Source organism: Caulobacter sp. Root343 (genome assembly GCF_001425745.1).
Classification (GTDB): Bacteria; Pseudomonadota; Alphaproteobacteria; order Caulobacterales; family Caulobacteraceae; genus Caulobacter.
This window is the reverse complement of sequence record NZ_LMDF01000010.1, coordinates 56,112-111,914: the sequence shown is the minus strand read 5'-3', so window position 1 is coordinate 111,914 and position 55,803 is coordinate 56,112. Positions and strand designations below refer to the sequence as shown.

Here is a 55,803-nt window from a genome sequence, read left to right as displayed (position 1 = left end):
CTCCGGCCGGAAATGTTCGGCAACGAACGCGAGCAGTTGCGACAGGGCGTCGACCGGGGGAACGGCCCGGAGCGCGTGTTCTACGAGATCGATCCGATTGATTTCGAGCGCCCGCGCGGTGACGGTCAGCTCGGCCTCACCAACAAGGATCTCGATCTCGCCGGCGACGCGGCCATCGTCCCAGACGACAGCCGCAATGGAGAGCAGGCTGTGGCGGTCTGGATCGAGACCGCCGGTTTCTGTGTCGATGACGAGCAGCTTGGTCATTTGGTCCCTCCGTGGAGCCTGAACCTCACAGCGAATCGCAGCGGCCGTGGCTGAGCGTAGTCCCACCGGCATCAGCCGCCATCGGAAAAGGCCTTGGCCCAACACAGGGTATTGACCAGCTTCATCTGCTCAACCGTCGAGCAATCGATCTCGAGCAGCCGCGGCGACGCGAAGACCACCGCTAGGCAGCGCGCCCGGCTGATGGCGACGTTGAGACGGCTGCGGCTGTAGAGAAACTCGATCTGGCGCGGCAGGTCCTCGCCGGACGAGGTTGCCATCGAGATCAGCACCGCCGCCGCCTCTTGGCCCTGGAACTTGTCGACGGTGCCGACACGCGCGCCGGCCGGCAGAACTGACTGCAGCAGGTTCACCTGCATGTTGTAGGGGCTGACCACCAGGATATCGTCGGGGCCGATCACCCGCTCGGTGCCGGCGCGGTCGCGCCACCGCTGGCCGAGCAAAGCCGTGTAGGTCTGCTTCAACCGCTCGGCCTCGGCAGGACACTTCTGCGCACAGCCGCGGTGCACGACATCGACGAACCTTAGACCGGCCGCGACCAGGGCCTCGGCGTCGAGCGTGGGATCGGCCAACAGGGCTTGGCGACCAGCCCCCTCGTCCGAAACCAGGCGCCCGTCGTAGACAGCCTCCGAGATGAACCGGCAAAGTGCCGGGTGCATGCGACGGCTTACCGGGAGGAAGATGCCCTGGTCTGGCGGCACCGTGGCGTGGTCGCCCATCAGGTGCTGCAGGGCCGAGAGCCCTGAGGCGCCCGGGTGGTCGCCCTGGATCGGCTGGGCGAGCTGCATCTGGTCGCCGATTAGCACGATGTTCCGCGCGCTCACCCCCATAGCGATGGTGTTGGCCAGGCTGACCTGTCCCGCCTCGTCAACGAACAGATAGTCCAGCCGACCGTCGAACTCCGGGCGGGCGAAGAGAAAGGCGGTGCCCGCGATCAACTGGAAGCCGCCGTCCGCCACGTCCTTGTTGTCCAGGGTGTTCACTATAAAGCGCGGCGCGGCCAGCATCTGATCGTCCTGTGACGACTTCTTCACGCCGCTGAAGGACTGCCCCTGCTCTCCGGCAACCGTTTCGATCGCTGACAGGAGGGTGTTGATCGCCTTGTGGGAATTGGAGGCGACACCGACGGTCTTGCCGGCCTTCAGCAAAGCCACGATCGCGTGAGAGGCCGTGTAGGTCTTCCCGGCCCCCGGCGGCCCCTGGACGAGGAGATAGCTCTGGTCCAGCGACTCCAGGGCGTCCACGGCGGCAGAGGTCAGCTCCGCGCCGTCGGCAATGATCGGCTGACCGGGCGCGCGGCCTGAGAGGCGCGGCGGCGCCCGTTTCAGAATATGCGCCAGCGCCTGGTAACGTCCATCGTCGGCGACGACCGACTGCGCGAACCGATAGACCGCGTCGCGAAGCACCTTGTCACCGATTGGACCTGGCGGGATCAAGGAGGGAGCCGGCCCCAGCGGACTGCGCGACGGCCCGAGCTTCAGCGAAATGGTCCGGGCGTCCTCGTCGAGGGCGACGATTTCGCCCGCGGCTTCGAGCGAACCCGACCGCACCGGCTGATGGCCGACCCGCATCTTAAAATCCTGCGGCGGGAAGGTGAACCCGAACACCTGGGACTTCTTGTCGGGACGCGGCGGCTGTCCGTCGGTTCGCAGGCCGCCGATACACTCGGCGTCGTCGATCAGGTCTTCCTCGCTCATCTCACCGCGGGCGAACTGCGCCCACCACGCCGGCTTGGCCTCTCGGCGATGGAATTCAAGCAGGTGCGCGACGAGCTCGCGCCAGGTCCGTTCGTGCGGGGCGCAGTCGAGCAAGGCCGTCGTCATCGCCTCGGTGAGCGCTGCGGCCTCCGCACGCTTGGCGTCGCGGACCGGATCATCCACCGCGATGGCCGGCCCAGTGAACCAGGCCGCAGCATCGGGCCGAAGGCCGAGCAACCAGTCGCGGCAGGCCAGGGTCGAGCGGCAATCGATCTCGTTGTAGGCCCGGATTTCCTCCAGAATGGCGGCGTCGCCAAGCCGGCGCCATCGCTCGTACATGACAATGCTGTCGCCGGCCGTAGTTACCTCGCCCGAACGCTTTCGGTCGAAGTAGTAGGCTTCCAAGTTCTTGATCGAGTAGCGCGGCTCGCCCACACGAACCGCCTCGCGCACCACCTTATAGAGGTCGACCAGCCGACCGCCGCGCAGGAGGTCGTCGACGGCACCTTCCCGCGTCCCGTGGAACATGGCTAGACGCTTCAGCGCCGTCTCTTCGTAGGAGCCGTAGTGGTAGATATGCGCGGACGGGTGGTCACGCAGCCGCTCCATGATGAAGTCGACGGTGGCCTCGAAAGCTTGCTTCTCGGCGGTTCGGTCATGGCCCCACCAGCCATGGAAGGACGCCGGGCCGTCTGTGACCGTAACTACGACGCCGAAGAGATACTCGAGGCCGTCTTCGAAGAGCGGATCGCCTTCCATGTCGAAGAACATGTCCCCCGCGTCCGCCTGGGGCAGCCGCTGGAATCCGCGATGCGCGGCAAGCGGCAGGATCTCGACGGTGTCGTCAGCCCTATCGCGCCGGGCGATCTGCAGGCGGGCCTGCGCACGCAGGGCGTCGAAGCTGGTGGCCCTGAGGTCGGCGGGCGCGTTCGTGGCCGCCGCAAGGTCTCGCATCGAGCCGATGCCGGCCGCCCGCAGAAGCTCGCGCTGCGCCCCGGAAATCCCCGCAACTAGGCTCAGATGTTCCGTCGCCTCCCACTCACCCTGGCAGGCCGTGTTCCAGCGACAGAAGGTGCAATGGCCGCAGGGTTCGGCCGCCGTGGCATGGCCCGTGGCGCCCGCGAAGGTTTCAAACCGCTGCCGGGCGATTGCGCCATAGTACCGGACATCATCGGTGCGCACCGTGGCGACGACGCCCGTCCCCAGGGCGACATGCAGCCCGGGCGGCGGCACGCCCTGCTCAAGTTCCAGAAGCTCCGCGTAGATGCAGAGCTGGATGACATGCTTGGGCTTGGCGGTCCGGGCCAGCTTGGTGTCGGCCACGTCATAGGCGTAGTCGCCGAGGCGGGAAGCAACACCAGGGACCTTCAGGAGAAAGTCTGAAAAGCCGTGCCAGGGCTGGCCGTAGAGCGCGCCCTGATAGATGACATCGGGCCCCGCCTTGAGTGCCGCGCGGGTCAGTGCCACCCGCGTCTCCAGCGCGCCCTCGGCCGGAATGTCGGCGATCGTGCGGCCCTCGCCCCTCAGCCGTTCCAAATAGGCCCGCTCGTGCTCGATGCCCTTCTCCTGCAGGAGCACGGCCTGTTCGCCATCGGGCGGCAGGTCGACAGGTGTTCGCAATTGTCGAATATCCAGCGCTGTCGCATGGCCGCAGCCCAGGAAATTGACTAGGTCCGAGGCGGAATAGAGCCGGGTGCCGTCGATCTCCCGCATCAGGCCGCCGCCCGTTTGGTCAGGGCGGAAAACAGCGTCTGCCGGTCCATCGCTTCATCAGTCGAAAAGTTGCCAACCTTCTGCACGACCTCGCCGTTCCAGACGAACTTGAAGTGATCCGACTGCACCGCTCGTCCGAGCGCCGTGCGATCGAACACCGCTACGGCGCGGACGCCGGGAAGATCGGGCCGGTGGAAGACGATCCCCTGGACGTCCGTCTCGTAGAGCGTCGCCCCGAGCTTCCAGCGCCCGGCCGCATCCGCGTCGAAGGGAAGGCCCCTGAGATCGGCGAAGCGACCCTTCACGGGATGCACCAGCGCGCGCATGTCGATGTCGATCGGCAGCTCCCCACTGCCGCCGAGGAAAGCCTCACGGCGCTCGACGGCAACGACGAGCGCCGGCATCAATCCCTCGACGAGCTCGAGCACTTTGTACTTGGGACTCAGGAAGGTCGTGCCTTCGGGGTTCGGATAGGCGAACGGCGCGAGATTCCAGTTCTGCGCCCCGCTCGTCTTGACGGCGTCGGGGCCCTCCTGAGCGAGCAGCTCCATAGCCTGGAGCCTCGGATTGGTGATCGCTTCGACGGCCTGCGCAGCCTCCTGAATCTCGGTTGAGCCGAGTCGCGCATAGAGCGGCACAGGCGGGAACCGGGATGGAATCAGCCGGTGAAATTCACCTTCGATGTCACAGGTCGGATACGACACGATCAGCCTCCGCGTTGGGCGTCCAGGTAGTCCCGAACCAGAATTATTCCCTCAAGCCCGCCGCCCAGCATGACCTCGAGGGCCGGCTTGGCGCCGAAGAAGCGGTGGGGACGCTCAATCCAGGCGTCGGCCCGTTCGGCCTGGGGAAACAGCACCTGCAGGGCCTTGTAGATCGAGACCAAGTGGGAAATCCGCTCCGCAGTGTCGGGCGACAGAACACCACCGTCCTTCTTCCATTTGAAAAAGGTCGAGCGGCCCGGACTGCCGAGCAGGGTGATCTGCTGGTCCGTCGTCAGCTTCCAGACGTCGGCGAGGGCGAAGAAGGCCGAAAGCCCGTCGGCGGCGGGCGGCGAAGCGCGCGTGGATTCGATGTTTGTCGCATCTGGCATAGACCCTCCAGTGATTGTGCACATTTGGACTTGAAAAGCCAACCTAGTCCAACTATGTACTTGTCCATAAACGGACCGATGAGTTGTTTTAGTCCACTTTGCGATTGCGTCAACCCCACCCCAGGCCGCCGGAGGGTCCGTTCCGGCCGCCGCTTTAAAGAAGGTTTCCTCCCATGGAGACGTTGGATACCGCGGCGGCCCCGGCGAACGCCGACCGCCTCAAGACCGAGACGATCCGCATCGAAGTGGTCCATGGCGGATCGACCGAGGCGGTGGTTCTCGAACTGCCGCCTGGAGAAGATCTGCTGGCGGCGCTTCGTCTGGCGCTCGCGCTGGAGGAAGACATCCTCCTGTTCGAGCGCGATCAGGATGCGCACCTGACCTGCCTGCCGCCGGGTCGCAAGGCGCTGCGGCTGGTTACTCACAAGGCCCACCTGATCGAGGTCGAGGTCCGCTACGAGCACCGTACCGAGAAGAAGGCGTTCGCGCCGTCGAAGTCGGTGTTCAAGGTTCTGCAGTGGGCGGTCGGCAAGCACGGCTTCAAGCTCGATCCGGTCTCGGGCGCCCGCGCCAACCTGATCCTGCCGGGCGCCAGCGATCCCCTCCCCCGCGAGGAGGCGATCGGCAGCTTCGTCCCGCGCGGGCACCATGTCCTGGTGGTCGACCTGACGCTGAAGGACTTCACCAATGGCTGAGTCTAACCTGCAGCCCGACGCGCTGACCCTCGTGGGCCAGCTGAATGGCGTCGCCTTCCAGGCCGGAGTCGAGGAGGGCCGCTGGTCGGTCCTCCTCTATGCCTTTCCGGAACTGGTCGTCCAGGTGATCGGGCGCGACTTCGCCGGCGAGCTTGCCGTTCCCATGACCTTTCGCCTGGTCTGCGACGGCTTCCCGGCCCAGCCCCCTTTTGTCGAGGCCTGGGACCCGGTGGCCGGCTCCCGTCCGGCCGCACCGCAGGCGCACGAAGGGCCGCCCGGGGTAGTCGACGCACTGAAGATCTGGAACCGCGACAACACCGTGGAATACGGCGGCATCTATCGGGCTTGGCAGCGTCACGCCGCACCGCACGGCGAATGGGCCGCCAAGCGACCCGACGAGGCCTGGCGGCGCGACCGCGACATCACCTTCATCATGGAGAAACTCTATGGCCTCGCCTCTGACCAGGCTGCTTGGCTGGCTGTTCGGGCCGCCGCCTAGGCTTCGCTGCCGCCGGTCGATCTGGGCCGACGGCGTTCGTCAGCTGGAACGCCGCACGCGAGGCGGCCGCCAGGAGAGCGGCGCCTATCTGCTGGGGACGGAACTGCCCGATGGCGGCCGCCGGATCCTGGAGTTCGTGTACTACGACGACATCGATCCGCGCGCCCTGGAGACCGGCGAAGTCACGATCCGCCAGACGGCGCTACCGCGGCTCTGGGAACATTGCCGCATGCGGGGCTACGGCGTCGTCGCGGACGTCCATGTTCATCCGGGAAGCTGCCGCCAGAGCCCGTCCGACATGGCCAGCCCGGTGATGCCTAGGGCCGGACACATCGCGATGATCCTGCCCGACTTCGCGACCGGCGCGCCCGAGCCGGGTGCGATCGGAATCTACGAGTTTCTCGGCGGGGGCCGGTGGGCGGACCACTCGGCGGCCGGCCGGCGCTTCGTCAAACTGGAGGACGGCGCATGACCGTGCATCTCCGACGCTCCCGCGTCACCAAGGCCCTCACCGATTCCGGGCTCGCCGCGTCGTTCTCAGAAGCCGAGGCGCGGCTGGACGCCGTGGACGTCTGCATCCTGCTGGGTGAACGCCAAGCGGGCACGACCGCCGGCCAAGCCGCGGTCCTCACGGCAATCGCCACGGCCTTCAAATGTTTCGGGCGGGTGACCCTGGCGACCCGCGACGCCCGCGCGCCGCTGCGGCTGGCCTTCCCGCTTGGCGCGACCTTGGTCGACGCCGCCGTGGCGCTGGGCGCAACCGTCGTCGAAAATCCGCCGAGCGAAGCCACCCATGTGATCGCCATCGGCGCGGCCCTGCCAGGCCGGCGGTGGGAAGTCGCCTGCTGGTGGGACCGCTGGCTGTCTGGACTCCGGACGGAGGACGCCGCGTGCGGCGATTCCCGGCTGGGCCTTGCCGGCGTGTTCGCTGGCGCCCTCGCCGTCCGCCAGGTTTTCGCCAGCATCATCGTCGGATCCGCGCATGCGCCCGGGCCGGTCACATTGTCGCTCTGGGAGCCCTGGACCGACACGCCCACCGACCTGGGCCCTGTGCGCTTCACGGCGCCGAACGCCCTGTGGCTGGTAGGTCTCGGGCATCTGGGTCAGGCGTTCGTCTGGACCTTGCTCACCCTTCCCTACGCTGGGCCACGCCGCGCGGTGCTGCAGGATGATCAGCACATCAGCATCGAGAACGAGCCCACCAGCATCCTGGTGGTCGGCGACGCCGAGCGCCGCCGCAAGGTCCGGCTGGCTGCGAGCTGGCTGGATCCCGCAGGCTGGGAGACAGGCCTTATTGAGCGTCGCCATCGGGGCGATATTCAGAAGACGGCCGACGACCCGCCGTTCCTGCTGTGCGGCTTGGATGACGTTCAGCCTCGGCGCACTCTAGCGGCGCATGGCTTCGACTACATGATCGACGCCGGCATCGGCCGCGGTCCAAAGGACTTCGATGGACTGCAGATCCGCACGATCCCCAAGGGCGCAGCGACAGGAGCGCTTTGGAACGCGCCAGAGCCCAAGCGGTCGGCGGACGATCTGCTCGGCAAGGCGGCCTATCGCGCGCTTGAATCGCAGGCCCAGGGCTGTGGGGCTTACACGCTGGCCGACGGCAGCGTCGCCGTGCCGTTCGTCGGGGCGGCGACCGGTGCCCTGACCATCGCCCAGGTCATTCGGCTGGCGTCCATGAAGCCAGCGGGCGCCTTGATCCAGATCGGCCTGTCGGCTCCGGAGATGCAGATCGACGGCGGCGAGTCGCCGGCAATCCCCGCCTTCCTAGGCGGTGAGATGATCGACCTGGATACCGTCGCCGGGACGTCCGAATGATCTCCTGCGCCTAGAAGTCGATCCGGAGCTCGCTGGAATAGTCGAACTAGCAGTCGACGCGCGCCGTTTCATCGGTACTGCAAATGCCGCTCCTGGTGGGGCGGGCCGAACGTCCTGGGGCGAAAGGCGCCGATGCAGGCACCGGCGGCACGCCTGACACTGGATAGGCGACGCCGTTCGCGCCGGCGTCACGTTTCAACCGCCCGAAGGCGCGGCCGGCGCGAAAATGCGCGCCTGCTCATCGGCCGGGACCGCGTGGATGTCTTCGAAGTCTTCGGCGACCTCGCCCACCAGGACCCGCAGTCCTCCATTCGGACCTGATTCCCGGCGTCGCGCGCGAAGGTCTCGAAATGGGTTGGGCCACGACCTCACTTGCGGTTCCGTCGCTCACACATTTCGAGGAACCCGCCGCCGAACGTCCAGCTCGCGTGGAATCCATGCGGGCCGTTCCATCCAACACCCAGCAAATCAACCATCCGCGTGCCATAGGCTCTCATGAGCAGGAGGTATTTGGCCCAAAGGTCTATTGGAAGCGACGCTGCCGTTCGGGTGTCAGCCGCCGTCAAGCCACAGGGATAGCGCGACCAGGATTCGAGCCCGTCCTCGAACGCACGCAGCACGTTCAAGTGACGCATCTTGTAGGGGACTAGGCGTGACTTGGACTGAAGCTCTCTGAGGCTGTGGGATCGAAGGGTACGGGCGAGCATCCCATTCGAAACCCAGGCAGGGTTCTCATAGACTAGAAAGGCCTTGATCGCGTTCTCGAGAGCGAACCCCGCAAGCAGAAACGCCGGCCGGTCAACCACATCGCGGGACACTGCGCCGGCCTTGCTGGTCAGGGTGATCTGCTCACGTCCCCTTCGACCGTAGAGGCTGACAGCCTCCCTATGAAGGTCGTCAGCGGAGAGCAGCCAAGCATGTGGATTCGCGGCGAGCAGGAAGTCGTCGTAGGGGGAGGTCATCTCTCAGAGTATCAGGCGCTCTACCAAGCATGCATACACCGTGTGGCGATTATGGCGGCATAGAGAACCGTGCCGTTGAGGCGCTGACATGGTCGTCATCCTGCCTCTTCCTCTGCCTCATACTCGAGGGAACGCCAGTAGCCGACGTACGTCGCGTCCTGGCCTTCGATAGATCGGCGGGCGAAAGCCCCGGGTCGGAACGCTGAGCGCGGTCCTAGAGCTTGGACGCCAATGTCGAGGCCATCGACGAACCCCAGCTCTTCATCGCTCAGTCCCAACAGAGCCGCGCTCACCGCGCCGTCCTCTGGATCGACGCTGAGGGTCATAAATGGTTGGAAACCCTCCGGGTCGCAGCGGCCTGACTGTAGATGCCCTCCTACTGTGGGTTCCATACCGGAGCGGATGAAACTCTCGACGCTTTCCACGATTGTCCGCCACCGGCCCCGTCGCGACTGAGCGAAGGTCATGTAGGCGCTGGCGCCCGATCCCAACGCCCACAGACCGCGTCGTGTCCGGTCCAATTCGAGCGACGTAATCGTAAGCTGCCCATCCAGGATTCGAGCTGTAACGCTGTAAGCGATTGGCTCACCACCATCGTCGGCAGGCCCCACGATGAAGCAATCGAAGAGCGAGTGGACTTCGCGGATATATCGCTCGCCCAATCGAGCAAAGAGATCAACGACGGCCGCTACAGAGGGAACGCGCGGAGCTTCAGGCGTCACAAGGGTTTGCAGGCAGGTAGTCGCTAAGGCGTACGTGCTCATCGCCGCAAGCGTTGAACCCGAATAGGCGAAGCCAAAGGTGGCGCGCACGGTCGGTTCGGGCATTTCTGAACCATGCGCCGTGACTACGGGCACGCTCATAATCTTAGGCCCCATATCCGTAAGCGCACCAAGACCGCCGGAGATGCGCGTGTCAGCCAACAAGGTCACCATGCCGGCATCGCGATGGCAGACGAGAAGGGTCATGGACGCAGACCCTGCGCCTGGTGACGAGCTAGCGCCGCCTGTCCAAATCGATGCAGGTCGAAGTCCGTGCGACCATAGAGCCGCACAAGGCCACCTTCGGTCATGTCGAGACCGACATCGGCCGCCTCGGCAATCTCCAAGACCCCATCTGCAATGGTGCGCGGGAGGAACATGACCACGAGCGGAAAGCGCTCCACGTGGTGACCGCCGAAGCCCCCGGCGTTGCAACTGCTCACTGTCACAGCGCCCAGGGCGGACAGCGCCATCACCGCGCTAATGACGCCGATGTCGAGACCCCAAAAGTCTTCCTCGGGAAAGACGGCCATCTCGATCTCTTCGATATAGCGCTCGGCCTCATCATCGACGTCCTCCGCCGCGGCGAAGCGTTCGAAGAGCGCCTTTTCCCGGGCCAGCGCCTCAGCCACGAAATCCCAGCCGATGGAACGGATATCACGGTACTGCTGATTGCCTTCCAGACCGTTGTCCTCGCCAGCGTCAGCGTCTTCGTCGCTGATCTCGGCAAGCCGATCGATGTCGAGTTGGCGCACAATCGGCTGCCCATAGAGGTGCTGACTCGCCATGATCCCTCCCTGCGCGGTGCTTCTTGACTTCGCGCGAAGAAAGAACAAAAAGGAAACACTCGACGCGGCGCCGCTGTGGCGCCAGTGTGGCGCCATGATTAGCGATTCGAAAACCGCCAGTATCCGCACCCTCGACCGCATCAACCTGCGGCTGCCCGGGGAAACCTTCGACGCTATCGACGCAGCGCGGGGCGAGCGCCCCGGGATGGTGTCTCGTAACACTTGGATAACCGAAGCCATTCAAGAAAAGCTCGCGCGCGCGCGCGCGGAAAACGGCCTTGGGGAGGGCCAGCGTCGCAATGGCTAAGTTCTATGAGTTCTTCGCCGGGGGCGGCATGGCCCGGGCGGGCCTGGGTCCGGATTGGACTTGCCTGTTCGCCAACGATTTCGACGGTAAGAAGGGCCTGACCTACCAGGACAACTGGGGGACGGGCGGCGAGCTCCACGTTGGCGACGTTCGCAAGGTGAAGACTTCACAGCTCCCCGACCAAGCCGACCTGATATGGGGGTCGTTCCCGTGTCAGGATCTGTCGCTGGCCGGCGGCGGCGCTGGCTTGAAAGGCGAGCGCTCGGGTACTTTTTATCCGTTCTGGGACATCGTGAAGGCGCTGATCGCCGAAGGTCGCGGCCCCAAGATGGTCGCCTTGGAAAACGTCTGTGGGACGCTGACGTCGCATAACGGCAGCGACTTCGAGGCGATCTGCAAGACCTTCGCAGACGCCGGCTACCGCTATGGCGCCTTGGTCATCAACGCCCAACTGTTCGTGCCGCAGTCGCGGCCGCGCCTCTTCGTCATCGGCGTGCGGGCCGATGTGGAGATTGATCCGTCGCTGCTGTCGTCCGGCCCGATCGAGCCTTTCCACACCGCGGCCCTGCAGCGCGCCTTTGAGCGCGTAGGCAAGGCGGCGCTAAAGAAGATGGTTTGGTGGAACGTCCCCACACCGCCTCGCCGCAACGACACCTTCGCCGACCTAATCGAGGAGAAGCCGACTAGCGTCTCCTGGCACACCGAGACCGAGACCAAGCAGCTGCTGGCGATGATGTCGCCGATCAACCTCGACAAGGTCAAAGCCGCCAAACGGGCGGGCCGGCGCATGGTCGGCGGTGTCTACAAGCGCACCCGTGTCGATGAGAAGGGCTTCAAGGTCCAGCGGGCGGAAATCCGGTTCGACGATGTCGCCGGATGCCTGCGGACCCCCGCCGGCGGTTCGAGCCGCCAGGTCATTGTGGTGGTCGACGGCGAGAAGGTCCGTAGCCGGCTGATCTCGGCTCGCGAAACCGCCAGCCTGATGGGCCTTGGTAAGGACTACAAGCTGCCGAAGAACTACAATGAGGCCTATCATCTCACCGGGGACGGCGTGGCCGTGCCCGTCGTGCGGCACCTAGCAGAGCATATCTTCGAACCCTTGCTGGGCGTCGGTGCGAAGGCCAAGGAGGCGGCTGCATGAACGTGATCCCCTGCGAACAGGATGCTCGGCTTCGCGCCGAGATCGATCGGTTTGCGGGCGCGCTGAAGACCCAGGCCCACAAGCTGGGCGACCATGGGCTGAACGAGACGGACTTCTATAATTCGCCAATCTTTCGGGGCGCGATCGAGAAGCTGCGTGGCGAGTTCTCCGCCACCCTACGGGGCAAACGGGAATTCGTGCAGCATGTGCTGAACCACATGCAGGACGGCGGCTTTATCGCCGACTGGGACCGGGCCAAGGGCGGGGCGCGGAACGATTACTACGTGCGGCTTAACAGCGGCCGGCTGGCGGTGATCGACCAGAAAGGGTGCCTGGACGGGGCCAACACCAACATTTTCGAGCGCCCGCCCGAAGCCGACGAATTCGTCACGTGGAGCCTTTGCACCAACAGCGGGGCCGACCCGCGCCGCAACGCCTGGTCTGGGATCCATACCCGCCTCAGCGCCGAGATGATTAGCCGCAACCAGCGTGTCGACGGCCTGGTAATCTGGGACATGATTTGCGGGACCATGGGGCGGCCATGTCCGAAGCTGGCGGCATTGGCTTCTTCGAATCGAACCACGACGCTTGGGCCGTTCACGACACCGCCGCCGTGCGTCTACGTGCTTCCGGGACAGATTCCATCGGTCAACCACCCGTACGCCCCGGCTCAGGACCTCTACGGCGTGGAGTTGTTGTCGGCCTTCCACCACGCCTTCGGCGGCACGGACGACGAGGTCACCTATGTCGACTTCGAGCTGGGTGAACAGGGCGAGGAACTTTTCCGGCGCACGACGATCCGGCGGGCAGGCTTGATACAGCACGCGTCGGAGATGACGGCGATCCGCCGTGTTTAACGCGGGTCCCGCTCTCTTCGGGATCAACCCCGACTTCATCAAGCGGCCCCCGTTCGAGACTGACGATCTGCGGGCCTGTCTGACCAAGTTCCTTGACACCCCGTTCGAGCACGATCCGTCGGGCGCAAAGCCCCTCGTGGGTCACTACCGCTGGGGCGTTTATGCCTTCTTCGATTATGACGGCGAGCCGATCTATGTCGGCCAGACCAACGAGCAGCTGCGTACCCGCATCCGCCGTCACTTAACCAACCAGCGCACTGACGCCGTTGCCATGTCGGTCCTCGATCCGTTCGAGGTCTTCGAGATCGAGGTCTGGCCGCTCCCGCAGTTCCAGATAGTCAATCCCAAGGACAAGGAACTGGCCCCGCCGGCTCGCGCGCATCTCGACGCGCTTGAGCGGTTGATTACGGCCAAGGCTGTCACCGACTCCCAGTTCAAAGCGATCCTCAATGAGAAGGACCCACCGCCCGGTGGTCTTCTTGTTGAGGCGCCGCCGTCCTTCCGCGGCCGCATCGTTTCCGAGCGTGTTCTGGAGCTACGCGGCCACCCCGACTTCCGGATCGCACGACGGGCGCTGATCATTTCGCGGCTGGCCCAGGTGATCTCAGAACGACAGGTGAAGGGCGGGCTTCGCCGCGTGATGCTCACCCAGGCCAAGCGCTTGCAATGGCTGGCTGCACGACGTTTCGAAGCCACCGGAGGGGCGATGTCGGTGCCGAAGGAGGGTGAGGGCGACGAGGATTCATGAAGAAGCACCACGCCCTTGCCCAGGTCGCTGGGAGGCCGCAGTAGATGGAGGGCGCGCAAGAGCAGATCGCAGCCCGTCTACAGGCCCTGGGCGAGGCCGAGCTGGCGGACGTGGTTGCGTTTGTTGGCCAGCACCCCGACTGGTCATGTGGGGCCCTGCTGATCGAAGCGTGCCGAGCGCTCGACCATATGCAGGTCATGCAGAACCTGGGTCGGCCACCAGGCGAGTACATTCACCTGGCCGATTTCGACCTCATCGTGCGGGGTTGGAACATCCTGCTTAGCCTGCTCCTGCCGCAGGTCGGGCGCTTCAGCGGCATCCCGGCAGCCGCGAGCACCGAGGAAACACGTCATATCGTGCTCAACCTGATGCACGCGTGCGGCCGCTACGTGATGCTGACGGATACCGCCGAGCGCATCCGTCACGGCATGGTAAATGGTCGCATGTCGGGGGACGACATCGAGCTATCTCTATCCGAAGCGGTCCAGACCGATTTCTTCCATGATCAGGTCGATCGGGCGCGGGTTCTGGACTTGAAGATGAAGTTCGCCGCCGGCCGGCTGGCGACGGACTCGGACATCGGCCCTGCGCTCCGCGCGGAAATGGCGACGCAGGTTTTCCCTTGGAAGCTACCGCAGGGAACGATGGTGGGCTACACGTCCAGCCGCGACGTCGACAGCGCCTTCCTAAAGTTCTTGACCGACACGGTGCTCGAATGGCGCGGCGACGCCGGCCTCCACCCCGACGCGCAGTTGGGGGCGTGTACCGGCGCCGACATGGTGACGACGGTGCATATGCTGTTAGGCCGTTACCTCGCGCACATCGTCTACATTGAAGAAGCGCGGAAGATCTTTCCAGACGTCAACTTCGCCATGAGCCTTTGCATCTGGAAGACCAGGCCAGAGCTCATCGCGGAACTTGTGATCATCGGCACGCCGGAACCACTCGCGGCGGCCGTCGTGGATCTCGTGACCGTCCGCGCCGACGATGCTCCGTTTTTCTTCAAGGAGCACACGCCCAGCTTCCCCATGCTGATCGAAATCGCCGACGGCTACTTGCTGATGCCGATCAGCGCCGTCTTCCGCAATCCTCTCAGTCACATCCGCGCGCTCCGTGAATCGACAACTCCGGCTCTGCTGAATGCCGTTCGGTCTCACCACGAAGCCTGGATGGCGGATGACCTCTGCGCGTTGTTCCAAGGGGATCGCTACCAGTGCGTCTCCACCCAGACGAAACTGAGATCCGCTGGTCGCGTGGTCACCGACGTGGATGCAGCGATCCTGGACTACATCACCGGCGAACTCGTCCTGTTCCAGCTCAAATGGCAGGACTTCGATTCCAGCAACCTGAAGACACAGCGGAGCAAGGCCAAGAACTTTGTGGACAAGGTCGAAACATGGGGCGCGACCGTATCAGACTGGATCGATGAACACGGGGTTGAACGCCTCTGCCAGGTACTGAAGCTCAAGCTTCCCTTGGGAAGGCTGCCTATCATGATCCGGCTATGGGGGCTCGGCCGGTCTAACGCCCGGTTCCGAGGCCTTGGTTACGCCCCGGGCGCGACCGTGGTGGTATTCACTTGGCCCCAGCTGATCCGCCTTCGCCATGAGATCGGTCCCGGAGCGGCCGTCTTCGCCGAGATCGCATGCCGGGTGCAGGAAGAGGCCGCGAAGCCTGTAAGGCGCACCCCTATCCCCTATACGATGCAGTCGCGCGGCCAACGGATTTTCATTCAAGACTTGTGGAACAGTTTCGACGACGGCATCAGCGTATCTGCGACTGTCGATAGAGGACCTAACGCCAGCGAGACCAAGAGCTAAGGACGTACCACTCCCTCCAAGCACAGCGCCGCCTACAGGGCGCTGAAATAGGGTCCTCGGGTCCTGGCTCAACCGCGGTCAACTGACGGAGAGCGGACGTTCCTGACTGCTGCTAAGAGTCAGGTTTTCCCCTTTATGGCTCCTCGCGCTGAAGTCGGCGATACACGGTCGCGCGGCCGCACCCGATCAATTTTGCAACCACTGCCGGGCTTATTTCTCCGGACCTTAGGAGCGGCCCGTAGTGGGCCCACTGCTCCAAGGTTAGGCTATCGCCGCCGTTGCCAGGTGCGGTGAGCAGCACGCCGGCCTTGATCCGCGGCTCAAGCACGTTGACGTCCTGGGCCGCCGGATCCTTCGGGTCGGTGAGCCGCGCGCCCAGCAACATACCGGCGGTTTGACCGCCCATGGAATGGCCGACAACCGCGACCTTGGCGCGATCCAGCCGCCCCTTGAAGGCCGGCGCCGCTGCCTCGATCTCGTCGAGACGATCCAGGATCAGGCTCATGTCCTCGACGCGCGAGCGCCAGAACAGCGGCCCTCCGGCCGCGCCTGCGGGGAGCCCCGCGACCTTGGAGTTCAGGTGCGTGGGCTGGATCACGACAAAGCCGCGCTCGGCGTAGAAGTTGACCAGGGGACCATAGCCATCCTTCGAGGGGATGTAGTTCGACGGTCCGTGGCCGTGTGATAGGAGCACGATGGGCAAGGCCTCGCCCGCGGCAGGCCCGGTGATGCGCAGCTCGAGCGGCAAGCGCCGGTCGGGCGCGGCCAGGGTGATCGGGCTGAACGACACCGTGGTCCCGGTGTCGCCGACCGGAATACGACGCGCGTCTTTGATGAGGTTGTTCATGACTGCCTTCTCCGGAGTCAGGACGCCTCGACGATCATGGCGATCGCCGGCGCCGATGACTGGAAGTTAGGCCGGCAGAGAATTTGGACATTCACCAAGCGCGCCAATTGGCTGACGAAAGGCGCCAACTCATTCCCTTGTTCAGCATGACGCGCTGGCTTTGGGCGCGCCACGCGATGGCGCTAGGTCAAGTTCAGCGAGTCGGATCTAGGCTTAGGGCTTTTCGGCATCACAACGACAGGGCCTCGCCAGATGATCAATCCGACCGAGCGCGTAAAGTATAAAGCCCAGGTCTACGACGCAGCGCTGAACGCCTTCTTCAAGCTCAGAGGATTTGACGCCAAAGCCTTGGGACTGGAGCCCTCGGAAGTCGGCTGGGACATCGCCGAAGCCCTCGTCGCGGCGGCTGTCAGCGGGGTCACCTACAAGTCCGCCAACCGCGAGCGCCGTTTCGAGGCCGCCCAGTTGCTTCGGACCCTAGCCGACCAGGTTGAGGAGGATGGTTTGGCCGGCGTTGAGTGGGGCTATAAGGGGCGGCTCGACGCCCGCCACGCTTGGCGACCGGACATCCGATCGGCCGAGGGACTGGCTGAACTCGACGAGCGCACCGATGCAATCATCGAGTCGATGATGGCGCCGCTTCGGGCCCTGACCGTTCCCGACCGACGCGCGATCGTCTGCCTTTCCTTCGTGCGTATGGCGCTCGCCCATGTCGGCGACCTAGTGGTGCAGACACAGGACGGTACGCCTGTCCGCGAAACGGTGCTGGCGGTGTTGCGGGCCCATCTCGACAACGCGGCGGCCGACGGATCGATCGCCGCCATGGCGAACGGACCTGACGATCCGAACCTGCGGCCAGCCGGATAGTCCAGCGGGGCCGCAGATCTCCTCCCTGGCTCTGGCAGACCGGTTCCGGCGTCGAACGCGCCGAGACCGTCAGGGCTTGCCGTAGCCTTCGTTGAATCCGCGCACCCCGCCCACCGCGGCGGCGTCTTCGGTCAGGGTAATCATGAGTTCTACCATCGGCAGGTGGATGGCCCGGATCAGGATCGGGATGACACCGGCCTTGATATGCAGCGCCCAGTTCGCGCGATGATAGCCGCCCGCCAGGCAGAGGCCGTCTAGACCGGCATCCCAATGGATGAGGGGCGGGCTGACCTTGCCGCCACGCTCCAGGTGGGCGATCAGCCGCCGGGTCTTATCTCGATAGGCTTCGTCGAACGGCGAGCTCGCGCGCTTTGCGGTGCTGGCCAGAGCGCTCACGAGGTCTTCGACCTCGACCCAGTACAGGCCGACCTCCCCGAAGTCCTGGGCGAAGGCTTCGGCTGAGTGGATGTCCATGGACCGGTGGAAGTTTGCCGCATCCAGGTCCCAGTCCAAGTCGGGCGTGGGCCATTTGTCATGGCTGATCCGCTGGAGCCGCGCCTCGGCGGCGTCGAGCGCGCATCGCTCGACCACTTCGGCCTCGGTCGACCTGCCCGAAATCACCGCCTGGATTTGGTGGAGCGTCCAGTCTGGATATCGCGCCTGCAGGTCGGCGAGCATCTCTGGCGCCGAGGCCGTATCGGTCATGGAGAGGGTCCTTGAGTGAAGGGAAAAGCCAGCGCGCGATGCGCTGTCGGATGGTGGTAGGCGCTAGGGAAGTTGCGGGGCCAGAGCGGCAGCTTCCTCATACAGCCGCGCCATCCTGTTGAGCGGCAACGCCACGCCCAGCAGCAGCAGCGCTCCAAAGCAGACCCCGAGCGCCGCCCCCGCGGGCAAGAATTGATAGGCCTGGTAGCCGGCCACCCAGATGTGGCTGTCGCCCCAGGCTTTCATCAAGGGTCCCGACTGGGTCGCCGCGACGCCGAAGATGCCCACCGCTCCAGCCATCCGTTCCAGCGCCTGCGCCCAGAGCTTGGCGTAGCGTCCCCGGCGCGCCAGGTCGCGGGCATCGTGCACGCCCAAGGCCGGGATCAACGGGGCCTCTTTTTCGTAAATCTGGTCCAGGCGATGGAGCCGAAGTTCAAGGCCGCGGATCAGGAGGCGCACCGCGAACAGGCACCCGCCCAAGAACAGGATCGCCAGCCCTCCCAGGCCACCCCAGACCAGGGTCACGCCGGCCCACCCTGGCACGCCACCCGCGGCGGCCCCGAGCTTGCGGGCCAGCACCATCAAGCCCAGACCGACCAGCACGGCCACGATGCTGGCGGCGTAAAAGAGCGAAACAGCCTTGGCCGGGCCAAAGGCGATCGCCGGCGTTGGCAGGCGCTTGGCCAGGTCTGTCAGGGTCAAGGCGACGGGCGTCGCTTCAGTCGGCGGGTTTTGGTTCAAGCTCATCACGACTCTCGCGGACTCGCGCTTGCAGCGCATTCCGGCTTCTGCACGCTTGAGCTTAACTGTTGGTGACCACCGTCTTGCGCGGGTGCGACAGGCTCGGTCGTAGGGACTTGTGTCCCCTCTGGCGCCTGGGCGCGACGCGGCGCAGGATTTCGCCGTGGCGGGCCTCGACAAAGATCATAGCCCTTGGCGGCGGGGAACGGTGCGCCTGGCGTTTGGCCAGACGGCCGAGGGGCGCATCGTCCCCATCCGTGACGTGGTCAGCGGTCGGGCCTGTGGCTGCGTGTGTCCGGCTTGCGGAGGAGCTTTGATCGCCCGCAAGTTCGGGTCGAGACCAAGGCCGCGGGCCGACCACTTTGCCCATGCGCGCGACGGGGCCTGTGTCGGCGCCCTGGAACCGCCCTCCACAAACTGGCCAAGCAGATCCTCACCGATGCGCTGGGTCTGACCCTGCCGGCCATAGCCGCAGAGCGCGAGGGCGTGCGCCGTCAAAGCCATGGCGCCAAGCATCAGGCGTTCGAGTCCGCGGCGGCGGAAGTGGCTTTCCCCGGTGTCATCGCCGATGTCGTCCTGCGCCGGGGCGAGCGCGCGCTGATCGTCGAGATCCTGGTCACCCATGCCTCGGACGCCGAAAAGGTCGCAAGGATCCGCGGGCTGGAGACCTCGGCTATCGAGATCGATCTTTCGGAGCTGTCGCGGCGCGCCGATCCCGAAAAGGTGTCGGAGGCGGTGCTCGTCAGCGCCCCGCGCAAATGGCTGTTCAACCCCGCCCAGGACGCTGTCGAGGCCGAGGTGGACCAAGTCCTGGCCGAACGCGCCGAGGTCGCTCGGCAGAAGCTCCTGCGGCAGGCCCAGACCCTGGTTGGTCACTGGGCCGCCCTTCCCGGTCCCAAGGATGGGACCGATCTGCCGGCTGTCAGCAGCGCGCTCGTCCAGATCGAGGCCCTGGGCTTCTCGGCTCACGTCAGCGTCCTGATCGCCAGGGGCGAGAAGGCCCTCAACGTCTCGCCCAGGGCCTGGCAGGCCATTGTTCTGAAGATGCTGGTGGTCGACCAGCAACCGTGGTTTGGGCGTCCTGGTCTGTCGATCGCGGCCTTGCGCGACCGTCTCGAGGGCCAGGGCTTCCTGCCGCCTCTGTTCAAGGTTTCGCGCGGGGCTGAGTTGATCGGCGCGGCTCGCGCGCTGGAGCCGGACTTCAACACCCCCACCGGCTTGATCAAAGCCTATGTCGAGGAGCTGCAAAAGGCGGGGTTGGTCGAGTGCGACGACGACCTGTGGCGCGCGCCGATGACGGTGCGCCGGCAGATCGCCCAGTTGGTCAGGGAGACGCGCGAGCGCCAGGATCGAATTGACGACTTGCGGACGCGCGTGGACGACATCCTCAAACGCGCCGGGCCCGAGGGCGATGGTTTTGACCGTGAGGCGTGGCTCGGCAGAGCTGGCCGGGCCAGGCCCCCTCCCCTCTCGGTAGCGGCCAATGGCGGCCCGGCCTGGAGCGAGCTCAAATCAGCCTTCTCCCGGATCGCCGACGCCTTCTGGACCTACGACGCCGTCGTGGACCTGATGGGCTTGCCGCTGCGGCCCGCGTTGGAGCGCGCCGAACAGGCTCGAACGGACGCGGCTGAGCGGCGACGCCTGGCGGCCGAGGCCGCGGCGCTGGCGGCGGCGGACGATCGAGAAGCTCGGTTTCGAGCCGCGGCCCTGGCAGCTCACGGCGCGGATGCGGAGGCGTGGATGACGGGCCTGGCGCCGCCCGCGAACCTTTCGACCCGGCTGGCGCTGGTGCGGTCCAGTTCGACCCACTTGCAGGCGGCGCTGGAAGCGCTGGACCGCCGAGTGGCCCAGCAGCGCCGCGATGAGGCCCAGAGGGTCATGGCTCAGGAGGCGCTTGCGGCGTTGTGGGACGCGGCCTGCGAAGAACACGGCGAGGCTTGGGCCAAGGCCTTCGTCAGCAACCCCGATCCGCGGCTGGGCGGCCGCCGTCCGCGCGAGGTGTGCGTTGATCCGGCCAGCCTGAAGATGTGCCTGAACCTGGTGCGGCCCAAACTCGCCAGCCGCCGGGGGCGGTAATTCCGCTCATCGCTGAGCTCAAACGAACGACCGAACGCGCGTCATCGACGGTTAGGCCTGGTCGATGCGGCGCGGCCCTCCCTGCGAGGTCCGAGGCGCCTTTTCGACGGCGCCGGGCTCGCTCAGTCCAGATATTCAGCGGATCGTCGGCAGGTCCCGAAGGCAGAGTGTGACGCCTGAAAGATATCGGCTCACGATGGTGTCGACGGCGAGGTGTTCGACAACGTCTCGGTAGGCGCCATCGTCCAGGCCGTGATGGACCGTGACCGACGGGTTCCTGGCATTGACCAGCCAATACTCGCGCACGCCCTGTTGGGCGTAGAGGTCGGCCTTGAACCCAAGATCGCGCGAGAGTGTAGCGTCGGCGACTTCGATCACGAGGCCTACGGCGCGGCCGTCCAGGCTCTCGAGCGCCAGGGCCGCGTCATAGAGGAAAATATCGGGATAGGCCGCTGTGCCTGGCCCCAAGGTCAGGTGAGCGCCGACGACCAACTGAACCTGATCGTTCGCCTGCTGGTAGAGGCCTTTGACCAGACGCATGCGAAGGCGTCCATGCTCTGGGCCCTCGACCGGCATGGTCACCGGCACGCCGTCTATCAGTTCCAGGCGTTCATCGCCGAGAATACCAGCTTGGGTCATAGCCTGCAGGTCCTGCAGCGTAAAGCGGTGAGGCTTGGCCGTTTCCAGCGCGCGCAGGAGGGTGTTCATCGCGGAGTTGATCCGATGCCACGGTCCGATCTCGGCGCCGCCAAGACCTTCAGGCTAACATGGGTCGGGTTGGTGGCCCAGTGAGCGACAAGACACCACGAGTGTCTCGCGAAGAAATAGAGCTCCTCGGGCCATGCCGCGGTCATGGTTCGGCGTGGGGCAATGGCCCGGATCGAGAAGGAAGCAATGATCGAGACGACCGACCAGCAAAGACGCGAGGCTGCCTACGCGATCCTGGATTTCATCGAACCGTCGAGCCCGGACGCCCTTGCCAAGGCGCTGGAGGCGCTGCGTATCGCGCCCGAACTGAGCGAGGCCCACGCCGCCGCCGCCGCGGCCATGCGTCAGGACTCCGTCGAAGCGGCGATCGCCTGGTCCGCGGCGCGGGAAATCGCGCGCCGGGACCTGGGCGCTCGGATCGAAACCGACGCCGGCGATCTCTGGTTTGTGTCTTTCGGTCGAGAGTTCCTTCGGGCGGGCTTTGGCTATGCGTTCTGTTGCCTGGCCAGGCGTGAGCACGGCGAGGCCGTGGCGCAGCTGACGAGGCTGCTGGCTCTCGATCCGGCTGACCATCTTGGCGCGCGCTATGTCCTGGGGCCCGCGCTGCTTGGCGGCGGACGTCTGACGGAGTTCGAGGGCTTTCGTCAGGGCATGGCCGACGAGGAGCGGGCCGACTGGCTCTATGCCGACGCCCTTCACGCGATCGTCGCCAAGACGCCCGCCGCCGAGCGAAAACGCCGGCTGTCGCGCGCGGTCCACAGCAACGGGCATGTGCTGAACTTCCTGCTCTCCGCGGCGCCGCTGAATCCTCACCTGATTACGTATTCCGCCGCCGGCAGCGTGGAGGAGGCCTACGCTCTGGCCGCTTCGCCCCTGGGCGCGCTGTGGATCGGCAATGGCGCGGCCTTGCGCCAACTCGCCCGCCTTGGGGCTTGAGCCCTAGGTTGGCGTCGCGCCGCGCAGCAGCTTCACTGCGTCTTTCGTCAGATAGCGATCGGCGGCGTAGTAGGCCTTCAGATGCGCTGGATCGTTCTGGCTTGGATCGGTCAGCCAGCGCGTATGCCAGGTCATGAACCACAGCCAGTCCGCCTGCGGACCAAGCAAGGCCGGATCCGGAATGGGGCCGTTTTCGTGCAGGCAGATGGGCACGGTGTCGCCGACAACGGCCCTCACCTGTTGGAACATCGGGGCCATGGCGCCGTGGTCATCGGCGTAGAGATCCGCGCCCGCGATGTCGACACGCTCGCGTCCCGGATACCAGTCCGGATCGACGTTCTGGCCGGCCCAGCCGGCCACCCAGATCAGGTTGTCGAGGCCGCGGCGATGGGTGAAGTCATCGTACATCAGCGCCCATAGGGCCTTGAAGGTCTTGGGACCGTGCTTGCCCCACCAGAACCAGTCGCCGCCGAACTCGTGCAGCGGTCGCCAGAGCACGAGCACCTTGCGATCGCGCAGAACGGCCAAGAGATCGGCGACCTGGGTCAGATCACGGGTCATGGCGCGGTTCTGGGGCGTGCCGGACTGCAGCGCGGCGACCAGGTCGAAGTCCTTTTTGGCGTTCTCGTAGCCGGGGCCGATGTCGGGCGCTCCCCAGTGCCAGCAGAGGGTGACGACGCCGCCGGACCGGGACCAGGCGGTCGCCCGGTCGTTGACGGCCGTGTTGTCGTGGGGCGCAATGTAGTCGAGGCCCAGGATCGCCGGCAGTTGGCCGGTCTTGGCCTGGATGTAGGCAAGTTCGGCGTCGGGGTGGGCCACGCCCTCCTGCTGGCCGGTCATGGTCTTGCGGCCGTACTGGCTCCAGAGAAAGGCGTACAGCGCTCGGGCTTCGGCCGAGGGATTGGGATTGCTCAGGCGGCGGGTGGGCGTGGCGAGGGCCGGGTTGGCGGCCGCGGCCAAGGCCAGGCCGCCGGCCAGGGCCGTGCGGCGCGTCGCCAGCAGCGTCGAGGCCGACACCCTAGGCTCCGAACGCTTGAGCGTAAGCGTCCTCGATGCGGGCGACTTCCTCGTCGGTCAAGGTCGAGAACTCCCGCTCGCGACCGCGCTGCGACAGGCGCCCCCCATTCTGCTCGAGGAACTTATGCAGCAGTTCGAACTGGGCCATCGGCATGTCGATCACCTGCTGTACGGCCTGGCCGAAGGCGTCGAAGGCCTGCAGGAACCGCACTTCCTCGGGCAGGTCATGCTCGATGGTCTGCTCGACGCAGTCGTACAGGAAGGCTGCATGGGCCGTGGCGTCGAAATATCGATAATAGTCGGCGGTGTCGTTGAGCACTTCGACATTGCCGCCGTCGGTGGCGCGCCAGTCGATCAGCGGCAGCAAGGGCGCAGAGTAGGATTCCAGAACCGCACGGTACCGCTCGATGTGGCGCAGGATCACCGCGCTGACGGGGAAAACCAGACCCGGCGGGCTGAAGGCGGCGCGGGCCAAGGCGTGATGGATCAACCAACGGTGCAGGCGGCCGTTCCCGTCGACATAGGGGTGGATGTAGACGAATCCGAAGGCCAGGCTGGCGGCCGCCACCACCGGGTCCATGTTGCCTTGAGCGGCGCGATCGGCGAACGCCGCCAGGCCCTCGATCAAGCTGGTCAGATCCTGCGGCCGGGCGCTGATATGGTCCGGGATCGGCAGGTTGGTGTCGCGGTCGTGCACGCCCACGAAGCCGCCTTCGTCGCGCAGCCCAAGCCGCACGAACCGTGCGTCGCCGATGACGATGGCCTGCAGGCGGTTCAGTTCGGAGACATCGAGCGAACGGGCGCCGGCCTGCGCGATCGCCTGTCCCCAGCGGGCCGCTCGCTGGCCCGATGGGCGCTCGCCTTCGATGGCGAAGGAGGACTTGGAGTCGTTGAGCAACAGGAAGGCGGCCGCGCGAGCCATCAGATCGGCGCGCACCCGGCCCATAGCCGCGCGAGCCTGATCGCCCAGCGCCCTGCCGGAAAAGGCGGCCAGCGTCGTCGTCCGGCGCGCCAGGGGGCAGAAGGCGCGGGTTCCGGGCAGGTTGTTGAGAACCTTGTGGCGGGACGAGGCCTCGCCCCGCTGGAGGGCGTATTGCTGATCCGGATCCAGAACCGGGACCAGACGCACCTTGCCAGGATCGGGAAGGTCCAGCCGGCGCTCGGTCAGCCATTCGTAGAGGAACCAGAGACGGCGGGCGAAGGCGCCCGTCGGCGCGGCCCGGACGATCGCCGCGATCTCTTCGCCGGCGACCGCCTGAAACAGGCGCGACAGAACCTGCAGGTCGATCCCTTCGTAGCGGAAGGCGAAGCTAAGCTGGTGGCCAAGATCGGCCTGAGGCTGATGGCGTGGGGTCAGCATCAGCCAATCGTCGGTCGACGCCGGATGATGGCGATCGGCGATGGCGACCAGGCGCGGCGGCGGCGGGAGGACTAGATCGTAGCGAGCAATCAGGGCGGCGTAGCCAGCCGGCCTTCCGCGCTCCGGCAGCGGCCGGCCGCGAAAATCCATCACCGACTGCGCAGGCCAATCACCCACTTGGCGCTCCGTGAAATGTGTTCACCCGACCATGGTCGGTTTGCGGAAATTGTTCACGCGGTGCGAAAACCTATCACGGACATCCAATTTTGTGAATTCTGATCTCCTGACGTGTCGAACATGACGACGCTTGGGAAGTGCGCGCCGGCACAGGCTGGTGCGGATCGTTCTGACCGCCCACAGAAACTAGCTGCCTTCACCGCTCTTACTGTCCTTCAGAAGCCTGGCCGCGAGGGCTCTGGCCGCCTCGGGATCGGCGCGAAGCGCCTCCAACTCGGCCAGCCGCTCATAGGACAGCCGGCCCATCCAGTGCTCGTCGCGGACGTCATAGCCGAAGTGGAGTTCGACGGCGTGGCCGCTCTCGCGGACGTGCTGGTGGGCCCAGGCGCGGGCGTCGTCGAAGTGCTTAAGGTCGCAGGTCTTGCAGTAGGCCTTGCCGAACACCTCCTCCTCGACAGGATTGAAGTTAGTCGGCAGGAAGCTGGAGGCATCGCTCATCTGTCGGTCTTTCTTGCCGGCCGACGGTGGGGTGGACTCAGCCGCAGGGTCAAGGACCGGCCCTACGCGTCCGGCCGGTCCCGCGCTTGGGCGAAGGCGCGCTCGCGGGCCAGATTGCCAAAGCGGGTGGTGTCGCTGGAAAAGGCCAGGCGCACCGTGCCGATCGGCCCGTGCCGCTGCTTGGCGATGATCACCTCGGCCAGGCCCTCCACCTGATCCATGCGCTCGCGCCAGGTCAGGTGATCGGACGTGCCTTCGCGCGGCTCGGCGCGGCCCAGATAGTATTCTTCCCGATAGACGAACCAGACCATGTCGGCGTCCTGCTCGATCGAGCCGGATTCCCGCAGGTCCGAGAGCTGGGGGCGCTTGTCCTCGCGTTCCTCGGTCTTGCGGCTGAGCTGCGAGAGGGCGATGACGGGGCAGGCCAGCTCCTTGGCCAGGGCCTTGAGGCCCATGGTGATCTGCGAGACTTCCTGCACGCGGTTGGCGTTGGCGCCGAGATCCGAGCCCGTGACCAGTTGCAGGTAGTCGACCACGATCAGGTCAAGGCCGACCTGGCGCTTCAGCCGGCGGGCCCGGGCGGTCAGCTTGGCGATCGAGATCCCGCCCGTGGCGTCTATATAAAGTGGAGCCTGTTGTAGCTCCATGGCCGCGTCGCGCACGCGGCCAAACTCGCTGGCGTCGATCTCGCCCTTGCGGAGGCGGTCGCCCGAGACGCCCGAGGCGTCGGCCAGCATTCGAAGAGCGAGTTGCTCGGCGCTCATTTCAAGCGAGTAGAAGGCCACCACGCCGCCCTGGACGGTCTTCTTGGTCCCGTCGGGCTGGATCTCGTAGGCGTACTTCTTGGCGATGTTGAAGGCGATGTTAGTCGCCAGGGCAGTCTCTTGACCATCGACGGACGGCCGGCGAGGACTACGAGGTCGGACGGGTGGAGGCCGCCGACCTTCTGGTCGAGGTCGACCAGGTCGGTGGCCACTCCGGACATACCGCCGTCGCGGCCATAGGCCTCGGCGGTCATTTCGACGGCGCCGCGCAGGGCGTCGCCAAACGACACGAAGCCCGACGAGGCCGCACCGTTTTCGGCCAGGCTGTAGAGCTGCTGTTCGGCCGCCTCGATCTGGTCGCGGGCGGGCAGCGGCAGGTTCTCCTTGCCGCCAGCGTGGGCCGTGGTGGCGATCTCGCCGCCGATGCGGACGAGCTCGCGGCGCAGGGACAGATCGAAAATCGCCCGGGCGTAGTCACTGGCATTGGCCGCCGGCGGGGCGCGATCGACGAGGTCTGCCAGATAGCGCAGGCCGCCCAGTTCATCGAACGCGAGGTCGGCCTTGAATTCGTCCGCCAGCAGGATCGGCTCGGCCAATTGGCCCTTGCGGATATGGCTCTCGATCGAGCCGAACAGCCGCTGGTGAAAGGGCTCGTAGAAGCAGCGGGACTGAAGACTATCGGTCAGACGCTCATAGGCGGCGTTGTCGTAGAGCAGGATGCCCAGGAGCGCCTGCTCGGCCTCAAGATTGTAGGGAGCGACCTTGACCACGGTCTCGGACGGTGGTCCCGAGCCGGGTTCGCAGACGACGGCACGCGCAGCAGCATTCATCGACAACCTCATGACGCTTCAAGTCGAGGTGTCCAGGACTGTGGATGGATTCGGCTAACGGCGTCATCCAAGCCTGAGGAGGCGTCCCCCGCCTGGCGATCGCGCCGGTCGGTCGCGGCAGCGTTGCGCAGGATGGCGACGCATTCCAAGGTCGCCCGACGATCGGAGCGCCATCATGACCTTCAGTATCAAGGATCATCCGTTCTATGCGCGGATGAAGCAGTTGCCGCCGCAGGAGGTGGCCGCCTGGGTGCTGGGCGAACCGCCGATGGAGAAGGCCGAGGCCAAGCTTCGTAAGGCGTTCCGCCGGGTGGCCAAGCACATCACCGCGGGAAAGGCCGAACGGAGCAAGCACGGCTTCAACTCCGACACCAACGGCGAGATCGCCCGGGCGATGGAGTGGGCGTTCCAGGCCGGCCTCAAGGCGGCAATGAAAACCTAGGTTGCCGGTACGGCGTTCAATTGGGCTTCGAGGGCGACGATGCTGGCCAGCACCTCTTCGAAGGCCGGCGGCGTACCGAAGATCATCAAGGCCATCTGGACGTAGTCACGACGCAGGTCGTCGTACATCGCGCCGTCCGGCGACAAAGCGAATGTCGGGGCCACGGCGCTGGCCAGGTCGAAGTCTGGCCGGTTGAAGAACATTCGTGCGTGGGCGATCGCGTCAGTCCCCAGCGCTTGGTCGGCTAGCGCTCCGCCGGCCACCTCCGTCTGCATCAGCTGGTGGACGTCATAATAGTGGCGCGACACGCGCTGGCCGCCGCCGCGCAGTTCCTGGCGAATGTCGAACCAGCGCCGCAGGCCGTGCAGGATGATGATCTTGTCCCAGAAGGTGCGGGTCGCATCGACCACCACCACGCCGTTCACCGACAGGTCCAGGTCCGGCGTGTCGTCGTCGACATAGGGCTTGATGATCCGCACCGAGCTGGGGTCGAGAGCGGACTTGGCGCCGGATTCGATCTTCACCGTGTTGAGCACGTAGCCGTCCGGCGGGGTGACCGTCGGGTATGTCAGCAGCAGGGTTTGGGCCTCGTTCGGATCAGGATCCAGCCCAAAGTCGGCCAGGGTCGCTCCCGTCCGCCGGGCCATTTCGGTCACGAGCGCCCAAAGCTCCTGGCGGAGGTCCCCCTGAATATAGGCGGCGCCGGCCGTGGCGATCCGATCAAGCATCAGTCCACGTTGGCGGCCGCTCATCGCCTGCAGGTCCTGGACGCTGGCGGGCACGCCTAGATCGTCACGGAACACGGTGACGTCGATGTCCTCGGAAAACCGGCGGATCAGTCCAAAGCCTTTGGAAAGCGATGTGCCGCCCTTGAAGAGGAGACGCGGCGCGCCGGCCGGAAGGCCGTTGAACAGCGCATCCAGCGTCCAGCACACCCAGAAGTCTTTCTCGACGTTGCGCGGTGTCGTCCCCAGCCGCTGGGCGGTGGCGGCGAAGAGGCCCGCGCGCGTCTGCGCATCCGCGGTGATGACGGTGTCGAACGCGAGGTTCATGCGGTGGCGCCGAAGTCGCGGGCGAGCGGGCCGGTGGCCGGCTCGAGAAGATGATCGGTCAAGTGCGGCCTGAGCAGGTCCTGCATCCAGGCGGGTAGCGCGGCGAAGCTTTTGGCCAGGTCGGCGCGGATGGCTGAACCATGCCGCGGGTCCCCGAGGATGACGGCGACACGGCGGGCGATGTCCTGATAGCTGTCGCCCTGGCCATGGGTGTCGCGCAGCCAGTGCAGCGCCTGGACCAGGCGCATGGCGGGCCGTCCGGCCCAGGTCAGCTTGCTCGCCGCCGTCGGCTTGAAGGCGATCGTCATCTGACCCAATTGGATCGGCCGCAGGCGCGCGTCGGTGTGGACCACGATCTTGGCGGGCACGGCATTGGTGAAACCCAGATCATTGGCCGCAGTCATGCCATCGATCAGCAACCGCAACTGATCGCGACGCGCGACCGCGTCGATCACCGCCTTCGGGTCGGGCGCACTGGGGCGACGGGTCAGAGCGTTCACGCTGGGACGATCATAGAGGCCTCGGTCGATCCGCCGAAGTCCCCCCTGCCCCACCCTGCGCTGCAAGGCCTTGTCGACGGCGTCGCGGCCGCCAAGGTCCAGAAAGTCCGATGGCGTCCAGACGTAGTGACCCGGCGCCGCAGCGATACGGGTATCGATGGTGCTGTTAAGCGGAGTGAGGGCTCGGGTCATGTCCGAAATATGCATACAAACTTCGGACATAACAAGTGTGAATGTCCGAAAAGTGCACACAAATTTCGGACATATTCCAAGCGCGACACCGCCCCACAATCCGAAAATCTTAGAAAACCAGCGGGGCGATCCAATCAACGACGAAGTCTACGCCTGCAAGGCGTAGACGGACGCTCGGCTGGGCCCAGGCGACGTGAGCCGCAGCCCGCGCCGCCGAAGATCGATCTGGATCAGTGAAGCCCAACCAGGACGGCCACAGCTCTTTCGTCAGGTCGCGCGGCCGCGGCGTCACGCGGCTACCGCCGAGGTCTTGTCACTCGGAATCTCCATCGGGAGACCCAGGAATAGGTCGTTGACGGACGACCTCACGGCTCCGGCTCATGGATAGCCAGCCACGGCGCCCAACCGCGCAGCGTGCAACAGCAAAAGATGCAAAATCGTACGAATTCGTACTTTTGCTGTTGCCGTGCACGACGGGATCGATAGGGTCTGGTTCTAGTTGAAGTTGAGCCGAGTCCGCTTCTGGGTGGAGGTTGGCGTGCAACGCCGCTTGAGAACGGCTTTGTTTGGAGTGCCGTCTCTGAGCTGAGCAGACCGGTCGGTTCGAGCCGCCGGAGTAACAGTTTGTCTCGTCGTTACCTTCTTACGCCGCGTCAGCGTGAATGCTTGTCCGAAGCCCAAAAAGGAAGGACCGCTATCCAGATCGCCCACAAGCTCGGCATCTCCGAGCATACGGTGAACAGCTACTTCTCCGAGGCCTACCGCCGGTTGGGGGCGCGCAATCGCGCCCACGCCGTGGCCCTGGCCGTCAGTCTCGGCGAAATCTGAACCAGTGGGGTTTGGCTTGGCCGCTCGTTTTTTCTGAGGTCACCACCTGCGCCCTCGTCAAGCTTGCTGGCCGGCCCATGCCGACGGCTGGACGTAGCGGACCCTGAGCCAGGAAGATGACGACCAGGACCGGCGCCGCGATCGCCACGACGGCGGGTGCGACGGCGTCGCTAAGGGCATGGGACAATTCCAGGCCAAGCTTGGCCAGGCGCAGGGCGTCAACTTCCAGCAGATCCAGAAAATACGAATGCGGTCCAACCAATTGACCACAGCCAAGCTCTGGGCGCTGCCTGGGGTCTTGGGCGTGCCGATCGATGACTTCTTCCAGGGCATAGACGAGAACGGCGTTCGCCCGGTTTCGCCGCTGTGGCGGAGGCCGACAGGCCGCAGACCTTCCTGGCCTGCGCCGACGCCGGCGACTGGATCCGCGCCGTGGGCGTGCTCCAGACCCTGCTCCTGCGGCGCTAGCGTCTCCAATTGACCGAGCATTGACGGCCGAGGACTGAGCGCGGCTAGAGGCTTTGTTACGCTCAAGTCCCGTGGGTTCTCACTAGTGAATTCTGCTGAATTGCGACGCAAACTCAGGCTGTGCACGGTCAGGTCGTCAACCGCGAGGACCGGCCATGCCCATGCCCACTACCCCGTCGCGTCCCTCCCCTCGCCTCGTACGCCTTCTGACCCTGACGGCCGTGCTCGTCCTGGCCGCCGGCCCGGCCCTGGCCTCGGGCGGCGGCGGCGCGGCCATGCCGTGGGACGACAAGCTCAGCGCCGTGGCCGACTCCATCACCGGCCCGGTCGCCAAGGCCATCGGTGTGATCGCCATCGCCCTGACCGGCCTGGGCGTGGCCTTTTCGGAGGGCGGGTCCTGGGTCCGGCGGGGCCTCAGCGTGATCTTCGGCCTGTCGATCGCCTTCACCGCCTCTTCCTTCGCCCTGTCGTTCTTCAACTTCACCGGCGGGGCGGGGTTCTAGATGGAGCGCGTCGAGGGCTTCGAGATCGATTTCCATGGTTCGCTGGCCGAGCCCATCACCCTGGGCGGGGTGCCGCGCGGCTTGGCCGTGCTCATCGGCACCCTGACGGCGGTCCTCACGCTGGGGCTCCAGGCGCCGCTGATCGGCGTTCCGCTCGGCCTGGCGCTCTGGGGCGGCGCCTACGCGCTGGCGCGCCAGGACCCGTACGTCTTCGACATTCTTCGCCGGCACGTGCGCCAGCCGGCCTGGCTCGACGGTTAGGACCAGGCCGATGCTGTTCCTGGGCGAGTACCGCAGAAAATCCAGCCGCCTGTTCGACCACCTGCCCTGGGCGCTGTTGATCGCGCCGGGCGTGGTGCTCAATAAGGACGGCGCCTTCCAGCAGACCTTGGCCTTCCGGGGTCCGGACCTGGCCAGCGCCACAGACATCGGCCTGGTGGCCGCGCGCGCCCAGATCAACAACGCCCTGCGACGTCTGGGCTCGCGCTGGTGCGTCCATGTCGAGGCCGTTCGCCGGCCCTCACGCGCCTACCCGGCCGCGGCCTATCCCGATCCGGTCAGCCACCTCGTCGACGAGGAACGGCGTCTGGATTTCGAGGCCGAGGGCGTCCACTTCGAGAGCCGCTATTTCCTGACCCTGTGTTTCCTGCCGCCCGAAGACGCCGTGGGCGCGGCCCGCAGCCTCCTGGTGGAAAACCTGCCAGACGGCAAGGGCGCCGACGCGCTCTACCGGGCGGCGCTCGAAGAGTTCCGGGCCGCTGTCGCCAGCCTGCGCGACATCCTCGCCGGCGTCCTGCCGATGGTGGCCCCGCTCGACGACGCGGCGACCCTCACCTATCTGCACGCCTGCGTCTCGACCAAGACCCATCCGATCGCGCCGCCGCCGGCGCCGGCCTATCTCGACGCCTTCCTCACCGACGACGACCTTCAGGGTGGTCTCTATCCGCGACTGGGCGGTCACTACCTGCGCACCCTGTCGGTGCGCGCCTATCCGGCCGCGTCCTGGCCGGGGATCCTCGACCAGCTCAACGGCCTGGGCCTTTCCTATCGCTGGGTCACCCGTTTCCTGCCGCTCGACAAGGAGGACGCGCGCAAGGCCGTCACCACCTTGCGCAAGCGCTGGTTCGCCAAGCGCAAGGGCATACTTGCGCTTCTGAAGGAGGCGATCACCAAGGAGCCGTCGGTCCTGGAGGATCCCGACGCGGCCCAGAAGGCCCATGACGCCGACGCGGCCCTGGCCGTGCTCGGCGACGACCTGGCCGCCCTCGGTTACGTCACCCCCACCATCACCCTGACCCACCCCGACCCCGACGTGCTGGCCGCCCAGGTCCGCCAGGTCGAGAGCGTGGTCAATCGCGCCGGCTTCGTGGCGAAGGTGGAAGACCTCAACGCCGTGGAGGCGTGGTTGGGGAGCCTGCCTGGCCAGGCCTATGCCGACCAGCGTCGGCCATTGGTCAGTACGCTCAATCTCTGCGACATGCTGCCGGTCTCGGCGATCTGGCCCGGTCCCGACCGCAATGGCCATCTGACGGCCGAGTGCGCCAAACGCGGCGAGCCTGGTCCCCAGCCGCCCTTGATGCATGCTCTGACGGGCGAGGCCACGCCTTTCCGGCTCGACCTCTTCCAAGGCGATGTCGGTCACGCTCTGGTCGGCGGGCCCACGGGCGGGGGCAAGTCGGTGCTGCTCAACACCCTGGCCCTGCAATGGCGTCGCTATCCGCAGGCTCAGGTGCGCATCTTCGACAAGGGCTTCAGCGCCCGCGCCCCTGCCCTGCTGGTCGGCGGCGATTGGTACGATCTATCCGGCGGCTCGGACCTGGCCTTCCAGCCATTGGCCGAGATCGACGACCCGGAAGAGCGGATCTGGGCCCAGGGCTGGATCGAGGACCTGCTGGTCGCGGGCGGGGTCGTCCTGGACCCGGCCGTGCGCGAGAGCGTCTGGACGGCGCTGGCCAGCGTCGCGGCCGGACCGCGCGAGCAGCGTACATTGACCATGCTGGCGGCCACGCTGCAGGACCGCGGGCTGAAGGCGGCGCTGGCGCCCTTTACCCTGGCGGGACCTTATGGCCGCCTGCTCGACGCCTCCGGGGCGAGCCTCAAGGCCAGTCCCTGGCAGGTCTTCGAGATGGGCGAACTCCTGGCCAGCCGCACGGCTGCCGGTCCTGTCCTGACCTATCTCTTTCATCTCCTGGCCAAGGACTTCGATGGCCGGCCGACCCTGCTGGTGCTCGAGGAGGCCTTCCTGCTCCTGGAGTCGACGGCCTTCGCCGCCAAGATCCGCGAGTGGCTGCTGACCCTGCGCAAGCGCAACGTGGCGGTGATCTTCGTCACGCCCAGCCTGAAGGCGGTGCTGGACTCGTCGATCGCCGGGGCGCTGCTGGAAGGATGCCCGACCCGGATCTTCCTGCCCAATCCGGACGCCCGCGCGCCCGAAATGGCCAAGCTCTATGCCGCCTTCGGCCTCAACGGCCGGCAGGTGTCGATCATCGCCGCCGCCAGTCCCAAGCGCGAATACTACTACCAGAGCGCAGCCGGAAACCGCCTGTTCGAACTGGGTCTGGGTCCAGTGGCGCTGGCGGCGGCCGGGTCGGCCTCGCCCGGCGACCAGGCCCTTATCAGCCGCCTCCTGGCCGAGCACGGTCGCGCCGGCTTCCCCGCGGCCTTCTACCGGGCCAAGGGCCTGCCCGAGGTCGCCGAGTTTCTGGCGCAGGTCCGCCATGCGGCCTGATCCGCGCCTTGGGCTCTGGGGGCGGCTACCCGCCGCGTGGACGGCGAGCCCGCGTCGGCGGCGCCTGGCCTTTGTGGCCCTGGTCGCGCCCGGCGCGGTGATGGCGGTCGCCGGCGCCCAGATCCTGGTCAGTCCGCCGCTCCTGGCCACCGGCGTCGTCTGGCTGGCCGCGGCGCTCGCCGTGCGCTGGGCGTCCGAGCCTCGTTTCCTGGCCCTCGAGGCACAGGACCTGCCTACGCCCGATGAGGAGAGGGTCTCATGATCGTTTGTCGCCGTCGCGCGCTGCGCCTGGCGTTGGCCCCGGTGCTGGCCCCGCTTCTGGCGGGAGCCTTAGTCGGGACCGCCCGCGCCCAAGTCACCGTCTATGATCCCGCCGCGGTCGCCCAGATGCTCAAGCAGGTCAGCCAGGGCCTGCAGCAGATCGAGACCCTGCGGGCCCAACTGACCAATTCCCAGCGCATGCTCCAGACCCTAGGCCTGGACGTCACCGGACCGCTGCGCGACATCGCCGGCCAGGCCACGGCCCTGCTGCGCCAGGCCCAGGGTCTGGGCTATTCGGCCGCCGACATCAGTCGTGATTTTTCCACACTCTATTCCGGGGATCTGGCCGGCCTGACCCCAGCGGCCCTGGCCGACAAGTTGAAGGCCTGGAGCCAGGCCAGCCGCCAGACGCTGCAGGAGGCGCTGCAAGTCCAAAACCAGATCGTCCAGGCCCAGGGGGCGACGGCCGGCGCGGTGGGGGCGGCGGTGGACGCCTCCCAGGCTGCGGCCGGGCAGACCGCCGCGGTCCAGGCCACCAACCAATTGCTGGCGGCGCTCTCGACCCAGCTCACCCAGCTGCAGACCCTGCTGATCACCCAAGGACGGCAGGCCCAGACCTATGAGGCCGAGCGCCGCGCGCTCGTCAGTAAAGGCGAGGCCGACCGGCAGCGGGCGTCGGTCCTCCCCGTCCCGCCGCCCCGCAACACCCGGACAGCATTCTGATGCGCGCTTCGATCCTCATCCCCGTTCTCCTCGCCCTGGCCGCCGCCCTGGCCGCCTGCGAGCCCGAAACCCCGTCCAAGTCCAGCGTCGCCGGCTGCACGGCCGAGGAGATGCGCACCCGCAAGGCGCTCACTCCGGCCTGCGAAGCTGAGTTCAAGGCCCTGCTCGACCAGGCCGAGGCCGACCGGCGGCGCAATGCACAGATCCCGTCTTCGGCGCCGGCGCCGACCCGTGATCGGTTCTGAGGGCGGCGATGACGACCGCCTCGCCCGCCGCCATCGACGAACTGCTCGACCGCTACACCACCCAGGTCGGCTCGGGGTTCGGGCTGATCCAGGGCGACGTGCAGACGACGTTCGGCATTCTCATGATCATCAGCCTGGGGCTGTCGGCGCTGCTGTGGGCGCTGGACGAGCATCAGAACGTGCCCGCCGCCCTGGTGCGCAAGATCCTACTGTTTGGCTTCTTCGCCTGGCTGATCTCGGGCTGGAAGGCGCTGACCCTGACGGTGATCAACGGCTTCGCGGCCCTGGGCCTGAAGGCTGGCGGGGGGGCGCTGACGGTCGGGGACCTGATGCAGCCCTCCAAGGTGGCCATCGACGGGATGAAGGTCGCGTTCGATCTGCTCAAATATATTGGCCGGCTGGCCAGCGAGGGCATGGGGGTGGGGTTCTTCACCCACATCGACGCCATCCTGATCACCGCGGTCGCGGCCATCGGCGTGATCCTGGCCTTCATGGTGCTGGCCGTGGAAATCGCCGTCACCATCGTCGAGTTCTACATCGTCACCCTGATCGGCTTCGTCACCGTGCCGTTCGGCATCCTGACCCAGACCGCCTTCATGTCCGAGCGCGCCATCGGCTACGTCGTGGCGGTCGGGGCCAAGGTGATGGCCCTGGCCCTGGTGGTCTCGATCGGCGAGCAGATCTTCGCCAGCTACACGGTCTCGGCCGAACCGACCTGGGCGGAGTCCTGCGGACTGCTGCTGGCCGCCCTGCTGATCGTCATGCTGGCCTTCAAGATTCCGGCCATCGCCGCGGCCCAGATCACCGGTGGGCCCCAACTCAGCGCCGGCTCGGCCGCGGCCGGGGCCGTGGGCCTGGCGGCCACGATCGGCGGGGCGGCCCTGGTCGGTCGCTGGGCCATGGGCGCGGGCGCGGCGGCCGGCTCGGCGTCATCGGCCCGGTCGGCCTCGCGCCTGCCGGCGGGCGGCGGGGCTCGGGGCGGTCCGGGCGGCGGTCCTGCGGGCGGTTCGGGCGGCGGCGCGAGCGGCGGTGCGGGCGCGGGCCCCGTGGCCGGAGCCCGCAAGGCCGCCGCCACCAGCGCTGTCGTCGGACGGGCGCGCGCCGCCTATCCGCCGCCCGCTGCGGCCACGCGCGCGTCGTTCGACGATCCGCCGCCCGAACCCCCGGCCGGCGAGCCCACGCCGCCCGACGAGTGGGAGCCCGATCCGCCCCGTCCGCCCAAACCCTGAAGGAGCCGCGATGTCGTCCAACGCCTTCAAGCGCCCGCAGGACCGCTACGGCGAGTCCACGCCAGCCGAGACACCCTATCATCGCGCCGCCCAGGTCTGGGACGAGCGCATCGGTTCGGCCAGGGTTCAGGCCCGGAGCTGGCGGATGATGGCCTTCGGCTGCCTGGCCCTGGCGGGCCTCAGCACGGGCGCCTTTCTCTATGTGCAACTGAAGCGCCCGATCGCCACCTACGCCATTCCGTTCGACCGCTACGGCCAGCCCGGTCGCGTCGAGCTGGTCGACCGCGCCTACAGGCCGGACGATGCGATCAAGGCCAGCTTCGTGCGCGAGTTCGTGGAGCGCGTGCGGTCCAAGAGCACCGACCCGGTGGTGCTGCGCGACAACTGGACCCGGGCCACGCGGATGACCAACCAGGCCGCGCGCGCCAGCCTAGTCCAGTACGGCCAGGACCACGACCCGGCCGCGCGGCTTGGGCAGGAGGCGATCGCCGTCGAGATCGCCTCGGTGCTTCCCCGCAGTCCGACCACCTTCCAGGTCCAGTGGCGCGAGACGATCTATCTGCAAGGCGTGGCCGGCCCGCCGGTGCGCTGGACGGGACTCTTCACCCTGGGGCCGCGGCCGCCGAAGACCGAGGCCGAGCTCTTCGGCAATCCCCGCGGCCTGGAAATCACCAGCTTCCAATGGAGCCGCGACCTATGAGCTTGCGCCACAATCGGCCGGCCCGCGCCCTGGCCCTGATCGCCGCGCTGTCCTGCGCGCCCCTGGCGGCGGCTTCGTCCCAGACGCCCTCCCCGGCGGCTCCGGCGCCTTCGGTCATCCGCCCCGCCGTTCTGCCGCCGGTCCATGCGGCGCCAAGCGCGCGCGGTCTTGAAGCACCAGGCGCCGGGCGCGCTGCGTCCGCGGCCACGGCGAGGACCTCGGCGACACCGCCCTTGCCAAGGACGCCAACGGTTCACGCCGTCGGCAGTGGCGACCGCCGTCCGCCATCGCGGCGGCGCGCTGCTCTCGGCCCGGCCCTGGCGCGACCCCTGGCGGCCCTGCAGCGGGCCAACGCCGAGGCGCGTGACGGTCCGGCCAGCGGCGTGTTCGACAATTCGGCGCTCTATCATGCGTTCGAGCCGGGCCGCCTCTATGCGATCCACACCAGCCCCAGGTTCCTGACCACCATCGCCTTGCGACCCGGCGAGAAACTGATCGCCAAGGCCGCCGGCGACACCGTGCGCTGGGTGCTGGGTGAGACCGAGTCCGGCGCCGGCGAGGCCCAGCAGGTGATCGTCCTGGTCAAGCCGATGCGCGCGGGCCTGCGCACCAATCTGGTGCTGACCACCGACCAGAGGACCTATCTGATCGACGCGCTCTCCACCGACAGCGGCGCCTATACCAGCGTCCTGTCCTGGACCTATCCGCAGGAAGAGGCGCGGGCCCGGGCGGCGGAGGCCGCGCGCCGGGCGGCGGCCGCCGACCAGACGACGGCGGTCCAGTCCGCCGTGCCCGTCGAGCGCCTGGACTTTCGCTACGTGATCACGCCGCTGAAGGGCCGTGCGCCGAGCTGGACCCCGGTGCGGGTCTTCGACGACGGCGCCAAGACCTATATCGAGTTCCCGCCCGATCTTGCGGTGCGCGAGGCGCCGCCCGTTTTCCTGCTCGACGCCGATGATCAGGGCCAACTGGTCAATTCGCGGCTTGCGGGCCGCTATCTGGTGGTCGACCGCATCATTGATCGGGCCGAACTGCGCCTTGGCGACAAGAAGCCGGTGATCGTGCGGCTGACCCGACAGGGAGACCGGCGGTGAGTGTCGAGCCGCCTGTCGCCGAGTTGGGCGCGCCGGACGCCGCGCCCAGTCGTCAACCCCCCAAGTCCCCGGCCGAAGGCGTGCTCGTCGCGCCGCGCCGGCCCATCACCCGTTATCGGCCGACGGTGATCGCCGCCATGGCCGGCGCCGTGGTCCTGGTGATCGGGGCCGGGTTCATGCTCGGCATGGGTCAGACCTCGGCGCGCCGCGCCGCGGCGCCGGAGCCGCCCGGCCAAGGGCCCGAAGGACCAAGCCCGGTCGAGGAGCGCCTGCCGGCGCGCTACGATGACGCCGCCGCCCTCCCCCCGCCAACGGGGGCAGTCGTCCCGGGCGCGGGCGCGCCCGGTCTCGAGCCGTCCGCGACGCCCGCGTCCCAGGCCCCGCCGCCGGTGTCGCCCGAGGTCCAGCGGGCCCGTCAGGAAACCCTGGCCGCGCGCGCCTCGGCGCCGTTCTTCGGCGGAGCGAGTGGCGGCTCGAGCTTGCGGGCCACGACCGAGGTCGCGCCCCCGGCCACCCCGGCGTCTTTCGCGCCCTCGCCGGCGCCCAGCGCGGCGTCTCCCAAGGAGCAGTTCATCGCCGCGGCCGCCGCCCGCGGGCCGCAGGCCCCGATCCTGCCTCGGCCGCCCCTGTCGCCCTTTGAGGTCAAGGCCGGGTCGCTGATTCCGGCCGCTCTGGTCACTGGCATCAATTCAGACCTGCCCGGCCCGGTGATCGCCCAGGTCACCGAGCCGGTCTTCGATCATCGTACCGGTCGTGTCGTCCTGATCCCGCAGGGCGCGCGGCTGATCGGCCGTTACGACAGCCAGGTGGGCTATGGTCAGGAGCGGGTGCTGGTCGTCTGGACCCAGATCGTCTTTCCAAGCGGCCGCAGCGTGGATCTGGGCGCCATGGTCGGGCTCGACGCGGCCGGGATGAGCGGCCTGACCGGAAAGACCGATCGCCATCTACCGGTGCTGGCGCGCGCCATCGGACTCTCCACCCTGATCTCAATCGGCGGGTCCGCCGCCCAGAACAGCGCAGGCCGACAGGGCGGCCAGGTGGTGCTGCAGGATGCGGCCGGCGGGGTCGCCGCCGCGGCCAGCCAGACCGGTCAGCGCCTGGTCGAGCGCGATCTGCAGAGGGCGCCGACCTTGCGCATCGCGCCGGGGCAGCTGGTCCGCGTGCTGATCGATCGCGACCTCGTCCTGCCGCCGGAAGGCGCGTCATCCCCTTGAATGGCCAAGCAATGGGGCGCGCCCCGATTCCCAGGCAAATCAAGGGTCTTTATTCGCTCGTCGCGGGTGTTTCGCCGTTCACCTTTATTAGTTGGGCGTCTGGAATCGCGATCTTATCGGCCGCGCCATGAAGACCGCTCAGGATCTTGCGTATCAGGCCGAATACCAGAAGCGCCTTCGCGCCGCCGCTCGGGCGGCCGGCAAGGCGCAGCTGAACGGCATGGTGCTCAAGCGCTTCATCGACAGGCTCGATGAGATGAGGGCCGAGCGCGGCTTCGCCAATCGGATGGACGCCCTCGAGCATGTGTTCGAGGTCTATTTCGATGGGGGCGACGATGAAAGGAAACACGCCGTGAGCGCATAGAAAAACCCGGCTCGCTGTAACGCGCCGGGTTCTCCAGGTCATTCGCTAGACGGGACGGCAATCCCGACCGAGCTCTGCTTCCTGCTCTTTCTAACCGAATCACCGACATCGCTGCAATCCAAAAACGCGCGTTCGCGCGACGGGAACCTGTGTGCCTGCGGCCTCTCCAAGGAGGAGCAGAAAATGCAAACCGTCTCGAACGGGGTAGGAGATGTGCGCCGTCTGGCGGACGCCCAATGGGCGGCCGCGCGGCTCGCCGACACCTACCAGGGCCTGCCGGAGAGTATCTCCAAGGCCATGCTGCTTGACCGGTTCGAGCGCGCCGCGCCCCGCCTGGGGTACGGCGACGGGCTCGTGCGCCTGATCCGCGCCCTGGTGCGGGTGACGGCCGAACAGGACTGGACGGGGCGGACTCATCCCCTGGCCTGGCCGTCCAACGATGCGCTCTGCGAGGAGCTGCAGCGCTCGCGCAGCTGCGTCCAGGGCCTGATCCGCTTGGCCGTGCGCGCGGGTCTGGTCCACATGAAGGACAGCGGCAACGGCAAGCGTTGGGGCTATCGCGACGAGCGCGGCTTCATCGTCGAGGCCTTTGGCTTTGATCTGGCGCCGATGGCCGCGCGCTGGGACGAGTTCTCGGACCTGGCCGCCGCCCGCAGCCTGGAGCAGGCCCAGCGCCGGTACTTCAAGCGCAAGCTCGGCGAGATCCGCCGCGAGATCCGCACCGTGTGCGCCGACGCCGTGCATCGTGGTTATACGACCTACGACTGGACCGGCGCCGTCGACCAGGCGCTCGGCCGCCTGCCGCGCACCCCCAGTCTCGGAGAGCTTGAGGCGCTGCATGAGACATTCCAGGCGCTGTTGGCGGCGGTGGACGCGGCGTGGGTCAAGGCTCGTAAATTCGATCAAACTGAGCCCAGGGGCGTCATGGATGAAGCCCACAAAGAACCTACAACCCAGCCTAGATCCGAAGGAACAACGTATTCTTCTCCCCGAAAGGAGGTAGTCGAGCCCACGGCGCGATCCCTCGATCGGTCCGTGCGAGACGGGTCGTCCGAGGTGGAGGCGGCGATCAGCGAGGAGGTGATCCCGCTGTCGCTGGTGCTCGAGGCCGTGCCCGAACTGAACGACTTCCTGAGCGATCCCACATCGGCCCAGTGGGAGGACCTGGTCGACGCCGTTGGCCGGGCCGCGCCCCTGATGGGGATCAATTTCTCGGCCCTGCGCGAAGCCCGCGACGCCATGGGCAAGAACCGGGCGGCCATCGCCTTGGCCACGGTGCTGGCGCGCTGGAAGGACGGGGAGATCCGGTCTTCGGCCGGCGGCTATCTGCGCGCCATGTGCGAGCGTGAGCGGTTCGGCGGCCTGAAGCTGCTGCCCAGCCTCTATGGCCTGAAGGAGCGCGCCGCCCCGCCGCGGGCGCGCTCCTTCAGGCGCACGGACGGGGGCGAGTAGAGCGATGGCCCGCGCTGTGCGCGACAGCGCCGATTTTGGCTTTGCCGAGGATCGGGACCGGGGCCGGAGACCCGGGCGGGGCAGCGGGCGGGGCCAGGTATCGGGCCGTTCTGAGAGCGGGAGGCAGGGACCGCGGGGGCGGCCGCGTTTCGGCGGCCCGGGAGTCTTCCGGCCATGTCCCTGCGCGCCATCGTCCGCCGCCTGGGCGGCGACCTCTATGACGGAGGTCGCCGCGCCAACATCCCCGCGCCCGGCCACAGTCGTCGCGACCGCTCGGTCTCGCTGCTCGAACGCGACGGCCGGGTGCTCGTCCACACCTTCGGCGACAGCGATTGGCGGGCCGTGCGCGACCACCTGCGCGCCCTGGGCCTGCTCGGGTCGTCCGGCGGTGCGGCCAGGTCCGCGCCCGTCACCGGGGCCGAGGCCGCGCCTGACCGGGGACGGGCGGCCCGGCGCGAGACGGCCCAGCGGATATGGGGCCAGGGCCGGGCCATCGTCGGCACGCTGTCGGAACGCCATTGTCGCGGACGCGGCGTCGTCGGCGAGTTGCCCGGTCCCCAGGCGCTGCGCCATCACCCAGCCGCGCCGCTTTCGGTCTATCGCCCGACGAAGGCCACGCGTCCGGCCCTGATGGCCGGCGTGGTCGACGCCGACGGCATGCTCACCGCCGTCGAGGTCACCTATCTCAACCCGGGCGGGCGAGCGGCCTTCGACCTGGCTCTGCCGCGCAAGACCGTCGGCCTGATCCCGGCCGGCAGCGCCGTGCGGCTCGATAGGGCCGGGCCGCAGTTGCTGGTCGCCGAAGGGGTGTTCACCACCCTGGCGGCCCGGCGACGGTTCGCACTTCCGGCCTGGGCGCTGCTGTCGACCTCGAACCTGCGGCGCTGGCGCCCGCCACCCGGGGTCGGCTTCGTGCTGATCGCGGCCGATCGAGGTCCTGACGGTGAGGCCTCCGCACGGCATCTGGCGCAGGAATTGAGCCGTGGGGGCACCAGGTCCGAGATTGCCCTGCCGCCGCCCGCCTTCGGCGACTGGGATGAGGCGGCCGACTCGGGAAACTGAAAGGGAAAGGTAGGGCCGGCGCGGGCGCGCCGAGGATCAGGATGGACCTGGCCCGGCGCGGGAGCCACGACCATGACCATGACCAAGACCCGCACCGCCTCGATCACCACGGGCAAGGGCGCCCCGGGCGTCTCCGGACCCGACGCCGCTCCGTCCGCCAAGCTCAAGGATTTCCAGACGATCCGGGTTCGTCTCGGGGACCTCGGCCTGGCGCCTGAGAACCTCCGCTTCGACGAGCCGGTCGACGAGGACATCCCGCAACTGGCTGACACCATCGGCGCGGCCGGCGTGCTGATCGCCCCGATCGTGCGGCCCGGCCGCAAGAACGAAGCGCTCTTCATGGCGCTGGACGGCCGCCGGCGCCGCATGGCCCTTTTGCTGCGCCGCGATCGCGGCGAGATCGACGACGATCATCTCGTCACCTGCCAGGTGGTGGTGAGCAAGGCCGCCGAGGCCGCGGCCCTGGTCCTGCCTAACACCGAACGCGCGCCGATCCACACCGCCGCGGTGATCCTGGCCATCGGCAAGTTCCGCAGGGCGCGGATGGACACGGCCGCCATCGCTAAGGCCCTGGGCTATGACGTCGTCGAGATCCGCCGTCTGGAAGCCCTGGCTGGCGTCCACGCCAAGGTGCTGGACGCCTTCCGCCAAGGGCGACTGACCCTCAAGCAGGTCAAGCTCATGGCGCGCATCGACGACAAGGCCCAGCAGGGCCAGTTGGCCCAGGCCGCGCTCGACGGCCACCTTCAGGATTACCAACTGCGGGCCCGCGTCGAAGGGGGACGGGTGACGGTCGAGGATCCGCGCATGGCCCTGGTGGGCATGAGCCGCTACGCGGCGGCCGGTGGTGGGTCCAGCAGCGATCTCTTCGGCGAGATGCCCGACGCTATCCACGATCCGGACCTGCTGCAACACTTGTGGCAAGAGCGGATCGACGGTCTGGGTAAGAAGCTGGCGCCGCTGGACCTTGCGGTATTCACCGGCCCAGACGGCGGCGTGGCCGCGCCCGACGGCTTCGAGAGCCTGCCGTACGTTTATCATGGCGATCTGACCGACACGCAGAAGACCGCCCGCGCCACCGCGCGCGAGGTCATCGACGCGGCGAGCGCGCGATTGAAGGCCCTGGCGTTCGACGGCGACGCGGCCATCGAGGTTATGGTCGAGGTGATCATCGCGCGGGCGGCGCTGGCAACCGCCGGCCTGGGCCAGGGCGAGCTGGGCGCCGTCCTGCTCTCGCCGGGCGCCGATCTCGGCTTCGAGGCCCGCTTCTTCCGCAAGGCGATCGACGAAGAGGCGGACGACGACGAGGCAGAGGATGACGATGCGACGGTCGGTCGTGTCGTCGTCTCGGCCAGTCCCCCCGACATCGCCGTGGCCAAGGTTACCGTCGAGTTGGACGGCGCGGGCCACAGCCTGCACGAAACCCGCACCGACATCGCCACCCGAGGCCTGATCCGCGACCTGGCCGACAACCCCGCCGCGGCGCTGACCGCCCTCTTGGCCCAGCTCTTCAAGCTCCTGGCCCTGAAAGGGATCAATCGCGTCAACGAGTCGGCCCTGACCGTGGAGGCCAGCGCCTATGCGCGCAGCGGCGCGCCGCCGATGCCGGACCTGGACGGTGAGGTCTTCGAGCGACTGGCGGCCCGGCGCGAGGCCTATCTCGCCTCGAACCTGCGTCCGATCGGCTTCGTCGATGGTCTGCCGCACGGCGAGAAGATGGCGCTGCTGGCCGAGCTGGTCGCTGTGTCCCTGGACCTGAAGGAGGTGCGCAACACCATGATCCGCCACAGCGCCCGGGCCGAGGCCGTCGAGATCGCCGCGCTCTGCGACGCCGACCTGTCGGTCCACTGGTGCGCCGACACCCCGTTCCTGGCCCTGCACTCGAAGAAGCAGCTCCTGGCGATGCTGGCGGCGATGGAGGTGGAGGACGACCGAGCCGCCAGCCTGAAGAAGGACGATCTCGTCACGCTGGTCGGCGACGCGGCCGCCGAACGACGCTGGGCCCCCGGCGCGCTGTCCTGGACCTCGGCGGCGCTGGAGGTCGAGCCAGATGCCGAACCGGAGGGCGAAGGCGGGACCGACGCGGCGGCCGAGCATGACGGCGTCGAAGGCGTGCCGGACAAGGGCGCGGAGGCCGGGGAACTGGACGCTGAGGATGGGGACACGGTGGCGCCAGCCATCGCGGCCTGACGGCGCGAGCCCCCGCCGAAATGGCGGGGGCTCTTGGTCTGCTGCAGCCGTTGAGCGCCGCGCCGCGAGGAAGAGGGAGGACTGGGACCGGGCGAGCCCGCCGGATCTGGGAGGAGGAGCCTTCCGCGGCGGGTGAGCAAGGCACCGCCCATGTCCGCCTCGTCCGTTTCGCGCCTGTCGCTGTTCGCCGACGACACGTCCGACACTGTCGCCAATCTGCTGGCCGCCGCCCGCGCCCTGGTCCCCCACCTCAGCCGATCGCGGCGCCTGGACCGCAAGCTGCTGGCCTCGGTGATGACCCTGGTCTTCGGGGCCAGCGACGCCGAGGGCGCCTGGTCGTGGCGCGACGCCTACGATGCCTGCGAAGCGGCGCTGGTTCTGCAGGTGCGACGACTGGCGGCCCAGGTCGCCCGATTGGAGGACGCGCCCGCCGAGATCTGCGGGCTTTTGGCCAGCCTGGACGCGCTCTGTCCCACCCAGACCCGCCGCGACGACGAGCAGGTGGCGCTGGACCAGTTCTCAACCCCGCCGCAGCTTGGGGCGCTGGCCGCCCTGGCCGGCCAGGTGCGGGCCGGCGACAAGGTGCTGGAACCCTCGGCCGGCACCGGCCTGCTGGCCGTCCTGGCCGAAGTCCGCGGCGCGAGCCTGACCCTCAACGAGCTGTCGCCGCAGCGCGCGGGCTTGCTGGACGGCCTTTTTGCGACCGCGTCTCGGTCGCGGCACGACGCGGTCGAACTGAAGGACCGCCTGCCGGGCGCGGGCGGGTTCGACGTGGTGCTGTGCAATCCGCCGTTCGGACCGCTCGAGCAGCATCTGCATGCCGCGCTCGACACCCTGGCCGAGGGCGGGCGCCTGGTGGCCATCGTGCCGCGGCGCCTGCTGGAGGCGGAGGCGCGACTAAACTCACTGGCCGCGCGCGGGACCCTGGCCGGCCGCATCGCCCTGCCGGCGCGCGCCTTCGCCGGCCAGGGAACCTCGGTGGAAACCGGGCTTCTGGTGATCGATCGCGGCGCGGCCGGACCCATCGCGTCTTTGGTGTCGTGCGAGGATCTGGCCCAGGCGGCCGGCCATGTCGCCGTCCTGCCCGCCCGGCCCGGCGCCAAGCCGCGGGTTTTTCGCACGGTCGTCCAGCCGGCGGCCTTCGTCGGACGCGAGCGCGGGCCCGCCGGACCCGGCCGCCGCCTGGCGCTGCTGGCCCAGACCCGAGCCCTCGACTACGCGGTGATCGACTGGCGCGGCGAAGGCCACGACGTGGGTCTCTATCAGGCCTATCGCCTGGGCCGCATCGCCATCGCCGGCGCCGCGCCCCATCCCTCGGCCCTGGTGGAGTCCGGGCCGATGGCCTCGGTCGCCCCGCCCGCCCCCACCTATCGGCCCGTCCTGCCCACCGGCCTGATCGACGACCAGCGCCTGTCGGACGCCCAGCTGGAGACCATCGTCTATGCCGGGGAGGCTCACGCCCAGACCCTGCCGGGCTGCTGGCGGATCGGCGAGGCCGCTCACCAAGCCGTCTGCGTCGGGGCGGATGCGGAAGACGCCGTCAGCTTCCGGCGCGGCTTCTTTCTGGGCGACGGCACCGGCTGCGGCAAGGGCCGGCAGATCGCCGGCATCATCGCCGACAACATGGCCCAAGGCCGCCTTCGCGCCGTCTGGCTCTCCAAGAACGACGCCCTGCTCGAGGACGCCCGACGCGACTGGGGCGCGATCGGCGGCCAGGGCCACGACATCGTCCCGCAGAGCGGTTGGAAACAGGGCGAGGCCATCCGCCTGGAGCGTGGCGTGCTCTATTCGACCTATGCGACCCTGCGCCAGCCGGCCCGGGGCGATCGTCCGTCGCGCCTGGACCAGATCGTCGCCTGGCTGGGCGCGGACTTTGACGGGGTGATCGTCTTCGACGAGGCTCACGCCATGGCCAACGCCGCCGGCGGGGCCAAGGGCGGGCGCGGTCCCAAGAAGGCCTCGATGCAGGGCCAGGCGGGGCTAGCCCTGCAGAACCGTCTCCCCAGCGCCCGGATCCTCTATGTCTCGGCCACCGGGGCGACGACGCCGGAGAACCTGGCCTATGCCGGGCGCCTTGGCCTGTGGGGCGGGACCGAGGCGCCGTTCACCACGCGCGACGCGTTCCTGGAAGCCGTCGAGGCAGGCGGGGTGGCGGTCATGGAGCTGATCGCGCGCGAGCTGAAGGCGCTGGGCCTCTATATCGCCCGCTCCCTGTCGTTCGACGGCGTCGAGTACGAGGCCCTGCCCCATGCCCTATCGCCAGACGACATCGTCATCTGGGACCGCTGGGCCGACGCCTATCAACTGATCCATCGCAATCTTCGCCATGCCCTCAAGGCCACCGGCGTGCTCGGCGAGAACGGCTCGGCCCGAAGCGGCCAGGCGGCCTCGGCGGTGATGTCGGCGTTCGAGGGGACCAAGCTTCGGTTCTTCGGCCACCTGCTGGCGGGGCTCAAGGCTCCCAGCCTGATCGCGTCCATTCGGCAGGACCTGGCCGCCGGCCGCTCCAGCGTCGTCCAGGTGGTCAGCACCAACGAGGCGGTGATGGAGCGGCGCCTGGCGCAGATCCCGGCCGAGGAGTGGAACAACCTCACCATCGACCTGACGCCCAAGGACCAGGTGCTCGACTACCTGATGGCCGCCTTCCCGATCCAGGCGATGAGCGCCATCGACAATGACGACGGCTCGGTGACCCTCGTGCCGATGCTGGAGGATGGGCGGCCCGTCTATAGCCAGGAGGCCCTGGCGCTGCGCGATCAACTGGTGACCGAACTGGCCTGCCTGCCGGCCGCGCCCGGCGTGCTCGACGCGGTGCTTGACGCCCTGGGCCCCGACCTTGTCGCCGAGGTCACCGGCCGGGGCCGGCGGATCGTGCGACGCGAGGATCGTCGCGTCGTCGAGCGGCGCAGCGCCTCGGCCGCCAAGGCCGAGACCGACGCCTTCATGTCGGGCCCGAAGCGGGTCCTGGTGTTCTCCGACGCTGGCGGCACGGGGCGCAGCTATCACGCCGATCTCTCCGTCGCCAACCAGCAGCGACGGGTCCACTACCTGGTCGAGCCGGGCTGGCGGGCCGATGCGGCGATCCAGGGCTTGGGGCGTTCACACCGCACCAACCAGGCCAGCGCTCCGCTCTTTCGGCCGGTGACGACCGACATCCATGGCGAAAAGCGCTTCCTGTCGACGATCGCCCGCCGGCTGGACAGCTTGGGGGCCCTAACCCGGGGCGAGCGGCGCACCGCCGGCGCGGGCCTCTTCCGGACCGAGGACAATCTGGAAAGCCCATGGGCCCATCGCGCCCTGCAGGCCTTCTACGTCGCCCTGCACCACGGCGAGGTGAAGGCCATGGACCGGGCCGGCTTCGAGGCCAAGACAGGCCTCTCACTCCTCGACAGCGACGGAAATCTTCGCGCCGCCGACGACCTGCCGCCGATGAACACCTTCCTCAATCGGCTGCTGGCCCTGCGGATCGCCGACCAGAACGGGCTCTTCGTCGCCTTCGACGCCATCCTCTCCGGGATCCTCGAACGGGCCGCCGCGTCCGGGGCGCTGGACCGGGGCGTGGAGGACATCGTCGCCGACGAGCTGGTGGTGCTGGGCGAGGAGACCATCCGCACCGACGTGATGACTGGGGCTCAGACCCGGCTGACGCGGTTCTCGCTACGCACGCGCCGCCATCTGGCCACCGTCGAGGAGGCGCTGTCGGGCCAGGACCCGGCCGCCCTGCTTTATTACGTCAATCGCAAGTCCGGCCGCGCCGCCCTGGTGGTTCAGGGCCTGACCACCACGGACGATGACGACCGTCTGACCCCGGCGGTTCGGCTGGTGCGGCCCGACAAGCGCGCCACCACCCCGGTGAAGGCTTTCGAGGAGTCGGCCTGGGAAGGCGTCGACGAGGCGACCTGGTCGGTGGCCTGGCGCGCGGAGCTGGAAGCGGCCGACCCGTTCACGACCCGGGAGATCGTCCTGGTGACGGGCCTTTTGTTGCCGGTCTGGTCGAGCCTGCCCAGCCGCCAGGCCAGCGTGCGCCGCATCAAGGCGCCGGACGGGCGGCGATGGCTGGGCCGGGTGCTGGACCCGCTGCAGGTCCCGCCGCTGAAGCTGGCCTTGGGGCTGGGCGATGCGGCCCAGACCATCGGCGAGCCGGCGTTCGCGCAGCGCTCGGTGCTGCAGGACGGGGCCTCCCTGGCCCTGGCCGGCGGTCTGTGGTTGCGGCGGGCTCGGGTCATGGACCGCTGGCGCATCGAGGTGGTTGGGGCCGCGACCCAGCGCCAGGTCTTCGTCAATCTCGGCTGCTTTGTGGAGATCATCGCCTACACGCCAAGGGTCTTCGTGCCCGTCGACAAGCCGGCGGTGCTGCAGGCGGTGCTGGCCCGCTGGCCGGCCCAGAGCCTGCTCTCGCACTGAGAGACCCTGTTTGGAGAAGCCGAACGGCAATATCGCTGTCAGGCGAGAGAAGGACGTTCTGGACGAGATTCAAATGCTGAATTAGTACGATATTGTACACTTATGGCTTCGCCGCTACAGATTGGCCGACAAGCACAGTTTGGGAGGCGAGGATGAAGGTCGGATTTGTCGCGGCGGCGCTTGCCTGCGGACTCGCGAGTGCTGGGCCCAGCTTGGCGTCGGAGGCTTCCAAACCCTCGGTCACGCCCCATCAGACCGTCGTTTCCGATAAGGCGATCAAGGCCCGGGTCGAAGCGTTGCTGGTGCAGATGACCCCGGAAGAAAAAGCGGGACAACTGTTCATCGCCTTCCATCTGTCGCCGCCGCCCAAGCTGGAGCCCTTTGTCGAGAAAGGCATAGCCGAAGGGCGTATCGGCAATGTGCTTTTCGTCTCGGACCCGGCCCACGCCAACGCCCTGCAACGCGTCGCGCTCGAACAGAGCCGGTTGAAGATCCCGTTGATGTTCGGCTTCGACGTCATACACGGGCTGCGCACCATATTCCCTGTCCCGATCGGCCTGGCGGCGAGCTGGGATCCGAAAATGGTCGAGGACGTGCAGGCTTCCGCCGCTGGCGAGGCCCGTGCGGTCGGCATCCAGTGGTCTTTCGCGCCAAACGTCGACATCGCGCGCGATCCGCGTTGGGGGCGCATGGTCGAGGGCGCGGGCGAGGACCCCTACCTTGGATCGGTCATGGCCGCAGCGCAGGTGCGTGGCTTCCAGGGACCCGCCATGGGAACGCCGAACCGGATCATCGCCGGGGTCAAGCATTTCGCCGCGTACGGCGCCGCGCTCGGCGGCCGCGACTACGACGAGGTGAACGTCTCCGATAGTGAGCTTTGGAACGTCTATCTACCGCCGTTCAAGGCCGCGATCGACGCGGGGGCTTACAATGTCATGTCCGCCTACATGCCGCTGAACGGCGTGCCTGCGACAGCGAACTCTTGGCTCCTCACCGACGTGCTGCGCGATACGTGGAGGTTCAAGGGCTTCGTGGTCAGCGACGCTGGCGCCGTCGGCAATCTCGTCACGCACGGTCTGGCCACCGATCGCGCCGATGCCGCCGTGAAGGCGCTCAACGCGGGCGTGACGATGGAGATGGACAACAATATCAACGTCTTTTCCGAGCTTCCTAAGGCCCTTGCGCAGGGGGCGATCAGCCAGGTTCAACTCGACGACGCGGTCCGCAAGGTGCTTGAGACCAAGGTTCGGCTCGGACTCTTTGAGAACCCGTACGCCGATGTGCGCAAAGCCGCCGAGGCGATCGCCGATCCAGAGCGGCGAAGGCTCGCGCGGGTCGCAGCGGAGCGCTCGGCAGTCCTGCTGCGCAACGAAGGGGCCGTCCTGCCTTTGGACCGCAAGACGCTAAGGTCGGTCGCGGTGATCGGCCCGTTGGCCGATTCCGCCCGCGACACCGAAGGACCCTGGGTCTTCAAGCCGCAGGCCGATGGCGTCACGATCTTGGCCGGCTTGCGCGAAAAGCTTGGGCCCACGGTGCGGATAGACCATGTCGTGGGTGTGGGCATGCCGCGACGGCTCAACGGGTCCTTCATTGATCCCGAGCCGAAGGCCGTCACGCCGCCGATCGACGACACGGCGGGCATCGCTCAGGCCGTCGCCGCCGCGCGCAACGCCGATGTCGCGATTCTCGTGCTTGGCGAAAAGCGCGAAATGATCGGTGAAAACGCGTCGCGGGCTTCGCTTGACCTCCCTGGAAAGCAGCAGGACCTCCTCGAGGCAGTGGTGGCGACGGGTAAGCCTGTTGTCCTGGTGCTGATGAGCGGTCGGCCGCTCGATTTGAAATCGGCGAATCCTGCTGCGATCCTGGAGGCCTGGTACCCAGGCTCCGAAGGTGGTCGCGCAGTCGCAAACCTGCTGATGGGTGATACTGTGCCTGGCGGCAAGCTGCCATTCAGTTGGCCACGCAATGTCGGACAGGTTCCGCTGGTCTATTCCCGGCTGAGCTCGCACGCGCCCTACCAGGCTTCTCTTCGTTACTGGGATCAACGCGGCGCCCCCGTGTGGCCGTTCGGATTTGGCCTCAGCTACACGCGCTTCGACTACGAGGCCCCATCGGTCGAACGGACAACCATCGCCAAGGGCGAGCGCGTCGGGGTCTCGGTCACCGTGCGCAATGTTGGGACGCGCGTCGGCGATGAGACCGTTCAGCTCTATGTTCATCAGCGCTCCGGCGCAGCGCGCCCAGTCCGGGAGCTGAAAGGCTTCCGGCGCGTCACCTTGCAACCGGGCGAGACCAAGGTCGTGCGCTTCGAGCTTGGCCCTGACGAGTTGAGCTACTGGAGCAGTGAAGCCCGCGCCTTCGTCCAGGACGCCAGCGCGTTCGATGTCTGGCTAGGCGGAGACTCCACGGCTTCGGCGCGATCCCGGTTTGCTGTCGTTGACGCCGCACAGGACGGCGGCAAGCCCGTGGCGCCTTAGGGTCGAAACCCAATCAAGATGTTGATTGATATGCTCTGGCTGTGATTCACTTCCGCTAGCGGAGGAAGACAATGGCTGGAGAGTTCTGGTTGTCGGACCGGCAGTGGGCGGTGATCGAGCCGCTTTTGCCAAAGAACCAGCCTGGCGCGCATCGGGTAGACGACCGGCGTGTGATCAGCGGCATTGTCCATGTGTTGAAGGCGGGCTGTCGCTGGCAAGACTGCCCAGCGGTCTATGGCCCGCCGACAACCATCTATAATCGCTTCCGGCGATGGACGATCAAGGGCGTGTGGCGACGCCTGTTCGCGGCCCTGGTCGCGCTTAGTCCCGACGATGTTCATATGATCGACTCCACCAGCGCCAAAGCCCATCGATCAGCAGGCGGCGGAAAAGGGGGGCCGAAATCCAGGCGATCGGTCGTTCGCGCGGCGGTCGCACCACCAAGATCCACGCCGTCGTCGACGGCCAAGGACGCCTGATCGCCTTCGAAATCACAGCCGGGCAACGCGGCGACGCCCCCTTCGCCCGGTCGCTGCTGGAGCAACTGCCCCATGCGCGCCTCTGCTTGGCCGACACCGCCTACGATGCTGACAAGCTACGCAAATTCCTGATCGAACGAGGCACCACCCCCGTCATCCCCAACAATCCGACCCGAAAGCGCATCCAGCCCTTCGACCCGCAGGCCTACAAGCAGCGCAACCTTGTCGAGCGGATGTTCTGCAGGCTCAAGGATTGGCGACGCGTGGCAACACGATACGACAAACTCGCCGCCATCTTCGCCAGCGCCGTATGCATCGCCGCCATCATCATCTGGTGGGCTCAATGAGTCTGGAGCCTAGGGCGGCCGAGAACCCGAATACTGAGAAGGACGGGGCTCGACGAGGATGACCGTTGGGTCGGCGGCGGGCCCACGGGTGGTGGCCACGGTCAGGAAAAACCGGCCGGACCGGTGGCTAAAGGAGAAAGCAAGGGCCGGCGCGGTCGAGCGATCCGGACATTGGGGTCCGGCGCCGCCAGATCGGAGGACGCCATGTCCGCCTCCCCTGCCCTCACCGCCTCGGCTCCCATCGTTCCCAGCAGCGACCCTGTCGCGGCGGGTTCTGCCTGCGCTGTAAAAGAGGCGGCCGCCACGGAGGCCTTCCAGTCCGCTTCGGCGGGACGACGGGCGCGCTCGCGCGAACGAATCCTCGATCTTGCGGAACGCTTCGGCGTCGACGTCATGCAGGACGCCGAGATCGTCCACCTGCAGTTGGACGGCGACGACCGCATCGAAAGCTTCGAATTGGCCGAGCGTCTGATCGAGCGGTTCGGTGGCCTGGCCGGCGTCCTGAGCGCCGACCGCGTCGAACTGCGCCGCTATGTGGGTGAGGCGACCATCCTCAACTTCAAGATCCTGCGCGAGGCGGCCGGCCGGGTCAGCCTGGCGGCCATGGCGGCCAGGCCGGTGATGTCCTCGTTCGGGGCCGTCGCCGACTTCTTCCGCGCCAAGCTGCGCGGTCTGCCGCGCGAGGAGTTTTGGGTGGCCTTTCTCGACAAGAAGAACCAGTTGATCCTGGTCGAAGCGATGGGCGTGGGCACGGTCGACCACGCGCCGGTCTATCCGCGCGAGGTGCTGCGCCGGGCCCTGGAGGTGGGCGCCACCGCCCTGGTCTTGGCTCACAACCACCCGTCCGGCGACCCCGAGCCCTCCCGTCCCGACATCGGCATGACCAAGGTCATTGTCGAGGCGGGCAAGGTTCTGGGGGTCCTCGTCCACGATCATCTGATCGTCGGTTCGCAGAAGATCGAGAGCTTCCGGGCTCTTGGCCTGCTTTAGGTCAGCGAAAAGCTATCCCCCAAAATTCACGGGTGAATTTCGGGGAGGTGCCAGCACCGATCCTTGCTTCCATCCTCTCGCCCCTTTGGCGGGCCCCGGACGACAGGACCTGGCGCGACAGGTCCCGGCGCCGGCGGCCTGCCTTTCGGCGTGCTGCGTTGCGTGGCGACCAGGGAGTGAGCCTGATGATCGATCGGCCCGGTACCGGTGAACGCGTCTACCTCTCGATCAAGACCTTCCTGCTGTCCGAAGGCGCGCTGCGGCCCGGCGAGCGCATCGACGTCTCCGACCTGGCCCGACGGTTCGGGGCCAGCGCCACGCCGGTGCGCGCGGCGCTGCACCGCCTGGTCGGCGAGCGGCTGCTGACCGCCCTGCCCGGCGAAGGCTTCCTGGTCCCGCGGATGAACGAACCGGACCTGTCGGACCTCTACCAGTGGAACGCCGCCCTGCTGGTCAACGCCGCCCGGGCCGCCAGCGGCGAGCCGACCATCCCCATCGAGCCGCCGGCCGGGGACGGGCCGATCGCCGCCCTCGAAGACCTCTTCGCTCGCCTGGCCGCGCGCAGCGCCAATGTCGAGATGGAATGGGCCGTGGCCGGGGCCAGCGACCGGTTGCATCGTCCTCGCTGCGCCGAACTCGACGTGATCCCCGAGTTTCTGGAAGAGTCGCGGGAACTGCGGCGCCTAGCGGCCATCGGGTCGGCGGGCGCGCTGCGCCAAGCCATCGTCACCTATCATCGCAGACGGCTGCGCCTGGTGCCGGCGCTCGTGCGCAGCCTCCATGGCCTCGGCGATCGCGACCCGCGCCGGCCGGCGGAATAATCGGAATATTCTGGCGTTATTTCCTGGGAGTTCTCCACCTCCGGTCGCACCGTACAACCGTCACGGTGGGCGTGACTTAGAGAAGGAGACCGTCATGGAACGGATCGAAGACCACATCGAAGACGCCCTGATCGACCTGGGCGCCGTCACCGTCGAGACCCAGGGTCCCGACGGCACCGAGATCGAAGGCTTCGTCCTGCAGCCGCGCGCCGGCATCAGCGACGAATAGGTCGATCGATGCCCGTCCGCGTGGAGGGGCATCCCCCCGTTGTCTGGAGAGCATCCATGGAAAAGCACGACGAAGATCTGGTCGACCTGATCGACCTTGGCGCGGTGACCGAGGTGACCAAGGGCATGATGGGCGTCGACATCGAAGGCTTCGACCTTCAGCCGCACGCCGGCCTGTCCGACGATTAGTTTTCCATCCGGCGTCCCTTCGGGGACGCCCCGCCGGAGCGAGCCATGGAGTTCGTGGTCCCCGATCACATCGCCTACTGCTTCAGCGCCGGCAGACCCATCTTTCTGGACGTCGCGCGCAACCGATACTTCACCGTCTCCGCCCGACTGGCGGAAGCGTTCGACGCTTTCGTACGCGGCGAGCGCGCGCCGGAACTGCAGGATGCGCTCGATGCGCTCGCGGGTCAGGGGCTGCTGGTGCGCTCGAGCGCCCGACCGACGCCGCGCACCCCTATCGAGGCGGCGCGGCGTGACCTGACGATCCAGAAGGAGGCGCCGTTTCGTCTTGGAGACGGGTTGGCCGTGACCAGGCACGTGTGGCGCACCTATCGCCGGCTGAGACACGATGCGCTGACCCTGATCATCGCCGATCTCAAGCGGCGGCGAAGCGGGGCGACCACGGCGGATCCTAACCGAACCGCCGATCTTCACGCGCGATTCCTTCGCCATAGGCCCTATGTGCCGATCAAGGCCAATTGTCTTCTCGATTCGATCGCCCTGCTCGACTTCCTGGGTCGCCACGGCGACGACGCCAACCTGGTTTTCGGGGTGACGCCAAGTCCGTTCTCGGCGCACTGCTGGCTTCAACGGGGTGATCAAGTTCTCAACGACGTGCTAGACCGAGTGTCGCCCCGCCTGCCGATCATGGTCGTGTGATGGCCTTGGATCTCGTCGTCGCCAGCTCCGGGTCGCCCGAGACGCTCGTCGAAATCGAGGCCAAGCTGGCTCGCCAAACCGAACTGCGATGCCAGATGCGCGGCGACGGCTTCATTGTGGTGGCGAACACCGCACCTCGAGTTCGACTTGGAGAAGGACGGGGCGGCGTCTTCGGCGATCTCTTCGCGCGGCGAGACCACCATCGGATCGCCAGCATGACCGACGCCGATGGCGAAGCGATCGTCCGCTCGAAGGGCGAGCGGCTTGTTCGAGAGTATTGGGGAGACTACCTCGGCGTCATTGCTGGCGAAGGTGGGCTCGTACGCCTTGTCCGAGCCCCTTTTGCGGCGCTCACCATCTATCTGGTCGACCTCGGCGACACATGGATCGCCGCGACCGATGTCGGTCTTTTGATCGACGCCGGCTTGTTGTCGCCGCGCATCGACTGGTCCTTCGTCGCTCACTTCCTGGCCTATCCCTTCCACCGGTCGAGGCGGACGGGCTTCCTGGGCGTGACCGAGGTCACGTCCGGTGCGCGGCTGACCCTCCGCCCTGGGCGGCGGCCGGTCGAGGAGAGCCTGTGGTCGCCGTGGGACTACGTGCGCCCTATGGTCCCGAACGACGCGGCCGCCATGCTTGAACGCGAGGTGCGGGCCTGTGTCAGGACCTGCGTCGAAGGAAGGCGGCAGGTCCTCCTCGAGCTGTCGGGCGGTCTGGATTCGTCGATCCTCGCCGCGTCGTTGTGGGACACGCCCACCCAGGTGATTTGCGTCAACATGATCTCGCCGTCGCCCGATGGCGACGAGCGGCTGTTCGCGCGCGCCGTGACCGAGCGCCTGGGCCTTCCCCTGCAGGAGATCGCGCTCTCCCCGCGCGACCTTGACCTGGTCGCGCCGCCCAAGCTCCGGCGACCCAGGCCGAGCGCTCATGCCCTGCTCGGCGCTTGGGACGAGGCCCTGACGGTGCAGGCCAGCGAGCTCGGCGTCGACGCGTTCGTGTCCGGCGGTGGCGGCGACAATGTCTTCTTCAACACCCATGGCTCGGGTCCCGCCGCCGATGCACTGCGTGGCGGCGCCATTGGAACCTGGTCCACGGCGGTCAAGGATCTCGCGCGCTTGCATGGCTGCAGCGTCTGGAAGGCCGCGAGGCTATCGATTCGCCGCGCGCTGACGCCGGCGACGCTGACCTGGAGATCGGACACGCGATTTT

At 67.4% G+C, this 55,803-nt stretch carries 53 protein-coding genes and 1 pseudogene (2 of these 54 running past the window's edge); 37 read left to right on the top strand and 17 right to left on the bottom strand.

The genetic code is table 11. The features are described from left to right. The 4 genes from ASC70_RS21400 to ASC70_RS21385 all read right to left on the bottom strand — a co-directional run. A protein-coding gene (locus ASC70_RS21400; RefSeq protein WP_056054365.1) for a 3'-5' exonuclease crosses the window boundary here: on the bottom strand, window positions 1-267 show its beginning. It extends 342 nt beyond the left edge of the window; only the first 267 of its 609 coding nucleotides appear in the window; its start codon is at window positions 265-267; its stop codon lies beyond the left edge, outside the window. A gap of 71 nt (window positions 268-338) precedes the next feature. Next, window positions 339-3,695: a TM0106 family RecB-like putative nuclease gene (locus ASC70_RS21395; RefSeq protein ID WP_056054363.1), complete on the bottom strand. Its 3,357-nt coding sequence runs from the start codon at window positions 3,693-3,695 to the stop codon at window positions 339-341. Next, the gene (locus ASC70_RS21390; RefSeq protein WP_056054359.1) at window positions 3,695-4,399 is read right to left on the bottom strand and encodes an RES family NAD+ phosphorylase; all 705 of its coding nucleotides are present in this window, start codon (window positions 4,397-4,399) and stop codon (window positions 3,695-3,697) included. The genes ASC70_RS21395 and ASC70_RS21390 overlap by 1 nt, the downstream gene beginning before the upstream one ends. 2 nt (window positions 4,400-4,401) lie before the next feature. Further along, entirely contained in the window at window positions 4,402-4,788 is a 387-nt protein-coding gene (locus tag ASC70_RS21385; RefSeq protein WP_056054356.1) for an antitoxin Xre/MbcA/ParS toxin-binding domain-containing protein, read from the bottom strand. A 173-nt stretch (window positions 4,789-4,961) separates the two neighbouring features. Between ASC70_RS21385 and ASC70_RS21380 the strand changes: the two genes are divergently transcribed. The 4 genes from ASC70_RS21380 to ASC70_RS21365 are packed head-to-tail and all read left to right on the top strand — an operon-like array spanning window position 4,962 to window position 7,806. Continuing rightward, window positions 4,962-5,483: a hypothetical protein gene (locus ASC70_RS21380; RefSeq protein WP_056054354.1), complete on the top strand. Its 522-nt coding sequence runs from the start codon at window positions 4,962-4,964 to the stop codon at window positions 5,481-5,483. Then, complete coding sequence (locus ASC70_RS21375) at window positions 5,476-5,982, top strand: hypothetical protein (RefSeq protein WP_056054350.1); 507 nt, start codon at window positions 5,476-5,478, stop codon at window positions 5,980-5,982. The genes ASC70_RS21380 and ASC70_RS21375 overlap by 8 nt, the downstream gene beginning before the upstream one ends. Continuing rightward, complete coding sequence (locus tag ASC70_RS21370; protein ID WP_056054347.1) at window positions 5,930-6,454, top strand: hypothetical protein; 525 nt, start codon at window positions 5,930-5,932, stop codon at window positions 6,452-6,454. The genes ASC70_RS21375 and ASC70_RS21370 overlap by 53 nt, the downstream gene beginning before the upstream one ends. After that, window positions 6,451-7,806: a hypothetical protein gene (locus ASC70_RS21365; RefSeq protein ID WP_056054344.1), complete on the top strand. Its 1,356-nt coding sequence runs from the start codon at window positions 6,451-6,453 to the stop codon at window positions 7,804-7,806. Before ASC70_RS21370 ends, ASC70_RS21365 begins: the two co-directional genes overlap by 4 nt. A gap of 368 nt (window positions 7,807-8,174) precedes the next feature. Here ASC70_RS21365 and ASC70_RS21360 read toward each other — a convergent pair whose 3' ends face one another. The 3 genes from ASC70_RS21360 to ASC70_RS21350 form a co-directional block, all read right to left on the bottom strand. Next, window positions 8,175-8,768 (bottom strand): hypothetical protein, encoded by a 594-nt coding sequence (locus ASC70_RS21360; protein ID WP_056054341.1) that lies wholly within the window; start codon window positions 8,766-8,768, stop codon window positions 8,175-8,177. Window positions 8,769-8,863: 95 nt separating this feature from the next. After that, entirely contained in the window at window positions 8,864-9,736 is an 873-nt protein-coding gene (locus ASC70_RS21355; RefSeq protein WP_156396282.1) for a hypothetical protein, read from the bottom strand. Further along, a complete protein-coding gene (locus ASC70_RS21350) occupies window positions 9,733-10,317 on the bottom strand; it encodes a hypothetical protein (RefSeq protein ID WP_082547430.1) in 585 nt (194 codons plus the stop codon). The genes ASC70_RS21355 and ASC70_RS21350 overlap by 4 nt, the downstream gene beginning before the upstream one ends. On the opposite strand from ASC70_RS21350, the gene ASC70_RS24670 reads away from it, so the two are divergent. Genes ASC70_RS24670 through ASC70_RS21330 form a run of 5 tightly spaced genes read left to right on the top strand, consistent with a single transcriptional unit; the run spans window position 10,316 to window position 15,190 of the window. Continuing rightward, window positions 10,316-10,624 (top strand): hypothetical protein, encoded by a 309-nt coding sequence (locus tag ASC70_RS24670; RefSeq protein WP_235519543.1) that lies wholly within the window; start codon window positions 10,316-10,318, stop codon window positions 10,622-10,624. The genes ASC70_RS21350 and ASC70_RS24670 overlap by 2 nt on opposite strands. Continuing rightward, on the top strand, window positions 10,617-11,765 hold the full coding sequence (locus ASC70_RS21345; protein ID WP_056054334.1) for a DNA cytosine methyltransferase: 1,149 nt from the start codon (window positions 10,617-10,619) through the stop codon (window positions 11,763-11,765). Before ASC70_RS24670 ends, ASC70_RS21345 begins: the two co-directional genes overlap by 8 nt. Then, window positions 11,762-12,622: a hypothetical protein gene (locus ASC70_RS21340; RefSeq protein WP_056054331.1), complete on the top strand. Its 861-nt coding sequence runs from the start codon at window positions 11,762-11,764 to the stop codon at window positions 12,620-12,622. Before ASC70_RS21345 ends, ASC70_RS21340 begins: the two co-directional genes overlap by 4 nt. Beyond that, window positions 12,615-13,370, top strand: a complete 756-nt coding sequence (locus ASC70_RS21335; protein ID WP_056054329.1) for a GIY-YIG nuclease family protein — start codon at window positions 12,615-12,617, stop codon at window positions 13,368-13,370. The genes ASC70_RS21340 and ASC70_RS21335 overlap by 8 nt, the downstream gene beginning before the upstream one ends. Window positions 13,371-13,414: 44 nt before the next feature. Further along, window positions 13,415-15,190, top strand: coding sequence for a hypothetical protein (locus tag ASC70_RS21330; protein WP_056054327.1), 1,776 nt, complete (start codon window positions 13,415-13,417; stop codon window positions 15,188-15,190). 133 nt (window positions 15,191-15,323) lie between these two features. On the opposite strand, the gene ASC70_RS21325 is transcribed toward ASC70_RS21330, so the two are convergent. Further along, a complete protein-coding gene (locus ASC70_RS21325; protein ID WP_056054323.1) occupies window positions 15,324-16,037 on the bottom strand; it encodes an alpha/beta fold hydrolase in 714 nt (237 codons plus the stop codon). Between the two features lie 252 nt (window positions 16,038-16,289). Between ASC70_RS21325 and ASC70_RS21320 the strand changes: the two genes are divergently transcribed. Further along, window positions 16,290-16,904: a hypothetical protein gene (locus ASC70_RS21320; RefSeq protein ID WP_056054321.1), complete on the top strand. Its 615-nt coding sequence runs from the start codon at window positions 16,290-16,292 to the stop codon at window positions 16,902-16,904. 69 nt (window positions 16,905-16,973) lie between these two features. On the opposite strand, the gene ASC70_RS21315 is transcribed toward ASC70_RS21320, so the two are convergent. Further along, window positions 16,974-17,609: a hypothetical protein gene (locus ASC70_RS21315; protein WP_056054319.1), complete on the bottom strand. Its 636-nt coding sequence runs from the start codon at window positions 17,607-17,609 to the stop codon at window positions 16,974-16,976. A 63-nt stretch (window positions 17,610-17,672) separates the two neighbouring features. Beyond that, window positions 17,673-18,356 carry a hypothetical protein gene (locus ASC70_RS21310; RefSeq protein ID WP_056054316.1) on the bottom strand — a complete coding sequence of 228 codons (684 nt, stop codon included), beginning with the start codon at window positions 18,354-18,356 and terminating at the stop codon, window positions 17,673-17,675. Between the two features lie 480 nt (window positions 18,357-18,836). On the opposite strand from ASC70_RS21310, the gene ASC70_RS21305 reads away from it, so the two are divergent. Then, window positions 18,837-20,426, top strand: coding sequence for a hypothetical protein (locus tag ASC70_RS21305; RefSeq protein ID WP_056054312.1), 1,590 nt, complete (start codon window positions 18,837-18,839; stop codon window positions 20,424-20,426). Between the two features lie 135 nt (window positions 20,427-20,561). Here ASC70_RS21305 and ASC70_RS21300 read toward each other — a convergent pair whose 3' ends face one another. After that, complete coding sequence (locus ASC70_RS21300) at window positions 20,562-21,134, bottom strand: Uma2 family endonuclease (protein ID WP_056054309.1); 573 nt, start codon at window positions 21,132-21,134, stop codon at window positions 20,562-20,564. 186 nt (window positions 21,135-21,320) lie between these two features. On the opposite strand from ASC70_RS21300, the gene ASC70_RS21295 reads away from it, so the two are divergent. Next, window positions 21,321-22,070: a hypothetical protein gene (locus ASC70_RS21295; protein WP_056054306.1), complete on the top strand. Its 750-nt coding sequence runs from the start codon at window positions 21,321-21,323 to the stop codon at window positions 22,068-22,070. A gap of 3 nt (window positions 22,071-22,073) precedes the next feature. On the opposite strand, the gene ASC70_RS21290 is transcribed toward ASC70_RS21295, so the two are convergent. The 4 genes and pseudogenes from ASC70_RS21290 to ASC70_RS21275 form a co-directional block, all read right to left on the bottom strand. Beyond that, a complete protein-coding gene (locus ASC70_RS21290; RefSeq protein ID WP_235519540.1) occupies window positions 22,074-23,087 on the bottom strand; it encodes a glycosyl hydrolase in 1,014 nt (337 codons plus the stop codon). Window position 23,088: 1 nt separating this feature from the next. After that, entirely contained in the window at window positions 23,089-24,624 is a 1,536-nt protein-coding gene (locus ASC70_RS21285) for a Fic family protein (protein ID WP_235519535.1), read from the bottom strand. A gap of 186 nt (window positions 24,625-24,810) precedes the next feature. Beyond that, entirely contained in the window at window positions 24,811-25,122 is a 312-nt protein-coding gene (locus ASC70_RS21280; protein WP_056054300.1) for a hypothetical protein, read from the bottom strand. 62 nt (window positions 25,123-25,184) lie between these two features. Then, a pseudogene (locus ASC70_RS21275) lies at window positions 25,185-26,716 on the bottom strand (replicative DNA helicase). A 175-nt stretch (window positions 26,717-26,891) separates the two neighbouring features. Here ASC70_RS21275 and ASC70_RS21270 point away from each other — a divergent pair. Continuing rightward, the gene (locus tag ASC70_RS21270) at window positions 26,892-27,158 is read left to right on the top strand and encodes a hypothetical protein (RefSeq protein ID WP_056054297.1); all 267 of its coding nucleotides are present in this window, start codon (window positions 26,892-26,894) and stop codon (window positions 27,156-27,158) included. Here the strand turns inward: ASC70_RS21270 and ASC70_RS21265 are convergent. Both ASC70_RS21265 and ASC70_RS21260 read right to left on the bottom strand, forming a co-directional pair. After that, complete coding sequence (locus tag ASC70_RS21265) at window positions 27,155-28,210, bottom strand: nucleotidyl transferase AbiEii/AbiGii toxin family protein (protein WP_056054296.1); 1,056 nt, start codon at window positions 28,208-28,210, stop codon at window positions 27,155-27,157. The two genes, ASC70_RS21270 and ASC70_RS21265, sit on opposite strands and share 4 nt — an antisense overlap. Next, a complete protein-coding gene (locus ASC70_RS21260) occupies window positions 28,207-28,917 on the bottom strand; it encodes a DUF6088 family protein (protein WP_200940392.1) in 711 nt (236 codons plus the stop codon). The genes ASC70_RS21265 and ASC70_RS21260 overlap by 4 nt, the downstream gene beginning before the upstream one ends. A 609-nt stretch (window positions 28,918-29,526) precedes the next feature. Here ASC70_RS21260 and ASC70_RS21255 point away from each other — a divergent pair. The 24 genes from ASC70_RS21255 to ASC70_RS21150 all read left to right on the top strand — a co-directional run. Then, window positions 29,527-29,730, top strand: coding sequence for a response regulator transcription factor (locus tag ASC70_RS21255; RefSeq protein WP_056054293.1), 204 nt, complete (start codon window positions 29,527-29,529; stop codon window positions 29,728-29,730). Between the two features lie 623 nt (window positions 29,731-30,353). After that, on the top strand, window positions 30,354-30,701 hold the full coding sequence (locus ASC70_RS25320) for a TrbC/VirB2 family protein (RefSeq protein WP_369815116.1): 348 nt from the start codon (window positions 30,354-30,356) through the stop codon (window positions 30,699-30,701). Next, entirely contained in the window at window positions 30,702-30,962 is a 261-nt protein-coding gene (locus tag ASC70_RS25315; protein ID WP_056054291.1) for a VirB3 family type IV secretion system protein, read from the top strand. It abuts the gene before it with no gap. A 10-nt stretch (window positions 30,963-30,972) separates the two neighbouring features. Next, window positions 30,973-33,429, top strand: coding sequence for a conjugal transfer protein TrbE (trbE, locus tag ASC70_RS21240; RefSeq protein ID WP_056054288.1), 2,457 nt, complete (start codon window positions 30,973-30,975; stop codon window positions 33,427-33,429). Window positions 33,430-33,502: 73 nt separating this feature from the next. Then, a complete protein-coding gene (locus tag ASC70_RS21235) occupies window positions 33,503-33,691 on the top strand; it encodes a hypothetical protein (protein ID WP_156396280.1) in 189 nt (62 codons plus the stop codon). Next, entirely contained in the window at window positions 33,688-34,413 is a 726-nt protein-coding gene (locus tag ASC70_RS21230) for a hypothetical protein (protein ID WP_056054283.1), read from the top strand. The genes ASC70_RS21235 and ASC70_RS21230 overlap by 4 nt, the downstream gene beginning before the upstream one ends. Further along, a complete protein-coding gene (locus ASC70_RS21225) occupies window positions 34,413-34,658 on the top strand; it encodes a hypothetical protein (protein WP_056054280.1) in 246 nt (81 codons plus the stop codon). Before ASC70_RS21230 ends, ASC70_RS21225 begins: the two co-directional genes overlap by 1 nt. Before the next feature lie 8 nt (window positions 34,659-34,666). Then, window positions 34,667-35,887, top strand: a complete 1,221-nt coding sequence (gene trbL, locus ASC70_RS21220; protein ID WP_056054277.1) for a P-type conjugative transfer protein TrbL — start codon at window positions 34,667-34,669, stop codon at window positions 35,885-35,887. 10 nt (window positions 35,888-35,897) lie between these two features. Continuing rightward, a complete protein-coding gene (gene trbF / locus ASC70_RS21215) occupies window positions 35,898-36,587 on the top strand; it encodes a conjugal transfer protein TrbF (RefSeq protein ID WP_056054275.1) in 690 nt (229 codons plus the stop codon). Then, window positions 36,584-37,681 carry a P-type conjugative transfer protein TrbG gene (gene trbG, locus ASC70_RS21210; protein ID WP_082547429.1) on the top strand — a complete coding sequence of 366 codons (1,098 nt, stop codon included), beginning with the start codon at window positions 36,584-36,586 and terminating at the stop codon, window positions 37,679-37,681. Before trbF ends, trbG begins: the two co-directional genes overlap by 4 nt. After that, on the top strand, window positions 37,678-38,895 hold the full coding sequence (locus ASC70_RS21205; protein ID WP_056054269.1) for a TrbI/VirB10 family protein: 1,218 nt from the start codon (window positions 37,678-37,680) through the stop codon (window positions 38,893-38,895). Before trbG ends, ASC70_RS21205 begins: the two co-directional genes overlap by 4 nt. 127 nt (window positions 38,896-39,022) lie before the next feature. Then, a complete protein-coding gene (locus tag ASC70_RS21200) occupies window positions 39,023-39,259 on the top strand; it encodes a transcriptional regulator (protein ID WP_235519491.1) in 237 nt (78 codons plus the stop codon). Window positions 39,260-39,442: 183 nt separating this feature from the next. Further along, complete coding sequence (gene repC, locus ASC70_RS21195) at window positions 39,443-40,711, top strand: plasmid replication protein RepC (RefSeq protein WP_056054263.1); 1,269 nt, start codon at window positions 39,443-39,445, stop codon at window positions 40,709-40,711. Between the two features lie 174 nt (window positions 40,712-40,885). Further along, complete coding sequence (locus tag ASC70_RS21190; protein ID WP_056054260.1) at window positions 40,886-41,773, top strand: toprim domain-containing protein; 888 nt, start codon at window positions 40,886-40,888, stop codon at window positions 41,771-41,773. Window positions 41,774-41,845: 72 nt separating this feature from the next. Beyond that, window positions 41,846-43,963 carry a ParB N-terminal domain-containing protein gene (locus tag ASC70_RS21185; RefSeq protein ID WP_082547428.1) on the top strand — a complete coding sequence of 706 codons (2,118 nt, stop codon included), beginning with the start codon at window positions 41,846-41,848 and terminating at the stop codon, window positions 43,961-43,963. 150 nt (window positions 43,964-44,113) lie between these two features. Continuing rightward, complete coding sequence (locus ASC70_RS21180; RefSeq protein WP_056054256.1) at window positions 44,114-48,367, top strand: strawberry notch-like NTP hydrolase domain-containing protein; 4,254 nt, start codon at window positions 44,114-44,116, stop codon at window positions 48,365-48,367. Window positions 48,368-48,519: 152 nt separating this feature from the next. Continuing rightward, complete coding sequence (bglX, locus tag ASC70_RS21175; RefSeq protein ID WP_082547427.1) at window positions 48,520-50,844, top strand: beta-glucosidase BglX; 2,325 nt, start codon at window positions 48,520-48,522, stop codon at window positions 50,842-50,844. Window positions 50,845-50,915: 71 nt separating this feature from the next. Beyond that, window positions 50,916-51,670 (top strand): IS5 family transposase gene (locus ASC70_RS26045; protein ID WP_156396279.1). Its coding sequence is split into 2 segments (ribosomal slippage): window positions 50,916-51,249 and window positions 51,249-51,670, totalling 756 coding nucleotides; the frame shifts between segments, so codons are not numbered across the junction. Between the two features lie 204 nt (window positions 51,671-51,874). Then, window positions 51,875-52,660, top strand: coding sequence for a RadC family protein (locus ASC70_RS21165; protein ID WP_082539940.1), 786 nt, complete (start codon window positions 51,875-51,877; stop codon window positions 52,658-52,660). A gap of 185 nt (window positions 52,661-52,845) precedes the next feature. Further along, on the top strand, window positions 52,846-53,481 hold the full coding sequence (locus tag ASC70_RS21160) for a GntR family transcriptional regulator (RefSeq protein WP_056054251.1): 636 nt from the start codon (window positions 52,846-52,848) through the stop codon (window positions 53,479-53,481). A 94-nt stretch (window positions 53,482-53,575) separates the two neighbouring features. Next, window positions 53,576-53,710, top strand: coding sequence for a benenodin family lasso peptide (locus ASC70_RS25130; protein WP_156396278.1), 135 nt, complete (start codon window positions 53,576-53,578; stop codon window positions 53,708-53,710). Between the two features lie 56 nt (window positions 53,711-53,766). Next, window positions 53,767-53,898: a hypothetical protein gene (locus ASC70_RS25800; protein WP_255355050.1), complete on the top strand. Its 132-nt coding sequence runs from the start codon at window positions 53,767-53,769 to the stop codon at window positions 53,896-53,898. 45 nt (window positions 53,899-53,943) lie between these two features. Next, window positions 53,944-54,594, top strand: coding sequence for a lasso peptide biosynthesis B2 protein (locus tag ASC70_RS21155; protein WP_056054248.1), 651 nt, complete (start codon window positions 53,944-53,946; stop codon window positions 54,592-54,594). Further along, window positions 54,594-55,803: the 5' portion of an asparagine synthase-related protein gene (locus ASC70_RS21150; RefSeq protein ID WP_056054244.1), read on the top strand. It continues 512 nt past the right edge of the window; 1,210 of the gene's 1,722 nt are visible here — the first part of the coding sequence; its start codon is at window positions 54,594-54,596; its stop codon lies off the right edge, out of view. The genes ASC70_RS21155 and ASC70_RS21150 overlap by 1 nt, the downstream gene beginning before the upstream one ends.

What these genes read in the sequence shown, in the direction of transcription:
- ASC70_RS25800 (WP_255355050.1), top strand. Translation starts at nt 53,767, where the DNA reads ATGGAAAAGCACGACGAAGATCTGGTCGACCTGATCGACCTTGGCGCG.
- ASC70_RS21395 (WP_056054363.1), bottom strand. Translation starts at nt 3,695, where the DNA reads ATGCGGGAGATCGACGGCACCCGGCTCTATTCCGCCTCGGACCTAGTC.
- ASC70_RS21350 (WP_082547430.1), bottom strand. Translation starts at nt 10,317, where the DNA reads ATGGCGAGTCAGCACCTCTATGGGCAGCCGATTGTGCGCCAACTCGAC.
- ASC70_RS21310 (WP_056054316.1), bottom strand. Translation starts at nt 18,356, where the DNA reads ATGAGCTTGAACCAAAACCCGCCGACTGAAGCGACGCCCGTCGCCTTG.
- ASC70_RS21155 (WP_056054248.1), top strand. Translation starts at nt 53,944, where the DNA reads ATGGAGTTCGTGGTCCCCGATCACATCGCCTACTGCTTCAGCGCCGGC.
- trbF (WP_056054275.1), top strand. Translation starts at nt 35,898, where the DNA reads ATGTCGTCCAACGCCTTCAAGCGCCCGCAGGACCGCTACGGCGAGTCC.
- ASC70_RS21345 (WP_056054334.1), top strand. Translation starts at nt 10,617, where the DNA reads ATGGCTAAGTTCTATGAGTTCTTCGCCGGGGGCGGCATGGCCCGGGCG.
- ASC70_RS25130 (WP_156396278.1), top strand. Translation starts at nt 53,576, where the DNA reads ATGGAACGGATCGAAGACCACATCGAAGACGCCCTGATCGACCTGGGC.
- ASC70_RS21340 (WP_056054331.1), top strand. Translation starts at nt 11,762, where the DNA reads ATGAACGTGATCCCCTGCGAACAGGATGCTCGGCTTCGCGCCGAGATC.
- repC (WP_056054263.1), top strand. Translation starts at nt 39,443, where the DNA reads ATGCAAACCGTCTCGAACGGGGTAGGAGATGTGCGCCGTCTGGCGGAC.
- ASC70_RS21295 (WP_056054306.1), top strand. Translation starts at nt 21,321, where the DNA reads ATGATCGAGACGACCGACCAGCAAAGACGCGAGGCTGCCTACGCGATC.
- ASC70_RS21315 (WP_056054319.1), bottom strand. Translation starts at nt 17,609, where the DNA reads ATGACCGATACGGCCTCGGCGCCAGAGATGCTCGCCGACCTGCAGGCG.
- ASC70_RS25315 (WP_056054291.1), top strand. Translation starts at nt 30,702, where the DNA reads ATGGAGCGCGTCGAGGGCTTCGAGATCGATTTCCATGGTTCGCTGGCC.
- ASC70_RS21185 (WP_082547428.1), top strand. Translation starts at nt 41,846, where the DNA reads ATGACCATGACCAAGACCCGCACCGCCTCGATCACCACGGGCAAGGGC.
- ASC70_RS21355 (WP_156396282.1), bottom strand. Translation starts at nt 9,736, where the DNA reads ATGACCCTTCTCGTCTGCCATCGCGATGCCGGCATGGTGACCTTGTTG.
- ASC70_RS21160 (WP_056054251.1), top strand. Translation starts at nt 52,846, where the DNA reads ATGATCGATCGGCCCGGTACCGGTGAACGCGTCTACCTCTCGATCAAG.
- trbG (WP_082547429.1), top strand. Translation starts at nt 36,584, where the DNA reads ATGAGCTTGCGCCACAATCGGCCGGCCCGCGCCCTGGCCCTGATCGCC.
- ASC70_RS21165 (WP_082539940.1), top strand. Translation starts at nt 51,875, where the DNA reads ATGTCCGCCTCCCCTGCCCTCACCGCCTCGGCTCCCATCGTTCCCAGC.
- ASC70_RS21320 (WP_056054321.1), top strand. Translation starts at nt 16,290, where the DNA reads ATGATCAATCCGACCGAGCGCGTAAAGTATAAAGCCCAGGTCTACGAC.
- ASC70_RS21300 (WP_056054309.1), bottom strand. Translation starts at nt 21,134, where the DNA reads ATGAACACCCTCCTGCGCGCGCTGGAAACGGCCAAGCCTCACCGCTTT.
- ASC70_RS25320 (WP_369815116.1), top strand. Translation starts at nt 30,354, where the DNA reads ATGCCCATGCCCACTACCCCGTCGCGTCCCTCCCCTCGCCTCGTACGC.
- ASC70_RS21200 (WP_235519491.1), top strand. Translation starts at nt 39,023, where the DNA reads ATGAAGACCGCTCAGGATCTTGCGTATCAGGCCGAATACCAGAAGCGC.
- ASC70_RS21180 (WP_056054256.1), top strand. Translation starts at nt 44,114, where the DNA reads ATGTCCGCCTCGTCCGTTTCGCGCCTGTCGCTGTTCGCCGACGACACG.
- ASC70_RS21365 (WP_056054344.1), top strand. Translation starts at nt 6,451, where the DNA reads ATGACCGTGCATCTCCGACGCTCCCGCGTCACCAAGGCCCTCACCGAT.
- ASC70_RS21330 (WP_056054327.1), top strand. Translation starts at nt 13,415, where the DNA reads ATGGAGGGCGCGCAAGAGCAGATCGCAGCCCGTCTACAGGCCCTGGGC.
- ASC70_RS21225 (WP_056054280.1), top strand. Translation starts at nt 34,413, where the DNA reads ATGCGCGCTTCGATCCTCATCCCCGTTCTCCTCGCCCTGGCCGCCGCC.
- trbE (WP_056054288.1), top strand. Translation starts at nt 30,973, where the DNA reads ATGCTGTTCCTGGGCGAGTACCGCAGAAAATCCAGCCGCCTGTTCGAC.
- ASC70_RS21380 (WP_056054354.1), top strand. Translation starts at nt 4,962, where the DNA reads ATGGAGACGTTGGATACCGCGGCGGCCCCGGCGAACGCCGACCGCCTC.
- ASC70_RS21370 (WP_056054347.1), top strand. Translation starts at nt 5,930, where the DNA reads ATGGCCTCGCCTCTGACCAGGCTGCTTGGCTGGCTGTTCGGGCCGCCG.
- ASC70_RS21190 (WP_056054260.1), top strand. Translation starts at nt 40,886, where the DNA reads ATGTCCCTGCGCGCCATCGTCCGCCGCCTGGGCGGCGACCTCTATGAC.
- bglX (WP_082547427.1), top strand. Translation starts at nt 48,520, where the DNA reads ATGAAGGTCGGATTTGTCGCGGCGGCGCTTGCCTGCGGACTCGCGAGT.
- ASC70_RS21385 (WP_056054356.1), bottom strand. Translation starts at nt 4,788, where the DNA reads ATGCCAGATGCGACAAACATCGAATCCACGCGCGCTTCGCCGCCCGCC.
- ASC70_RS21270 (WP_056054297.1), top strand. Translation starts at nt 26,892, where the DNA reads ATGACCTTCAGTATCAAGGATCATCCGTTCTATGCGCGGATGAAGCAG.
- ASC70_RS21325 (WP_056054323.1), bottom strand. Translation starts at nt 16,037, where the DNA reads ATGAACAACCTCATCAAAGACGCGCGTCGTATTCCGGTCGGCGACACC.
- ASC70_RS21265 (WP_056054296.1), bottom strand. Translation starts at nt 28,210, where the DNA reads ATGAACCTCGCGTTCGACACCGTCATCACCGCGGATGCGCAGACGCGC.
- ASC70_RS24670 (WP_235519543.1), top strand. Translation starts at nt 10,316, where the DNA reads ATGATCCCTCCCTGCGCGGTGCTTCTTGACTTCGCGCGAAGAAAGAAC.
- ASC70_RS21360 (WP_056054341.1), bottom strand. Translation starts at nt 8,768, where the DNA reads ATGACCTCCCCCTACGACGACTTCCTGCTCGCCGCGAATCCACATGCT.
- ASC70_RS21280 (WP_056054300.1), bottom strand. Translation starts at nt 25,122, where the DNA reads ATGAGCGATGCCTCCAGCTTCCTGCCGACTAACTTCAATCCTGTCGAG.
- ASC70_RS21375 (WP_056054350.1), top strand. Translation starts at nt 5,476, where the DNA reads ATGGCTGAGTCTAACCTGCAGCCCGACGCGCTGACCCTCGTGGGCCAG.
- ASC70_RS21230 (WP_056054283.1), top strand. Translation starts at nt 33,688, where the DNA reads ATGATCGTTTGTCGCCGTCGCGCGCTGCGCCTGGCGTTGGCCCCGGTG.
- ASC70_RS21260 (WP_200940392.1), bottom strand. Translation starts at nt 28,917, where the DNA reads ATGCATATTTCGGACATGACCCGAGCCCTCACTCCGCTTAACAGCACC.
- trbL (WP_056054277.1), top strand. Translation starts at nt 34,667, where the DNA reads ATGACGACCGCCTCGCCCGCCGCCATCGACGAACTGCTCGACCGCTAC.